A 57,671-nucleotide genomic window follows, 5' to 3' on the forward strand; every position below is an offset into this window, starting at 1 on the left:
GGCAGCAGCGGCCCGACCAACTCCCAAAGCTCTTCCAGCACAAGATGTTTCGACAACTCGTCCACCACGATCGAACATCATGCAACACAACCGATCTCGGTGAGATCGGAACGAATCACATCCATGCGAGACACCGTCCAAGCGAGCCACGTACGCCCGGGCCAAGAGGCACTTGCTCGGCGAAAGTTGTTTTGCCGCAATCGAAGTTGTCGCAGAACCAGTCTGCGGATCCGTAACCCGATCACGACCTCGCGACCAATGATCGAGATATCCGACAACTGCCGCCGATACCGGCTGTGAACCCGGCCCGACAGCATCCCGCAGCCAGGACAGCCGACCGGATCCTCACTGGTAACAGCCTCGATCCGCACCATCGAACCCGCCGCGCGGATCACTTCGATCCTCAATCCGTCCAGATGCGGGAACAGGACCCTCACAGGTCCAAGATCAGAACACCGCGACATGATGAACTATGGACCGCCCCTTCGCATTCCGAACGGGTCTATTACCAAGTCTGTGCCAGATCCCGGATTGGCGTGCCGTCGACACCGCGTACGTCCCGCTGATCCCGATACTCACCGATTCGGAGCGGATCGCGGCGGTGCTTGCCTTTGCCACGTCGGCCGGCGCACTGGGTGTGGATGCCCGCTCAGGCCCAGGACGTACTCAGGACGATCGCAGATCGACGGGTAGTTGCACGGTGACCCGCAGTCCCCCATCGGCTCGGGGGGTGAGGGTGAGGATTCCGTCGTGTGCTTGGGCAATGCTCTTGACGATGGCCAGGCCGAGACCGATACCCGCATGGTCACTGCGGATCCGGGTGGTGCCGCGCTGGAACGGCTCGGTGAGTGTCGAGACGAGCTGTGGAGTGAGCTCCTCGCCGGTGTTTTCGACAGTGAGCATGGCGGACCCGGGGCCTATGACGGTGTCGATCTGCACGGTGCCGTGTTCGGGCAGATTGTGGACGATGGCGTTGTGCAGGAGATTCGTGGCCATCTGCAACAAGAGAGCGGGTGAGCCGACGGTTGGGGTGATATCCCCGGCGGTCTGGATGGTGACACCGTGCTTTTCTGCAAGGGGGAGAAGGGTTTCGGTGGCTTGTTCCGCTACGAGAGACAGGTCGACTTGTTCCCGGGTGAAGGACCGCTGGTCGGCTCGGCTGAGCAGGAGCAATGCTTCGGTGAGCTCGATCGCTCGGGCATTGATCACGTGGAGGCGCTCGGCAAGCTCGCCGCCGTCGTGGTTCGGATCGTTGCGGGCCACGTCGAGAAGTGTCTGTGTGATCGCCAGTGGGGTGCGCAGTTCGTGGGAAGCGTTGGCTGCGAACCGCCGCTGTTCGGCGACATGTGCTTCGAGCCGCGCGAGCATGGCGTCGAAGCTGTCGGCGAGTTCGCGGAACTCGTCTCCGCGGCCCGGCAGCCGAATTCGATGGGAGAGCGACCCGTCTGCGGCCATCCGCGTGGCCTCCGTGATACGAGTCAGCGGAGCGAGCATGCGCCCGGCGAGAATCCACCCTCCTAGGAGACCGAACACCAGCAGGAACACCAGCACCCCGGCTGCCGCGGTGTCGAAGACGCCGGGGCCGAAGTTGTGTGGGTCGAATACGCGCACGACAGTGGAGAGCCTGGGACCGAAATCACCGGCGGGCATGCCTCGCAGCAGGAACACCCACACAGCAGCGAGCAGCAGGACACCTGCGAGTATGAGGAATCCGGCATAGCTGAGGGTGAGTTTGAGGCGGACGCTCAACCCGGGCGCCCTATCCACGAGCCGGCCCCTCACGCCTGGTGTCGGCTACATTGTCGATGCGGTAACCGACCCCGGCCACGGTGGCGATGATCCAGGGTTGGCCGAGGCGTTTGCGCAGTGCCGAGACTGTGATGCGGACGGCGTTGGTGAACGGGTCGGCGTTCTCATCCCACGCCCGCTCCAGCAGTTCCTCAGCGCTGACGACACCGCCTTCGGCGGCGACGAGGACCTCCAGCACGGCGAACTGTTTGCGGGTGAGCGCGACGTAGCGGCCGTCGCGGTAGACCTCGCGGCGGAACGGATCCAGACGCAGACCAGCGATCTCCCGCACGGGCGGCCTGTTGTGGACGCGCCTGCGGTCGAGGGCTCTGAGGCGGAGTACGAGTTCCCGGAGTTCGAAGGGCTTGGTGAGATAGTCGTCGGCGCCGAGCTCGAACCCGGTGGCCTTGTCGTCGAGCCGGTCGGCAGCGGTGAGCATCAGGATCGGCATGCCGCTACCGGAAGCGACGACGCGTTCGGCGATCTCGTCACCGGACGGGCCGGGAATGTCGCGGTCGAGGACGGCGATGTCGTAGGCGTTGATACTCAACAATTCCAAGGCTGTATCGCCGTCACAGGCGATATCGGCCGCGATCGCTTCCAGGCGCAGACCATCGCGGATGGCCTCTGCCATATAGGGCTCGTCCTCAACGACCAGTATTCGCATACTGCGAATGCTACGAATCCGCGCATATCGTCCGCATACCGAAAATCACATACGGGCCGACAACACCACGGTGCCTTGACTGGCACCATGCGACACACAACCGCGACACGAACAAGGTCCCTCCGAACTCGCTGGCCTACCAGTGTCGGCCTCGGCGGCGTCACCGCCGCGATCATAAACCCGCGTCCATCGAATCGAACGTGGGTGCCCTCCCAGGTACTCCCGACCCAGACACGATCCGGGGCTGCAGCAGTGACCGACGGTGTCGGTCGATCCAGTCCCGATCACGGTAACTACCAGCCGCCCACCTTGTCGAGCGAAAGGCCCTGAGGGATGACAGCAATCGAAACCATCGCCACCGACGACGCCGAGGCGCAGCCGGCTCGGCCCGAGCCAGCGGGGTGGAAACCGCTCCCCCGCATCGCGTTCCGGTTCTGCTTCCTGTACTTCGGCTTGTTCTGCTTACTGACTCCGCCAATTCTCAACGTACTCACCGGATGGTTCGGCCGCTGGCTGGGATACGGCGCACAGTTCTGGCATATCCGGAAATTACAGCCCGCCCTGAATTGGGTGGGCCTGCACCTGTTCGGAACCACCGCACAGCTGTATCCGACCGGGGTCGGTGACCAGACCATCTTCTGGGTGTTGTTGTTCTGCATTCTGGTTGCGGCGGTGACCGGGACGGCGGTGTGGTCGGTACTGGACCGGCGCCGCACGCACTATCGCACACTCGCAGGCTGGTATCTCCTGGTCATCCGGCTGTTGCTGGCCGGCCAGACGATGAGCTTCGGCTTCGCCAAGCTGATTCCGACGCAGATGCCGCAGCCGTCGCTGACCACGCTGCTGAGCAAGTACGGTGACTTCACGCCGATGGCTGTGCTGTGGTCGCAGGTAGGTGTGTCGAGACCGTACGAGATGCTTCTCGGCGCTGCGGAAGTCACCGCGGCGATCTTGCTGTTCATTCCGCGGACCGCGCTGCTCGGCGCGCTGCTGACCCTGATCGACACGCTGCAGATCGTCGTGCTGAACATGACCTTCGATGTGCCGGAGAAGATTTTGTCCACACACCTTCTGCTGATGTCGTTGGTGTTGCTGGCGCCGGAGGCGCGGCGGCTGATGCAGGTATTGCTGCTCAACCGCACCACCGGCCCTTCCACCGTGCCGAATCCGTTCCGCACCACGAGATCTCGCCGCATCGCGGCGCTGATGCAGGTCGCACTCGGCGTCTGGATTGCTGTGGCGCTGGTGCACGGCGGCTGGCACGCCTGGAGTGCCGGCGGGCCCGATCGTCCCAAACCGCCGCTGTACGGTATCTGGTCGGTGTCGCAGTACACCCGCGACGGCCTGCCGGTGCCGCCACTGACGACCGACGAAACCCGTTGGAAAACAATGGTGTTCGATTACCCGAATGCGATCACCTACCAGCAGATGGACGACACCCTGGTAACCGTTCCCGCCGACATGGACGCCGCCGACCACCAGATCCGGCTGATCGAGGGGACGCTGCGACCCGGATCAGGAGCGAAGCCCAGCCACGCTCGGAATCCGTTGGGCACGCTCACCTTCCAGCAACCCATCCCCGACAAAGCCGTGCTGACCGGCGAACTGGACGGCCACCAGGTGACACTGACGCTCGAACGGATCGACCCGAACAGCTTCCCGCAGCGAAGCACACCGTTCCACTGGGCGCAAAACCGTCCGAACCTCTAGCTCGGAAGGACTGCCTGAGATCTCAGACAACAGTCCCTCACGGTGCCCCGGCGGGGCGCCCTCGAGAGGCAGTGCTTTGGTAGATCGAACCTGCAGCTGCTCTGGGAGCGAATACTACTCAGCCACAACGAGTCCGGATCGATTACGAAAGTCCGGGCCCCTGGAGGGATCACGATTTCTGCGTCAGAACCGAAGTCGGTTCTGGCACAGAACCCGTGACTGGCTGCTACATAACGCTGACGTAGGTGCCGTAGCGACCGTTCAGGGCGTCCGTCGCGGCTTGGGCGATGATCTGGCGGTCGACTCGGGAGCATCGCGTGAGAAGCTCCCGTACTCGGGGCCCGGACCATCCGGCGGCCGCGACGGCTGCCTAATACGGCAGATAGTTGTGGTGAAAATGCTCTCGGTGTAATCCAAGATTTGGTCGACGGCCGCGTCGGGAAGGCCCAACTGGAGCATCGCAATCCCGCGCAGTGCGCCGTCGTCGAGAAGTTCGGCGTCTTGTTGCAGGCACAGGGAGCGGGGCTCGGGTCATTATCGGTTTCACGATCAAGTCAGACGATCGCGTCGCCGAGCGCCATATTGACCACCGTTGCCGAGCGGGGTCGCAAGGCCAACCCTTCAACAGTTCAACGTCGCCACGCGAGCCCGTCATGCCAAGGGCCATGATCAGCTGGTGTTGTGTCTCCCAAGTGCGCTGATCTCGGACCTCGCGTTCGAGTGCGGCACTGATTTCGACTGCTGCGGTCGGATCGGCGAGCGCACGCAACCGTTTGGCTCCGCGTCGCCGCCGCGCCGAGAGACTGAGCTGTTTTCATCCTCCGTTGAGAGGTGTTGTGGCCGTTGATGATTGATGCGGCGTGTCGTCGATGTGAATGACGAAGCCCCTGGTAGATCAGCTGTTTACCACAACCGCTGTTCACCAAGGGCTTCAGATGCTTTTCTACCGTTCCGCGCTGCCGTTGTCACGTCAGACCCTCGACTACGTGGCCGCAGTGATCCGCCGTCACCGCCGCCGGATCGGGTCGGTGTGGCGGCTGCTCAACCCAGGCCGCCAGGCCCTGCTCGTGCTCGCCTACTTGCGCAAAGGAGAAACCTTCGACGATTTGGGTGCCGGGTTCGAGATATCGACGGCGACCGCGTGGCGGTATGTCACCGAGACCGTGGAGTTGCTGGCCGCGCGATCACCGGGGCTGCGGAAAGCGTTGGCCCACGCAAAGACCGCCGGGCATGGCTATCTGATTCTGGACGGCACGCTGATCGCGATCGACCGGGTCGCCGCCGATCGGCCGTTCTACTCGGGTAAGCACCGCCACCACGGGATGAATGTGCAGGTCATCGCCACACCTGACGGTGAGATCGTGTGGGTCTCGGGTGCGTTGCCCGGCAGCGTGCACGACATGAAGGCGGCCTGGATCTGGCGAATCCTCTACGAGCTCGAACAGGGCGGATGGATCGTGTTGGCAGACAAGGGATATCACGGCGCCACCGCGGCACTCACGCCGTACAAGGGCAGAGACAAACCGGAATCGCAGAAGCAGTTCAACCGCGCTCACGCGAAACTACGCGGCCCCGGCGAGCGCGCCAACGCCCAGCTGAAAACCTGGCGGATACCGCGGAAACTCCGCTGCTGCCCGCACCGGACCGGGCAACTCGTCCAAGCCATCCACGTCCTTCAAGCTCGCGAGGTCCGCGCTATTCAGCAAGGATGAAAAAGGCTCATGGAGTTACCCGCGAACACGGTATCTTCCTGCGAAATCAACCGAGTTCCTGTTCCCACCTTCATCGAATCGATCTGGTCCCTCACCCTACACAGAATTCGATGATCGTTACGGTCGCTGTTATCGCCAATCTTCTGATACCTATGCACTACCGATGTCGCCGAGAGGTCGCGCGCTTATGATTGTGCCGATCAGCCCGAGGGTAGGCGCCTGGCGCGGTAGCGTGCTGTCAAACAGGAAGAGGGTGGGTAGTCCTATAAGTTGACGGCCCGTTGCGGCCGATTCCGGCAACACCGTCGACAACCATTCCGGCATGAAAATCGCATGCTTTTCACCAGGGCCTTTCGGTTTGATCGCCTCGATTGTCGAGATTGTATCGCTGTGCCGGGGCTCGGCACGCCGGTGGTTCAAGATGCCTCGGCCGACTGAAGGGTGACGTCATGTGCGAAGGAACACCAGTCAGGGCTCCGCTCTATGAGATGATTGTCGAATTCGGACCGATGCCCGAGCATTTCGTTCGGTCGGTGGGCGCTGCCCTTGCTCGCCATCTCGCCAAGTTGCATTCCACTGGGCGTGTCCATGGCGCGGTGACACCGGTGTCAATAGAATTGACATTCGCCGGTCCGCGGCTGGTATATCCGAAAGGCGCCAACTCTGGAACGTCGACGGCGGAGACATCAGCTCGCAGAGTGTGCCAGCCCGCGCCAGCGGATGATGTGTTCGCACTTGCCGCCGCATTGGCATTCGCCTCGACAGGCGGGCGAGTTCGTGCGAGCGGTCCATTTTGTCTGCCGATCTGCGTAGCGTTCTGGAAGCGTGTCTGTCACCGGATGCCCGCCGACGCCCCACAGCTGCCGAACTCGCACGCATGCTCGGCACATCAGCATGTTCTGACGCGGTGCCTCACAGGCTAGCAATGCCGGGTTCGCTTGACCTAGGTGGCGTCGGACGGCGGATCATTCGCTGGTTCGCAGCCACAGTTTGCCGAGATGCGGATTCAAAATCGAAATAGGTACCGGGCGAAGCGTACCGCCTGTTCGTGCTGTCGAATTGGCTCCAGAGCGTTCGCGATCGAGATTTATGTCGGCCACGGGATCCGGTGCCGACCAGCCAAAGGCGGCTCGTCCGTCCACAGCAGCCAGGGGCTGAGGAAGGCCCAAGGTCAGTGCACCGAGGAAAAACGCGCGATTACACCGACCGTATCCAACACTGCAAGCGCAGCAGCAGAACCGGCGAGCACGAGACCAGTGATGGCTGGCCCTTGCCCGCGACCTGCGCTCCGGGCGCGGATGACCTTGGGAACGCCGAGCGCAAGGGCTGTGCAGCTGAGCAGCGCTGGGATCGAGCGGTAACCCAGCTCGTAGCCGAGATCAGCCCCGAAATGGGTGGGAGTGATGAAACTGCGGAGCACAGTAGGGACCGCCAGGATGCCGATGACAAGCGCGGCCACCGCCATCCAGTTGGATCGACGAACCGGCGGCGGGGGGGCGGTACTCTTGTTCGGGCGGCAAGGGGCTAGACATGCACTGATCAGAGCGCAGCCCGGATGCACTGTCCATGGAGATTTGAAGCTTCGCCGTTACGCAGCGGCGGCGTCAAGTCCGGGGCTGTGGTGCAACGGGGATGGTCACAGTGTGATCCGGTTCTGGGTGTTGAGCGTCACTGGGGATGACGACCACGGCGGGTGAGTCGTCTTCGTGGTTGCCGATGGGGTGGTCGGCGTCGGGTTCGGGTTGATCGGGGTGGTCTGCACCGTCAGGGTGACGAGCATTGCGGTGCCGGTGATCTGGGCGGCGCTGCGGTACCGCGCGGCCGGGCAGGGGGATCGCCGTGTCGCGGCTCGGCTCGGGCTGGTGGCTGCGACGGTGCGTGGCTGGCTGCGGCGGGCGGCTGGCCAGTTGGAGGCGGTGCGCGCGGAGTTCGTTGGGTTGGCGGTGGTGGCGGGGGTGGATGTGACGGTTCCGGAAGCGGCAGGATCGGCATGGCCGGATGCGGTGGCCGCCGCGGTCGAGCGGGCTGCGGGGCGTGATCGGTTCGTCGAGCTCGGCATGGTAACGCCAGCCGCGGTGGCTGTGGCCGCCTCGGGTGGTCGGCTTCTGGCGCCCGGCATCACGACCGGGCCCCAACCGATGTTGAGCGACTGCGCGGTCAGCACCGCAGCGAGGGTGACATCGAGGTTGTCGCTTAACCGGGTGCCGCCGGAGATGTGGAGTAGGCGGAGCCGAACTGCTGCTGCCAACCCATCACCTCCGGGATCATCTCGCCGATGTCGACCCGCGGGCAGCACCTCCGCAGAATTCCGGATCCAGGACGGGTAAGAAATTCACCCCGGTCTCCTCGACGGCTGATTCGGCCTCGGCGGCTGATTCGGCCTCGGCGGCACGCGTTACAGGCGTGCCCACCATGGATCCGCCCCCGTTCCGGGCCCTCGGGACGCGTCCATGTAGATCCGCCCGCCATGGTTTCCGCTCCATCGGAAGGGACGGAAATTCGCCCCCAACCTTTTTCGAGTGTGGGCGGTTGTCGCAGATATGAGCCAACACCCAGAACCACAGCCAACGCCTACCCCGGTTGCCGGGCGGTGGCCCGGTCTATTGCCCAATGCCAAACCTCAGCGCCTAGGCAAATACAACTGGACAGCGACACGTGTGATGATCGCGGTGACCGCGCTCGGCGCGAGCGGGTTCGGGATTCCAGCTCCGGCGCAGGCCATCAATCCACCGAGCATCGATCCAGGGGCGCTGGGGGTAGCGATCGCGCTGAACACCAGGGGCGTGCCGCCCGATCCGACCGAGCAGCGAGTGTTTTGCGCGCGAACGATTCTGTCGGAGTCGACATCGCAGAATCTGTCACCGGCACAACGGCTTCCGGACCTTCCGCAGGCATGGCAGATCAGCCGCGGCGCAGGACAGAAGGTCGCCGTGATCGATACCGGGGTGAACCGGCACCCTCGATTGCGGAGTCTGCAACCCGGCGGAGATTTCGTATCGAACTCCGACGGTACCGTCGATTGCGACGGCCGGGGCACCCTGGCCGCCGGCCTCATCGCCGCGCAACCCTCCCCGCACGACGCGTTCGCCGGTATCGCCCCCGATGCCTCGATCCTGTCGATCCGGGAGCTAAGCCTCGCGTATCAGGCCACGAACTCCCCCCTGACCGGCCAAATTTATCGTCGTGGCTACGGCAGTGTGACGACCCTGGCCGCCTCGGTGGTGCGCGCGGTCGATGAGGGCGCGACCGTGATCGACATCCCCGCGGCGGCATGCACGACCGCTGGCGATCTATCTGTGGACGGCGCCCTGGGCGCGGCGGTCCAGTATGCCGCCGAACGGAATGTCGTTGTTGTGGCCGCGGCGGGCGACCTCCACAGCGACAGCAGTTGTTCGGACCAGAACATCGGATCCGGTTGGGGTGGGGTGAAAACAGTCGCGAGCCCGGCATGGTTCAGCCGATACGTGCTAGCGGTCGCGTCCACGGACTTGGACGGCTCGGTTTCGCCGTTCTCGATCCACGGCCCCTGGATCGGTGTCGCCGCCCCCGGCCGGAACATCGTCTCGCTGGATAGCACGCCGGGCGGGACCGGACTGGTGGATGCGGTGCAGGGCAGTGAAGGACCGGTGCCGCACGCTGGCACCGGCTACTCGAGCGCATACGTCGCCGGACTGGCCGCGCTCGTTCGCACGCGGTTCCCGGCCCTGACCGCCGCCCAGGTGATCGAACGTATCGAGCGCACCGCCAAGCACCCCGGCCCCGGCCGCGACGACACGGTGGGATATGGCCTGATCGATCCGCTCGCCGCACTGACGGCGGACGCGCCACCGCAGCCCGGACATGCTGCGTTCACGCCCCGCGTCGCCAGCACGCTGTCGGTCGCGCTCCTGGTGGCGCTGGGCATCATCACCTCGATTCTCTTGCGTCGCCGCCGCGCCGTCCGGCCGTGAGCTCGGAGAGGGCCGCTGATCCCAGCGCTCCGGCGCTGGGATCAGTCGTGACAGGGCGGGGCAGTGACTGCGCCGGGCGGCAGCTGGCGCATCTCCGCCGCGGTGTAGGGCCGGTCGTTGATCGCGCACATGCGATTCGGCAGATTCGTTCGCTCGAGGTCGATACGCGTCACTCCGTCCGCCGAGACGAGGAAGGCAATATCGTCACCGTGGGGATCGACTTGGACCGTCACCTGAGATACCGGCCCCGGAGGACGAAAGCTCAGCAGACGCCCCCGCGCCCCATCCCATGCCTCTACTACATCACCATTCCCGACCAGCAGCAGGCCACCCGTGGTGCGCCCGATAATGTCCGCCGAGTCGGGAACGGGATAGGCTGGTGTGGTTACCCGGCCGGTGTCCATATTCCATATCTGGTGATCGACATAGACCTCGGGCGCGTTCGATTGATAAAAGAAGGCATCGGGGATGGTCTTCACCCCCTCGGGAAGCCACGTCGCCACCCGGCGCCCACCAATAATATCCCAGACCTTGAAATAGAACGGGGTACCGATCAAGATCTCACCGGGGCGATCCAGCCGCGGTGCCGCCTTTCCGGTCGTCGCAAGCGTGTGCAGATCCCCGGCATCCTGATATACCGGAATCGGCTCTCCCAGTCGCCGGCCGGTGTTGATGTCCCACCTGGTGAGCATACCGGCGTAAAATATTGCAACGTCGCCATTATCAAGCGGCATGATGTCTTTTCCATCCCACGGCCCGGGAGTATCGAGCCCGGCTGGTACCGGCAGCGCCAGCGTTCGGACCAGCCCGAGGTCCGCCGTCGAATAGACGCGCAACTCGTTTGGCTGACCGATGACGAGCAAGAACCGGTCATCCCTGGTAATCGACAAGGACAGGTCGCCCTGCCCGATGTCCAGCTGCCCCGGACCGGATCCGAGCGCCGCTTCCGACAATCGGCGTTGCCGTGGCGATATTTGCACCAGCTCGATCCGTCGTGCACCTGTCGCCTGGTCATCGTAATAGTTGGCCGCGATTTGCCCGTCGAATGCCAGCGTCGTGGCGCGGGGCGGATCCCGAAAATCGTTTGCATCGTCGACAGGGATGGCAGGTTTATAGTGAACCAGGCCGGTGGGCGTGAATACACTGACATCGGGACCCGCGGGAGTCGGATGCACAAAATAGCCGTCGGTCGTCAGGCCGGGTGTCGATTGAAACGTGAACAGCTGTCCCGAATTGAGGTCGGCAAGGTAGTTCAATCCGTATGTGGCGCCCGCCGAATAATCGGTCATGACGGCATAGCGGCCCGATCTGTCGACGACGGCCGTATCGCAAATCCCGGACGGAAGCGCGATGCGACGGCGCTCGGCGCCGGTGATGCCGTCCTGTATCACGTAATCGCTCGTCCCGCCATTGGGCGTCTTCTCGCATTCGGCCACCGCGCCATCCGCCGTTACACTACCGCTCGGTAACCGCCGGACGCGGTGCCCCGAGTCCGCGGCACGAACTACATTGTCCATGCTGCTGGTAGCGAACGACTGCTCGGTGAACCAGATCGTTCTGTTATCGAGATCGATGCGTTCCGGCAGCATGCTCACCGGCTCGCCGGTGGAAAAGGCCGCGATCCGGACGGGGTGCACGGTCGCGGTGTCGAAGACTTCGATCCGGTCGGGTTGGCGGATGTTTCGGTCCTTGTTTCGATCGGGGTTGGTAGACAATACCAACCGTGTCCCGTCGGGTGAGAACAATCCCACCGTCGATTCCAGGGATTGCTCCGCGCCGTCCGGGCGAACGGTGATCGGGCCCTGCCGGTTTCGGATATCCCACAGGAATACCCCGCCGCGTTCGGTTGCCAGCGCAATCCGGCTGCCGTCGCGGCTGACATTGGTGGGAACGACAGGTTTCGATCCCGGCGGCCGCAGTTGCCACGGTGTCGGATGTCCCTGCAGCACATCGGTCCAGCTCGTGACGGAGCCGTCCTTGCCTGCGACCACGAATACCGATCCGTCGGCGCTGGCGGCCAGGTTCGCCGGATCGGCCCAGTACCCCGGCGTATAGGAAGACACCCCGGAGAATGCGATCTGTTGTGTCAGCAATGCCGCTTCGACCTCGGAATTACCTGGGGCGTTCCGCTCGGCCCCCTGCGCGAATTGCAGTGCGGTAAGGGGATCGGTGTCCGCGAGACGGACCGATTCCCTCGCGAGGCTGATTCCTGCCGCTTCCCGCAGCAGGGACTCCCGCTGTTGACTGGTGCGGTACGCGAAAATAGCGGTGGTCGAGGCCAGCACGGCCAGCACCGTGACGACGGCCGCGACGGTCCGCCAGCGTCGTACCTCCCGGCGCCGAAGGCGAAGACTAGATCCGATGTACTGCTGCTGCGTCTGCGGGATATCGGATCCGCGAGTCGCCAGCCATTCCTCGGCCCGCGCCAGCGCGCTGCCACGCAACAGCCCGGCGTCGTCGAACCGCGTTGCCGCCCAGCCGCTTCGCTCGTGCTCGAGGCGTTGCTGCCAAGATCGGAAGGCCCGATCGGATTCGAGCCATCCGCGCAGGAGCGGCCAATTGTCGATCAACGCTTGATGAGCCAGCTCCACCGTCTCAGCGCCGCCCAGTCTCCGGCCGACCACAACCAGCCGTTCCCGTGCCAGATGCCCTGCGACAGTTCGCAATTCGGGATAGTCATCGATCGGTATCACCGACCGGATGAACCCGTCGGTGCTGATGTCCGGGACAGCCAGCAATGTCAGCAACCGGCGAGCGGCGGCCGCGTCATTCGAGGCGGCGAACTGCGCCAGCGCGCGTTCCGCCTGCCGGGTGATCGATCCGCCGACCCGCCCCACCCGTTCGTAGTCGGCCAGTGTCAATCGGCCGCCACGACGTTGTGCCCACAGTTCGGTGAGCATCGATTCGAGCAACGGCAACCCGCCAGGCTGATGGACGGTGTCGTCGACCAGGCGATCGATCAAGTTCCCATCGATGACCACTCCGTTGGCTTCGGTGGCCGGGCCGCGGATTACCTGCCGTAACTGCTCACGCCCCATGGGTGCCACAGTGACCATCGCCCCGTCGATGGCCTCTGCGAATTCGTCGTCCACCAGATCATTGAGCGCCTCCCACCGCAGCGTCAGCACCACGCGCGGCGGCGGATCGCCCGCGCTATCGGTCGTGAGGTCGACCAGTCGGCGAAACAGCGCCCGCGCCCGTTCGGGATCCGTGGCGGCAAGATCCTCGAACTGGTCCACGAACAGCACCCGCCCCTGCTGCCTACGGCCGGCGGCGGACTCGGGCAGCCGGGCTGTCAGCGAGTCCGGTGTGGTATCGCCCGCCGCACGCAACGCGACGACCTCGATGCCTCGTTTCCGCAGCCGCGGAATCACTCCCGCGCTCACCAGCGATGACTTCCCGGTGCCCGACTGGCCCGTTACCGCCACCAATCGCCGCTGTTCGACCGCCGCGACGATTCTGTCGATATCCGGGCCGCGGCCGTAGAAAAGGTGGGCGTCGGCCTCCTCGAACCGCTCCAATCCCCGATAGGGATTCGGCCGCAGCGTCGGATCGAGCCCGAGTACCTCGTCGATGGGAATCATGAACGCGGTGCGGGTATATCGGCGCCGGTCCGCAGCCACCGCCATACCCACGACCGCATCCGAGCCCGAATCCCACACGGCCGCACCGCTGAACCCTGGAGTGATCGACTGACCACCGATGCCAGCTTGCAGTTGCATCCAGCCCATGCCTCGGGGCGCGCGGAACTCGCCCGACACCCAGACACCGTCGGCAATCTCGAGCGGGAAGCCCAACATCCTGAACTCACGCCCCCACGGCTCACGAGCGTGCCAAAATGGCGGGGCCGCAGGGAGATCCGGTGCCTGGCTGGCCACCTCCAGGACCGCAATGTCCCCATCCCCGTTCGGCCCCACCGGCGTCCACCTGCGCACGTGGGCGACGTGGCGCGTATCGCCGGATAGCAGCGGAAAGTCCAGCAGTACCGGCTCGGTCGGCGGATGTTCGTCGCCGGGATCGGCTCCCACTGCCTCGGCCACCACGTGCGCACAGGTCGCGACCAGACCGGAACCTACCACGAAACCGGCGCCCACCACTTCTCCCGACACCGTGAGAACACGCACCGCGGCCGACGCCGGGGCCCCCGTCATCTCCTTACTCGACGTCATCCGCCCCTTTCGCCGCAGGCCCCGGTGAACAATGACCCAGCAGAGATAATACTGCCGCGCATCCCGTACACAGGTGTTCAGCGGTGACGGGGTCGCGGCCCTCACCACGAGTCCAGCGGAGTCCGGATCCTCTCGATGAGCTCGTAGACGTTCGTCGCGTGCTCGATCATCTCGAATGCCGGAACCGGGCTCGCGCCAGTCCACAATACGATGTTCCGCCGACGATCGAAGAGGCTGGTGGCAGCCAAGGAAATGGTTCCCTTTCCTCCGGAATGTTCCGTGATCAACACTTGCTCGAGGGTACGCGGATTAAACGTCTGCACCTTGTAGCCGAGGAAATGCGAAACGATGATGATCCGCCTGTTCGATACGCCGTAGAAGGTGCGAGCCCTGCGCCGGGCGTCGACAATGAAGCGGCCTGCCACCATGTAGAGACCGACCATGACGAACATCCCTCCCCAAAGCGGGAAGAGGACTGGTGCGCCCGCGGCCACCGCACCGATTTCCCAGAACACCGCGAAACCGCACCAGACCAGGGTGAACGGAAAGATCACCGCATCCCTTGCCCGCAGCGCAAACCCCTGCCTCGGCCGTCCGGCCCACAGCAAATTTTCGCCCGGGCCGAGAATTCGGCCGATCTCACTCCGAGCAATACTTTCGTCATTCATGATGCACTCCTGTCGATGCTGCCGGTGTCAGTCGATCCGGTGGGTGAGCTTCTGATCGGTGGCACGCACGAACAGGCATGCCGCGCTATGGCTTTCGTTCCAGCTCGACGCCGAGTCCGGAGCAGCGAAGGCAGTGCGAACGTGCACATCTGCCGAAACATTCGCCAGCATCGTCGCCAGCACACTGTCGCACGCCCGCTGTGCATCGGTCATTACGGCGCCGGCACCGGGCCACGGCCCGTCGGGGAGATTCGTATAGACCATGACCTGCGCATCGTGTGGCCGGTCGCAGGAAATGGTTTCGACCTTGCCGACGTGCGTCGCGGCGCCCGGCGCCAAGGACGGGAAGCTGTCGATGCAGTTGCCGACGCTGATGTGCGCGGCCGGGCCGCCCGCAGAGGGCAGCGTGTTACTGACGAAAGTCGTGAATCGCAGGGCGCCGGTGGCGAAGGCGACAACCGTGATCACGATCCACACCGCCGATGCGACGAGGGCGCCAATGGCCAACTCGCGTCCGCGCTGCCTGCCGGACCGGGTCTGAACCAGCGCGACAATCGCGAACGGAAGCGCCAGAGGGCTGCACGCCACGACTCCCAAAATCAGTGCAGCGATGGCGAACCCGTTGGTCCGCGGTGGTCGCGACACCGCTGCCGCGCCGTAGGTACCCTGATCGACCGTGTAGGGCGGTACGAACGACGGTTGGCCGTAGCTTTCCCGGTACGCGGGATAGACCGGCTGCCCGCCCGGTACGAAGGGTGATGATTCTGGATACTGTGGCTGGCTCATACCGGTGACAACCGCCGGTGATCGCAAAAGGTTGGGGAGGATCTTCCCGGCTCAGGCGACGGCGTCGAGCCGCTTGCGCATCCGCAGCATCGCGTCATGCACATAGCTCTTCACCGCACCCGTCGACACGCCCATGATGCGCGCGGTTTCCGCGTAGGTGTTGCCCTCGTATGCCCTGAACACCAAGGCTTCTCGCTCACGGCGCGGCAGGGTGTCGAGCGCGGTCAGCAAGGTTTCGCGCAGCGCGACCAGATCGTCGAGTTCCAGACCGGCCTGTGCCGCAAGCTGCACGACGCGCTCGTCCCCGTCCGGGTCCAGCTGATCACGATCGGCCGCCGCGCGCCGCCAGGCATCGCGAGTCAGGTTGGTCGTAACGGTCCAGAGGTAGGCCCGCAACTCGTCGACGTCGGCGACGTCCGGTTTGGCGGCGTAGACCCGCATGAAGGCGGTCTGCACGAGATCCTCGGCGTCGGGTCGGTTGCCGATTCGCTTGGCCGTCACGGCACGCAGCATGTCAGCGGTGGAATCGAAGGTCTCCAACAGCAACTCGTCGAAACGCTGCGCGCCGGACTCACCGGCGCCACGACCAATCCGGATGACGGCCGATCCCATGGCGCCCCCGGCGAGCAACGAAACCGGGTCCGCGGCACAGTGCCGGAGCACGGCGCCCAGCAGTGCCGTCAGCGCGGCGTCCGGGTGCGAGGCAGCTTCGTCGTACAGACTCATCGATTACACCATCAACCTTGGGGCCTATAGACAAGTGACCATTGGATAGCCCCGCACCCCCCAATGATCCCTAATCCGGTACTCATGAACAAGTTCTTATCGACTACCGCACTCTCGTGGCCGATCCGCGTGTCCGTCGGACAGTGGAATGTAGTCTTCCTCGGTGCCGAACTCCCGCCCGTCCCAGCCCTGAGCCTCGCAACGCCGCCCGGCCACGCCGTCCTTCTCGTGTCACGAAAACTTCGGCCTTGCCAGCGGGAACGTCCAGTTCCGCCCATCCCGGATGATCCCCGAGGCCCAGCCTGATACTCCAGCCCCAATTGACCCTGCAACCCAGCACCCTCCCCAATCCTCGGGCCCCCTCGGCCTCGGCAGCGATTCGTCGTACCAACGGTGCCACCCGCGACGGCCGCACGCCCAGCGCGCGCGATCACCTTCGGCGGGAAACACCCTGCTCCCAACGCCGCCGCACCTGCTCGACCAACTCCATATCGTCCATGACACCCAATTCTGCTCCAGTGATCGGGAAGCTCCCACGTCTGCACACATTCACTCTTAGCCTCGATCCACCGACGGGCGAGCGCCCTGTCGGTGTGCCGTGAATGAGAAAGTGCCCTTCGAGCTGGGATGATTGCTGTTGTCTAGGCAACAATCGTGCAGTTCAGAAGGACACTTCGAGTGCAAGTTTCGCACAGGTTCGCTGCCGGGTCGGCGGTGTTCGACGATGACAATCTCGTGTCGCTGGCGGGTTTGGTGCCGGTGATGCGGCTGGCCGAGCAAACGGGGCTGGTCGAGGCGCTGGCGGAGAAGGTGTCGATCACCGCGCCGCGCGTCAAGTCCGGTTCGGCGAATCCGGGCCCGAAGCTGGCCACATTGATCGCGGGATGTGCTCGGGCGCGGACAGCATCGACGATGTCGACGTGCTGCGCAGCGGCGGGATGAAGACATTGTTCGATCGCGTGTATGCGCCCTCGACGATCGGAACGTTGTTGCGGGAGTTCACTTTCGGCCACGCCCGCCAGCTCGGGGCGGTGCTGCGTGGGCATCTGGCTCGGCTGTGTCGGCGGGTGGAGTTGCTGCCGGGCGCCGAGGTGCGCGCGTTCGTCGATACAGAACCGCGGTCAATTCGTTGAGCTCGGCGGTGAGGGTGTCAACCTGCTCGTTGAGGAAAGCGTCGCGATCGGCGAGGGCCTTTGCAGCAGTGAGTATTCCAGAGATCATCGGTTCGGCATGAGCGGTTGGACGGGTGCGGGTGAGCTCGGCGATGAGCTCTTTGGTGGCGTCTCTGCGGAATCTGGCACGGACTGATTCCGGCGCGCTGACGAGCAGGGCCTTGATCTGGTTGATCGAGGCGGTGCGGGCTTTGACCGCCGAGCACCGCGCACCGAGCAGTGCTCGGACCACGCTGGTCCGCTCGTCCTTGGGCTCTGACACACCATGCCCGGACAAGGCCGCCCGCGCTGCAGCATAGGAGTCGAGCGTGTCGGTAGCATAGGAGTCGAGCGTGTCGGTCTTACCTTTGCATCGTCGCGCCGCGCGATCCGGACGGCAGACCTCGACAACCGGAATACCCTCTGCAGCAAGGGCTCTGGTCAATCCAGCGCCATAGCTGCGGGCGCCTTCCACCCCGACCACATGAGGAACGCCGTGACCGCTGAGGAACTCGATGGCCGCCCGATAGCCCGATTCGGTCGTCGAAAACTCCCGATCCGCCATCGGCTGACCGGTCACCGAGATTACGGCGAGATGGATTGTGTCGACGTGGGTGTCGGCGCCGTCGATGATCTCGCACGGGTCGGTCATGCTTGCTGGTCCTGCCTTCCTAGATTGATGGTGACAGCACACCGGCCGCGCGGACAGACAAGACATTGACGAGGCGAAACCAAGCCCCTATTAGCCTCGTGATTTCACCGAGCCGTGTGGCAGTGTGTGGCTGAAATGGCGAAAGGTGCTCTGACCTGCGATAACTCGACTTGCGAAGGTTGAATTGATCGAGGTTTTGGAGCACCTTTCTGGTGAGCGAGTCTATCTCCCCGTATCCGAGGCTGGTCATCGACGGTGACGGTGCGGGTGTGGTGTCACACGCGGGTGCGGTGCTGCTGCGTACTGCCGAGAAAACCGGTTTGATCAGGGGTTTATCGGGACAGTTGGTGCCGTGGCGCAAACCGATGGCCATCCACGACCCGGGCAAGATCGTGCTGGATTTGGCGGTCTCGCTGGCGGTCGGTGGTGACTGCGCCTCGGATGTGGCGTTGTTGCGGGCCGAGCCAGGTGTGTTCGGTCTGGTGGCGTCGGACCCGACGGTGTCACGGACGATCACCGCGTTGACCGCCGACGCACCGAAAGCGTTGGCCGCCATCGCGTCTGCGCGTGCGGATGCGCGAGCACGGGCGTGGACGCTGGCCGGCCCTAACGCCCCCGATCACGGCATCAGCATCGACAAGCCGTTGATCATCGATCTCGACGCGACGCTGACCGACGCGCACTCGGAGAAACAGAACGCCGCACCAACATTCAAACGCGGCTTCGGTTTCCACTCGCTGTGGTCGTTCATCGACCACGGTGCGACCGGCACCGGCGAACCCGCGGCGCCGATGCTGCGGCCCGGCAACGCCGGTAGTAATACTGCCGCCGACCACAAGCATGTGCTCCGCGAAGCCCTATCCCAGTTGCCGTGGCGACCGTTGTGGCGGGTCGGACGGAAAGTGCTGGTACGCACCGATTCCGGCGGCGGCACCCACGAATTCCTCGACTACTGCCACCGCCGCCGACTGCAGTACTCGATCGGGTTCACCCTGACCGACGAGATCGTCGACGCCCTCGACACCTACCTGAGCGTCGCCGACTGGACACCGGCCTACGACGCGGACGGCCAGGTCCGCGATGGCGCCTGGGTCGTCGAAGCAACCGGCATCACCGACCTGTCCGGCTGGCCACCGGGCATGCGCCTGATCGTCAGAAAAGAACGCCCGCATCCCGGCGCCCAACTGCGGTTCACCGACCGCGACGGGCTGCGGTTGACCGCCTTCGTCACCAACACCACCCGAGGCCAGCTACCCGACCTGGAACTACGCCACCGCCAACGCGCCCGCTGCGAAGACCGCGTCCGCGCCGCCAAAGACACCGGCCTGCGCAACCTTCCGTTCCACAGCTTCAACGCCAACCGCATCTGGCTCGCCCTCGTCGCACCCGCACTCGACCTGACCGCCTGGATGCAGACCCTCGCCCTGCACGACCACGACGCACGCCGCTGGGAACCGAAAACACTACGGCTACGGCTGTTTTCGCTTCCCGCCCGCCTGGCCCGCCACGCCCGACACGTTCACCTGCGCCTATCGGCACACAACCCATGGACCAGCCTCGCTGTCGACGCCTTCACCCACCTGGCAGCACCCTGACCAGCACAAACCCGCCCCTACAACCATCGAAAGGACTACCGGACCCGTGGAACCCGGCAACCAGCCCGCTGACACACGGGCCGGTCGAGCACACCCACCAGCCCGGATACCATCTGAAAACCCCAATCCGAACCCGATCACGCCGGGCCGAAGGCCCGGCGAAAAATTGAGGTTAGTGCCAGTGCCTCGTCTCGCGCCAGAGCCATTGTGATCCGCCTTGCCCGTCCACCTGCGAAATTGATCTGCCAGGCATGGTTCATGCCGGACTCGAAATTGCACTGCCAGAGTGATCGTCACCCGGCGAGATATTGAGCAGCTGCATTCATGAGTACGACGCGTTTTCGAAGCACATCAAGCTTCGACCTATAGAAACAGTGTCATTTCAAGTACTCGAGTTTATACAGGGTTGCCGCACGACCGGTGACCGCGCTGGCAACGTAAACTGCAACGACCACCCCATCGCCTGCACCACGGACATGCTGATCAGCAGATCTCCCAAAGTGCGGCAACAACTGTCGGATCAGGTCACCAAGCACGCCTGCCACCCTCACCCACACCGGACCATTTCCCGGAGCAACACGCCGAGATTTAACAGCAAGATCACACTCTTTGCACCAGACCCATCCTTCTGAGAGCCGACAAGTCGGCCCACCACCTTGTGGGTACCCCATGCCGACGGACTACCGCAACACCGCCCGACCCGCATCAACCCCGCGACACCACGAATTCGACCTCGACCGAGCGCAGTGATTGAAAACGACTGCCGAGAACGGTTATTGACATGGAGTGCACTCAAAGTCATAGCGTCTTGTTGTATGACGAACGCACAGCAGTCGAACACACAGAATGAATCTCCCGGCCCGGAGGGTACGCGGCGTGGTCGCATTCGGCTCGGTTATCAGATGCCGAGCTTCAGCCATGCGGCCTCGGCACGCGAGTTGTTTCCGTCGGTGATCGCCCAGGCGCGGGCAGCGGAGGCGGCCGGGTTCGATGCCGCGTTCGTAATGGATCACTTCTATCAGCTGCCCACCATCGGCGCACCCGATGAGCCGATGCTGGAGGCCTACACCGCACTCGGTGCGCTGGCTACTGCCACCGAGCGAATTCAGTTGTCCACCTTGGTGACCGGGAACACCTACCGAAACCCGGCCATGCTGGCCAAGACGGTCACCACCCTGGATGTGATCAGCGGCGGGCGGGCCGTGCTGGGGATTGGGGCCGGCTGGTTCGGGCTCGAGCACACCGGCTACGGATACGAATTCGGCACGTTCACCGACCGGTTCGAGCGGCTGGAAGAGGCACTGGGAATCATCGTGCCGATGCTGCACGGCGAGCATCCCACCGTGGACGGGAAGTGGTACCACACCCAAGAGGCCCTCAACGAGCCGCGCATCCGCGACGACCTGCCGATCATGCTCGGCGGGGGTGGCGAAAAGAAGACCTTCGCGCTGGCCGCCCGCTACGCCGATCACATCAACATGATCTGCAACGCAAGCGAGTTGCCCCGCAAGATCGAGGCGCTGCACGCGCGATGCGAGGAGATCGGCCGCGACCCGAAAACCCTGGAAACCAGCTACCTGGGCTACATGATCATCGACGAGGACGGCGATCGCGCCCGCAAACTTCACGCCGAAATGCTCGCGAAGCAGGCCGAACAGGATATGTCCGGCCTCTCCACACCGGCCTTGCGCCAGGGCCAAACCGATCGGCACTTCGTCGGCGATCCCGACGACATCGCCGAGCAGATTCAGCGGCGCGTTCTGGACCAAGGCGTGCACGGCCTCATCGTCAACATGGTCACCAACGGCCACCAGCCCGGCATCCTCGAGCTCGCCGGCCAGACGCTGAGCCCGCTGGTGCACAGGGACTGACATCGATCCTCGAAGGTCGGTGCTCACGCGTCGGCTCTCCCGCTGGTGACCAGCCACAGGAGGTCGCCGAATTCCTACCGGGGTTCGCGCACCAGTGGCGTCCAGCTTGGGCGGACAAATTGTCGCGACACGGCAATTTCCGCAGTGCCAGGTCAAATTTGACCGCCGAGGCCGGTGGAATCCCGGTATACGACCGCAACGCTCCCAGCTGCGCTGGTTTTGGCTTGCCCTGTATGCGGGAACGGCTCGAAACCATCGGGGCCGTCTCGACGGTCCGGACGGCGCCGGGGCGGCTGCGCGTCGCGCTGCTTGCCGGGGTTGCCGATGATCTCGGTACGGAGGATTGGGAACACCGGATCACGAACCATCTCATACTGCCGTGTGAGAGCGGCCGACGTGGTCACACCTGCGAGGGATTGATCTGACCCGGTTACCGGCGATGAAATCTCGGAATGACCATGATGACTCATCATCGGCGGTGGGCGACGGCGATCGCGACTGCCCTGGTGACCGGGACTCTGCTGCTCACCACCGGATGCGACAGTTCACCGAATCCGACGTACTCGCCGCAGTCGGTCGCCGAACGCGGGCAGCTCATACGCGCCGAACACTTGCGCACCTACTCCGTCGACGACGTGAAGGCGGACCTCACCGGCAACGGATTCGACTCCAGCGCAGCACAATTCGGCGTCGAAACCTACCGGCTGGTGTACCGCACGATCGATCTCGATGATCGGGCGACGACGGCGAGCGGCCTGCTGGCGCTGCCGCGCGGCGGCCAGCACGAACTGTCGACGGTGGCATACGAGCACGGCACCCAACCCACTAAGTCAGACGCTGCGTCTGTCGTGCCGGACAGCGGCGATGTCGCGGCGGTACTCACCTATGCGGCCGCCGGGTTCGCCGGTGTCGCTCCCGATTACCTCGGCTTGGGGCTCGGTTCGGAACCGCACCCCTATCTGAATGTGCCGTCGGAGACCACGGCGTCACTGGACATGCTGTGCGCGGCGCGGACCGAGGCCACAGTGCTCGACCGGCAGCTGCGCGACAAGATCTACATCACGGGATTCTCACAGGGCGGACCGGCGGCGATGGACTTGGCACGTACATTGCAGGCCGGACCCGATAACACCTGGCGAGCGGCCGCGGTCGCCGCGATCAGCGGCCCGTTCGACCTCCGGACCGCCGAGTTACCCGCCGCGTTGAACCACACGCTGGACCCGGCATCCGCAGGCTTCTACACTGCCTACCTTCTTGTGTCCTGGAATCGCCTGCACCACCTGTATCAATCGCCCAGTGAGGTGTTTCAGCCGCCCTACGACACGACGATGGACCAGTTGCTGGACGGCACGCGTACTAATGACGAGCTGCATCGAGGCTTCCCCGACAGCATCGACCGCCTGCTGACCCCGCATGCCATGGACATGCTGCGCAATCCGACCGGCCCGCTGGCCGATGCCCTGCGTGTCTCCGACAGCACCTGCAACGACTGGACCCCGCGCCTGCCCATCCGGCTCTACATCGGAGACAAAGACGCCGACGTCGCCACCGAGAACAGCGCACAGTGCCACACCTCACTCCAACAACACGGGGTCGACGCCCCGATCATCGACGTCGGCCCCGTCGATCACAACGGTTCCGGCATCCGCGGAACCGCTTTGGCACTGAGTTGGTTCACCCAGCTCGATGCCGCGAGGTGACGGGCGGGGCAACGACCACGGACCCATCCATTGGCCTCGGGCGGCTCCGTCGGGCAACACAATGCCGATAGGCAACCGATCAGCGGATGACAGGACGCGAGCACGGCTCGGTTCGCCGCTTCGTAGGCGTCGGCCTCGGCATCCTCGAAGTCCATGACACGCACATCGGCGGCTTGGCCGGGCAAGCTGTCGAACAAATCGGCACCGACCAGCTCAGCGGGGGCCCGCCTTCGCGAGGTGACGGGTGACCCGACGTCCTTCCCGACGCGGATGCGGTCCTCGCAGCGGGCGCGGTGGCCACGACGTAGTTCCAGATCTGCGAGCTGACATTTACCGTTGTTGGTAGCGAATGCAGTCAGCTGGTTGCCGTCGTGGTCGGGTAGGACATCCAGGCGGCGACGATGGTTTCGCGCAATCCGAACCTGATCGAGTACCGCTTGCCGGACTTGACCGGAATGGGTTGCGCATCGGTATCTGATAGGTAGTTCCTGCACGGTGCAGCGCTGAGACAAAAGAGATCGACCCGCCAAAGTATGCGGTAGGTCATTCGGCATCACCTGTGGGCCGGAGCCAGTTCCACCGTCCGCCAGCTCATATCCGCGGATTCGCCGAGCCGGTCGACTGCGGCGGCGGCAGGCGGCGGCGAGTTCCGCTGCCTACGCATCCGGTGTGCCGGCCTGTTGGGGAACGCGGTTGTCTGGTGGATGTCCGCCAAGTGCGGTGTGGTCCGCTGCTTCGGTTATCCGTCCGTTGGTCTCCGGCAGGAATCGCCAGATGATCACAAGCGCCGGCAGGAACAATACGCACAGCACAGACACCGTATCGCCGACATTGCCGATCAGTCCGGTGGTGTGGTCGCCGAGCAGCCCGACCAGCGCTGGCCCACCGGCTGCCCCGCTGGCCTCGAACACGTTGCGGATCCAAGCGACCGCGGTGCTCCTGATCTCGGTGGGAAATAGTTCGGCGTCGAATGCGGCGAGCACCGGGATCATACCGAGCGTGCCGAACACGGCGCAGAACATGGCCACGAACGCGATCACCACCGAGGTGGTCTGATACAACACCACCAGGGTGACCATGGAGCCGACGCCGTAGGCCAGCGCGGTCGGCCGGCGGCCGAACCGGCGCATCGCCCAGCCGCAGACGAAGAACCCGGACAACCCCAGGCCGTACGCACCCACGAGGAACAGCGCGATGTCGCCTGTGGTCAGGCCAATTTCCCGCTCGCCGTGGAAAGCGAGCCAGGCCAGCGCGCCGAAGTGCGGGATGCCGATCAACAGGTGCGTCAGCCCGAGCAACAGCAGATTGCGCCGGTACCGTCTGGCCCACGGCGCGAGGAGCGCCGGCCGGGCCGGCCGCTCATGCCGGACCAGGTGGAACCGTCGGCTTTCGCTGATCTGCCTGCGGTAGTAGGTCAGCGCCGCCAGTGGCAGCAGACCGATCAGGTAGAACGCCCGCCAGCCCAGCGCACTTCCGAGCAGCCCGGCGCCGACCAGCACACCCACCGCGATCGAGCCGAACGCTGAGCAGGCGGTCAGCGTGGCCAGCGCTCTACCCCTGCGCCGAGCGGAGAACTCCTCGACCACCATTGTGATGCTGACCGCGTACTCCGCGCCGAGGAACAACCGAGCGCCGAGCTGGAACCCCGTAAGTGACCAGATATCCCAGCTCACCGCAGACAGCGCGGTGAACACGGTGTAGACCGCGACGGACCAGAGCAGCACGGGACGTCGGCCGAACCGGTCGGCCAGTCGGCCGACGAAGAACGCGCCGAAGCCACCGAGATCGGTGACGAAGTGCGCCACCCCGAGGGTGGCTTCGCCGATGTGGAAGCTGCTCTGAATATCGGGCAGCAGGATCGAGAACAACTGGGTGTCGTAGCCCTGGAAGAACAGCGCCGAAGCGAGCAGGATCAGCAGCCGGCGGAGGTAGCTGTCGGTGCGTGACGACAGACTGGGAAGTTCGGTGTCTTCGCTGGTGGGATTCATGGCGCCCATCTCAGGGGCGCAGCACGAGTTTGCCGGTGGTGACACCGGATTCCAGCAGCTCATGCGCCCGCCGCACGTCATCCAGTGGGAACTCGGTGATCGGCACGTGGAATCGTCGGGAGCTCATCCCAGCCATCAGTTCGGCCAGCCGAACGGGCAGTTCATCCAGGTGCGCGTCCAAGTGACTGGCGAGGTAGAACTCGCGCAGGGCAAGATTGCGCCGCGCCCCTATGAAGTCGTGGGCGAGCCGGCCCAGATCCGGTTCACCGGCCGCTCGGCCGCACAGCACCACCAGGCCACCATCGGCGGCCATCCGGAAGCTGCGGTCGAATTCCGGCCCGGCGACCGAGTCGAACACCGCATCCACGCCCCGCCCGTCGGTCAGCTCGCGCACCGCGGCCACCGGATCGACATCGCGGTAGACGATCACCTCCGCATGCCCCGCCTTGTCGGCGATCTCCGCCTTGGCCGGGGTCGAGGTGAGCCCGATGGACCGGATGCCGGCGGCGGCAAGGCATCCGCCGAGGAAGCAGCCCAGTCCACCGGCCGCGGCATAGGTCACCACGGTGGCACCTCCGGGCAGATTGGCGATGGTGCAGAGGAACGAAGCGCTCAGGCCGGCCACCGGCAGTACGGCCGCCTCGGCGTCACCGACCTCGTCCGGAATGGGCAGCAGCGCATCGGCCGACGCGACGAGCTGGTCGGCGTAGGCACCGGACAGCACCACCCCGACCACCCGCTGGCCGAGTCGGAGCGACCGCACACCTGGCCCCAGCGCGACTACCTCGCCTGCGAAGTCCGAGCCTGGGATGAACGGGCAGGGGGTGCCGGTGGTCGGCCGGCGCTGCTGCACGTCACGGAAGTTCAGTGCGATCGCCCGCACAGCCACCCGTACCATGCCTGGTCCGGGTTCCGGCACCGGCGCCTCGGTCAGTTCCAGTACGTCCGGTCCGCCGAGCCGCTGGACCGTCACAGTTCGCATCATTCTTTATATTTACAGTCGTAAATGTACATCTGTCAATCTATTGGCACGCAGAGCCCGCCGGTAGAGTTCGTCGGGTGACGCAGACCCGCCGACAACGCAGCCCACGCGGTTCCGGCGAGCAGCTGCGCGAAGCCCTGCTCGCCAAGGCCGCCGAATTGCTCGACACCAGCTACGACGTGGACAGCCTGTCCATACGCACCCTCACGTCAGCGACCGGTGTCAGCCCGACCGCCCTGTATCTACACTTCGCCGACCTCAATGAACTGATCCGTGCGGTCAAACAGCGCTGCTTCACCGAACTGGGCGACCGGCTGCGCGCCGCGATCGCAGCGCACCCCGACGACCCGAGACAACGGCTGCGCGCTGCCTGCCACGCCTATCTCGCCTACGCCAGGCGCCATCCCGGCCACTACGCGATGATGTTCCACACCACCGCGCCGGTCGGCCGGACGGTGTCCGCGCCGCCGGACGAGGTGCGCACCGCCGGGATCGACACCTTCCGACTGCTGGTGCACGCCATCGCCGAAGCCCTCGGCTGCTCGGAGCACGACGCATTCGAGGCGGCCGCCGCCCTGTGGACCAGCCTGCACGGCAGGGCGCACCTAACCGCGACCTTGCCCTGGTTCGGCCTGCCGGACGAGGACCGATACGTCACATTGCTGGTCGACCAACTGGTGGCTCTGCACGAGGAACGCGACCAAACCAGCCGGACCAGCCCCCGGAAGTAAATTCCACGGCAATCGAAGCAGAGTGGATGCGCCGCGGAATCACTCGTACAGCGGGCTGGGTGGTGAGCTGGTATTCGCTCTCCGAAGGTTGCCGTGGGCTACAGCCGGGCCGAGTCGGTTCCGATTCCGTGGAGCAAGGTCTGCACGATCGTCGTCGCAAGGGCGTCCGCATCTTCGCTGCTGTTGCCACCGTGACCGGCTTCGTCGATCAGGGCGTGGTAGACGCGACGCGCCCACCGCAGATCGACGTCGATCCGCGGCAGTCCGGTATCCCGGGCGCGGCGAAACAAATCGTCACACCGTGCCAGCAGGTCGGCGTGTAGCTGCGCCACGACGGAATCGATCGGGGTGGTTCGGCTCATCGCGTTGTGGCGCGCGCGATCTCCGCCCGCCTCCCCGAACGAGCCACAGTGCGCCTCGCCGCCCGTGTCATCCGCCCAAGCCGGTCTTCGCACCTCGCCACCTGAACCTGGACAACATCGACCGCGCTACCAGCTACATCTCGGGGCTGCAGCCCCACTCCATCCTCACCACCATGTTGCGACGCCGCGTATCGGCGCGCCGATCCGACGGCGCGAGTCAGGCCCGCCGATACGTCATCCGAACGACGGCGCGGGGTCAGGACGGATAGAAAAATACGGGGCCGAGGATCGGCAGCTCTTGCATCCGCAATTTGTGGGCATTCCCATCCGCATCGCCTTGCCAGCAGTCAAATGTGGAGCCGTGGAAACTGAAGCATACGATGCGGGTGCTCTTGCCATACGGTGAGACGATTCGTATCTTGTTGGCGGACGGATTCCAGAAGTCGAGATCCGTCGGCGTGACCGCGTTGGTTATCTCGTACACCCACGATCCAGGCTCCGGCCACTCGTCGGCCGCCGCAGTGCCCGTGCCCAATGCGAGCATGGCGCCGGTCGCTGCGGTGATGGTGGCGAGCGTTGTAAACCGGGAAGTCCGGCTCATTCTGATCTCCTTCGATCGAGATTGTTACTGACCTGGCGGTGTGCCGGACGAACATGTCGGCGCGCCCCGATATCCGCGCATCGCCGAATTGGCAATGAACTGGTGCAAGCACTGCCGCAGCGGCAGCCACACCCGATGCCAGGATGTGTGTCCGGAAGTCAGGACCTGCGAACAAGCAGCAGTTGCCGCCTTTCAGCCGACAGGGGTCAGTACTACCTGCTACCGATACCGTCTGCATCGGTAGCAGGTAGGTACATAGGCATAGAGCTGTAACTCCCCAACGATCCGCCGGTAGCCACTCCCCCGCCCGGAAAGACCCAAGTGGTCGCGATTGACTTCGGCAAGCCTGTTGCGTGCGTCGCTACCACGCGGACGGCCGGCGATGGCGAACCCAGGGATCCATTACCCTTCCGGTCGCCGGATCGATCGCCTCCTCAACGCCGAGTTCGGAGACTTTCTCATTGGGATACGGGGCGGCGACCGGGCGTCCGGTAGCACCGTAGACATCGGCCCGCAACTTACTCTCCTTATGCAGGGTTTTCGCAACGTCTTTGGCAACCGTGGCACCTGGTGCGTTGGACTTGCAGGACAGCAGAACTACAGGCATCGCCGGGTTGGCGGCCACCATTGCCTGGAATTGCGGATTCGCGAGCAGCATGCGTCCGAAGGTCGCACCATCCACCTTCACCACCGAGTCCCCCACCTTGACGTCTACGGTGTGCTCACTTCCGTGCGCCTGCACCCAAATCGGCGACTGACCGGTATTGCGAGCCGCAGCAGCCCAGGGTGTTTCTCTCGGCGAGATGAACGCATACGGCTCGCTCGCCCCCGCCGGTTGGGGTAGAGCCGTGTGGAATTGAGTATTGGAGTTGTTGGTGCCCGAGGCCCAGTGCTGGAACTGATCCCGGTCCGATAACCGCCCCTCGGCCGCCTCTTTGGTCGGGAAGACCAGGCAGCTCGGCTGTAGATTCTTCCCAAGCACCGGCACGCTCTCCGCTTCGTTCCGGCGAAACCAGACCGGTTCCCCTGTCGGTCCGGTCCCGCGCACCATGCCCTTCGCTGTCGGATCGCTCGAGGCCGGTCGATCGACCACCGTTAGTTTGGGGCGACTCGGTGATGTTGGTTTCGGCGTGTCGGCAGCGGGCTCGGACCGAGGCTTCCCCGGTTCGGGCGTAGCCCTCGATTCAGCCGAGCGGGGTCGTCCGGGTGGCGGGTTCCGACCGTCGTCGGGCCGGAGCACATTATCCTCGAGAACATAGTCCCCCGAGGGGATATCGTTCGGCAGCCCAGGCGGCCGATCACAAGGCTGCAATTTCCGGTCCACTACCCGGTACCACTGATATCCCCACACCTGGTATCGACCGGGCGCCGCAGCAGGACCGTGCTTCGACACCGGCCACGTGGGCAGCGGGGCGGGCTTCGACTTCGGCATGGCGAGGCCGCGGATCTCATCGACACTGAACTCGCCGTCGTCGACGAGGACACGACAGACCAGGCCGAATCCAGTATTGATATCCTCTTCCCGCCCACGCACCTGCGCGATCCAGCCCGTTTCCTCGTTCAGAGTTTCGGCTCCGGCCGACATCTTCAATGCCTCCAGATTCTCTGGACTCGACAATCCCGCCCGATCGATCAGTGCATCCATATCCGCGATCGCCTGCTGGAGGCGGTCCGCCGCATCCTGCGCCAGCTTCTCCGCCTGCTCCGAATTCCCCCTGCCGCGTACCTCATCCGAGGCTTTGATGCTGCGGTGTGCCTGCTGCCACTCGGCGACAACACGATCGGCCTCGGCGAGATAGCCTCGCCAACGCTCCCGCTCCCCTTCGGAAGCAAAATAGGGTTTCTCGACAGCTCCGGATCTATCCGCCGGGTCGGGCACATCCCGACTGCGCAGCGTTTCATCTTCATACCGGTAATCGCGTCGCGGGCGCAGCACGCCAGGCTCGAGCCTGCTCCGGTACCCGACCGGACGTCGCCGGATCTCGCGGCGGGATTCCCAAGGGTTCTCGTTGCGAGGCTGCGCTACTTCCTCGAATCGGTCCGACATCGGCGCCGGGACGTCCGATGTCGATGTGACATCCGACCGCTGATGTGCTGTCGCGCCACCAGCGGCATCCGTATAGAACGCCACCGCGGCAGTCGGCTGCTCTACGTCGAGTCCCAGTGCACGGTCCTCCGCGACCTTGCGCGCCATGAATTCATATGCGGCATCCCAGTTCTGCTTGTCACCATCGGTGGCCGTGAGTTCCGCCTCGGTGTCGGTCTGTTCGCCGGGCGCAGCATCGTGGTGGGTCGGTTGAATATCGTGGGTGAACGCCGTGCCAGCCGCGTCGACGGTGATCTGGCAGTAATGGAATTGAGCATCTCGCCGCGTCAAATCTTCGCGAATCTCGGGTGCGAGTCGGTCCAATACTCGATCCAAACCCAACGCCGGCCCGGCGACGTACACCTCGGGCGACTCACCTTCGGCCTCCACGACCGCCACGCCAGGAGCCAGCAGCCGACCCCCCCCCCCCGCTCCTCGATCACCTCGTGCTGAAGTTTCTTGCCCGCGACCGCTGTCGCCGCTTTCGCTCGAACGGCTCGGTCGTCGGCGTGCGCGTACTCGAACAGGGTGAAGCAATCCATGATGTCGTTGCCGAGGTTTTCGATACGGAATGCCTCAGCTTCCGCTGCTTCCCTCGCAGCGGACAGCGGCGGCTGATCCCGAAGTTCTGCTGCCCGGTCGTCGGGAAGCGCCTTCTCCATGACATAGCAGATTTCAGGTTCGGGGATCGCAACGATTCTGCCGTCCGGCAGGGACTCCACCGCAATACATTCGATGGTGCCGTGGCCCCAGTCGCGATAGCCCAGTCGGCGATACAGCCGAATGGCGTCGTGGTTGTCTGTCCGGACAGCCAAAGCCACTCGGGAATGTCCCGCGCGAGCCGCACGGTCTTCGAGCCCGGCAATGATCTCGGTGCCGATGCCGCCGCCCTGATATTGCTCCGCGACACGCACATTCATCAACAGAGGTACATCGGGGAGATGATCAAGAATCGCTTGTTCCTCTGCGGGTTCGAGCCACAGATAGCCGGTGCCGACCGGCTCCGCGCTCCGCCAGGCGATCAAAAGCACACCATGTCCGGCCGCCCGACGCGCCAGTCGATCCCGGAACAATGCCTCGTCACCGAACGCGGAGGTCAGCGCCGCAAGGTCGGATTCGGCCGCCACCCGCACGGTAACTCCGCGTTCGGCCGGGTTTTTCGATGGACTCGGCTCTGTACCGGCGCGGTCGCGATTTTCCGCGACCAGCCGAGCGGTGGCGCTCTTCAATTCACGTGGACTCAGCTTGTCCGGCTGGTCCACCCCGAGCAGACGGGCCCGCTCGACAATATCGTCGAAGATGCGGCTGCGCCGGGCCGCGGTGTCGGTGATCCACCGACCCCACGACTGCGACTCCTCGTGTGCTTGCTGAGTCGGTTCGTATACCTGCGGATCGCCTACAGCCACCCAATCCTGGCGTCCACGTTGCCGTTCCGCCGTATCCGCACCCAGGTAATCAGTGATAACAGGCAGCTGTTCGATCGGCGTGCGCTGTGCTTCCAACCAAATATATTCGTCGCAGTACTGGAGAAGAAAGCGAAGCCGTCGGTATCGTGCGGCCACGTTTTGCTTCTGCATGAGTTCATCAGCACGGTCCCAGCCGTTTCTCTTTCCGCTCGCCAGCCTCCGTCGTTCGGCTTCCCACTTGGTGTTTGCCCGCTGCACCCATCCCACGGTCGGGTTCACTCCGTCGGGTGAAACATCGGCCAGTTCCTCAGTCAGGGTTGCGAACTCCTGGCGCAGCGACTCGAGCCTCGAAGGCAACTCCGCTGGCTTCACGAAACACAGTTCGGCCCACCGGTCCCGCAGGTTCCGGACCCGGGTGAGTTCGTCGAGCCGGTGCGCCAGCGCATCCACGCGGTCGACGGGTTCGGCCGTTGGCGGCCGTTGCTGCGCGGTCTCGGTGCCACCAGGCCCCGGCTCGCCCCAGTGCTGCGATGGTCTGGGCATCGACTGCAGATACTCGACATTCGCAGCGGCATTGTTGTATTCGGTGAAAGCACTGACCAACGTCTCGATGTCCCCAGGCGAATACCGCGAATCGAACCGTGCAGCATCGATTTCCAGCACCATTCCCAATGGGACCGGAAATTGTGCGTCGATACCGAATCTCGCGGCAACCTGCATCAGCCGGAACTGGTGCCACTGGCGCAGCGCCTCGGCACGAGCCAGTTCGAGTCGACTGATCTGCAAGTCCACATCACTGTCCGCGTCGCCCCCGTCGACGGGGCCTGCATGTCGCTCGACAAGACCGGCCAACTCGAGCCGAGCTTTCTCCGCGCGGAGCCGACCGATCTCCATTCCAGTGTGGACAAGTTCGGAAGGAATCTCGAGCATTCGGCCGATCTCGAGGTACGCCGTGACCTGCTCCACCAGTGTTCCACCGGGAGTCGTCCCGCCCGCCGTTTCACCCAGTAGCCGCCACTCTGCCAGCGGATCCTCATTCGCCGGAAGCTCGCTTCCGGGCTTCGACCTCAGCCGTGGCGCCGCGAACAGTTCGTCCAGGATCGCTTCGTACTCGGTGCGCTCCCGGTCCTCTCTGAGCACTTCCGGGGTCGGTGGTGAATCGGCCATCAGGCGGACCCCGCGCACAATCGTGAGCCCCAACCTGTGACGAATACCTGTGCTTGCCATTTGAAGGAAGTATTGGCGGCCAACATGGCCCAGAGCCTGCAATCTGCGTTGGATGTCGTCGATCACCCGGGCAAGCTCCTGCCGCGGCGGCAGGCTTTCCACAAAGAGGCGAGCCAGTGTCGTGGTATCCACCTTGAGCTGCTGCCTCAGCCTAGCGAGGTGCGGCGAGCCTGGCGACAGTGTCCGAGGATCCCAACCCTGCATCTCGGCCAGCCGATTCAGCTCGCTGTTCAACTCGGCCTGTTCATTCTCCAAGGCCCTGATCTGTCGGTCCAACGCGCCGAGCATCGAATCGACAGGGCGCTCGTACGGACCGCCGTGGTCGGATGGATGCTCCGGCGCAACGTTCGTGGTGTCGTTTTGGCTGGGCGCCGACCACGGCGTTACGGGTGTTTCGTCTTCCTGCTCGAGTACCGCTCCGGACTCATCGGGCGGGTCGGGGACATCCCGGCTCCGCAACATTTCATTTTCATGCCGGTAATCGCGTCGTGGACGCAATACACCCGGCTCGAGCCTGCTCTTGTACCCGACTGGATGTCGCCGGATCTCGCGGCGGGATTCCCAAGGGTCCATTGAACCGCCCTGTGCCGCGAGGGCGGACCGCCCCAGGAGTGACCACGGCGTCGAAAGGCGTTCGTCCCTCGCGGGATCGTCCGGACCGGATTCCGCTGTGAACGTCGGATCCGGGCACGATTCGAACGGCTCGGGCGTGTGCTCCGGCGGTCGGCTGCCGATGAGCCCAGACGGCCCAGCTTGTCCTGGCACGTCGGTCTGCGTCCCGAGTACCGTGCCGGGCTCCGCACGTTCGGAGTGTACCGGTGACCAGGGCGTCGATGGGTGTTCGTTCCGCACAGGAGCGATCGGTTCGAATTCCTCCGATGAGCGGCTGCCGATGAGTCCCGCAGGTCCGTCCGGGTTCGTGGTGCGGGTAGTGCGACTTATGGGTTCTGACATATCCGGACGCCATCTTTTTCCGTCGCGATCATGGACGGCGAATATTTCTTCGGTTGCGGTATCGCCTCGATGGGTGATGATGCCCAATTCCGTCGGATACGTCGGATTATCGGGGTCGAATGTCCAATCTGTGGGGCGCCGTAGATCTACGAATACAATATCAGCGCCCTTATGGGCGGCAGCGGCGATAGTCGCATTATATTCTGCGAGTTGCTGTGGCGATAGGAATCCTGTGAACAATGAGCTTATAACTACAACTGTAGTATCGTCAGGCCGGGGTTTCGCGAGCGTCTGCTTCAGCCATTGGATGGCATCGCCTCGGTCGACCTGCCAATCATTGTGTCTGCGGGCAGTTCGGATAGCCGATTCTTGCATGGCTATTTGGTGTGGTTCATAGTAACCGGTGACTACCATGAGACCGGCCTCGCCGCGATCCGTCCTGATGTCGAACGGATTCAAGTCGCAGCCGCGTCGCTCGACGATATGAAGCGGTGTGCCCGCAATATCTGGGGGTAGACCAGACCAGGCGTCATCGAAAATCAGCTCTGGCTCTCGGACCCCACTCACCAGGGTGTCCCTGTCACTAGAGCGGTATCCGAAACGATCCAAATTCAGTAGTAGGCCGCCGCTGGATCCGCCCTCGAGTAAGACGATCGGTCGTCCAGACTGGTGTGCGATGTGCAGCAGTGCTGGGTAGAGTGCGCATCCACGCTCTGGCACATTCGCTTGCGCTATTAGGGGCCGGTCAGAAAAATACCGCGCCAGCTCATCCCTGTGTTCACGCATTGCAGCCTCGAACACTGGCCACATCTGCTCTATCGGAACGGGATGGGGATAACCCTGGGCAGTTGGAAAGAAATGGGCCAGCTCGGGGGCTATGCCACTTACACCCAAATATCTGAAAGCGGTCATTGCATTGAAAACAGTCAGTGCTACGAGGGGAGCATCGTCATAGCGCCCGAAAATGTGGGCCAAAATACCGCCAGCTGCCGTGTCGGCGACGAGCCGATCCAACAACTCACGAAAATAGGGTGCATTTTCTAGAAATTCCTCTCGGCCAAGGCCGACCTTATATGCAGCCCTCTCAACGATCTCCTTCGAGATCGGAGATGAGGTCGCATTCTCAGGAGCCGGAGATATGCTCTCTTCCCGCTCGGCGTCCGCAGCTCCCGCCGGACCCTCGTCCGCGGGTATCGACTCGGTTTTGGGCTTTGCGGCCGGACCTGGGCCGTCTCGGGGATCAGGAGTGGATGGAGTCTTGCCCGAAGTGGATGAAGACTCAGGTGTGTCCTCCGATGGCCTGCTACCGGTGAACCCGGAAGGCCCGGCTTGCCCTGCAACGTCGGTCTGTGTCCCCGTAACCGTGCCTGGCTCTGCACGTTCGGTCTCGAAGCGGAGTTGGATGCGATGCCAGACTTGGCCCTGAGGTAAGGGATCGATTGTGTGGATAGCGATTCGGCAGTCGGTATCGGAAAGGTCTTGGCGCAGTTCTTCTTTCGTCACACCAGGGGACTTATCCGTGGCTTCTGGTCTGGTGTATTCGAGCTGGGCGCGTAGCAGCGGCTGGCCCTCGTCATCGTGCGAACAGGTCAGCACGATCGCGGGGTCGTCCCCGGCGAAGGTCTGGGCACGGTCGGTAACGCGGAGTATCGCGTCGATGATGTTCTGGGAGATGCCCGCGAGTTCGGACTCGGACAGTCGGGCCGCGACGGCGTTCGCGAGGTCGGTTCGGCTCCACGGTTGCGTACCGGGCCTGATAACCAACTCCCACCGGAAGCCGCGGTACTTCTCCTCCATCTGTGCCGCGTGCAGGTGCGCGTCACGGTAGGCATCGAGCGGCGTGTAGTCCGGGTCGCTTTCCAGCCGGTCGGCGATCTCCCAACACTTCGCGGCATTCTCGCGACGCATGTCCCGGTTGCCCAGCAACCACCCGTCCGGAGGCCGGTACCCGTACGAGACGTCTGGATGGGAGAAGCCGCCGCTTCCGCGGAGACGGTTGATATAGGCCTGCCGCAGCTCGTCCGCGCCAGCCCGTAGGCTCCCGAACCATCGCAACAGCCACAACGCCTGTTCGATATCGTTCACCCGGGTGTTCCACTTGGACACGATTCGACCGAAGTCGCGGTCGGAGCCGGAGCGACTGGCGCGCCTCGACATCAGGTCCTCGAACGCCAGTTTCATGCTCTCGACGACGGAGAATGGCTCCGACAACGGTTGGAGGTCCTCGGCGGCGACCCATGCGGCGATCCTCTTCGCCGTCTCGAAATCCTCATCGGACAGATGCCAGCGTTCCCGGAGCTCCTGGACCTTGCCGGGGGACATGATCATCTGCGTCTTGGTCACTTCGTCGAACCCGGTGGCGTTCACCGCGAATGCCAAGATCGCAGCGATGTTCTCGGCGTAGCCGTAGGACCGGGCGCGGGAGTAGAGCAATTGCGCCGATTTCAATTCGTCATATGCGTGTGGGTTGTCGCTGTATCGCCCACCGCCGTAGACGTTGTCGCTCCAGCTGGCCGCGATCATGGCCAGGACGATCTCCCCGAGATCGGCGTGCTGCAACATGCCGTTGCGCAGGATGCTGCGCAGGCCGTCGGCGATGCCCATGCCGTTGTGGTAGAAGGCCCTCACCCCGAATTCGCGCCGCTCGAAGTTATCGTCGTACAGGTGGTTGGCACGACCGATGCTCGGATCGCCATACAGCGTCCGGCTGATGTACACCCCCTCGGCCAGCAGTCGGATATCTCGACGATGTCGCTGCAGAAGTCGCCGAATTTCCTGATCCTCCAGCCCCGCATCCGCAAGCTCCGACCGCAGAATCTCGGTCATCTCGTCGATCTCGCGCTGGATCACGTCCTCGGACAACGGCGCAGCATTCGGGTCCAGCATCCGTTTCTTGATCAGCTCGGCCGAGGGCAGATACCGGTCCATACCCCACTGCTCGGACCAGGTGAACTCGGGCAGTCCGGCAACCCGCATCCCGTCCTCACCCGGCCGCCACGACCGGTCCGACAGATCCTCATGCGACACCACGTCATGCCAACCCACCGACACCCGAACCCGGCCACGCGCAAGCACCGGACGCTGCCCGCGGTGGCGCGGCCAATGCTCCGCAGCCCGCCCGTCGAGAGGCAGGCCTTGATCGCCCTGTTCCTCCATCGGCGCCACCGACCAGCCATCCGCCCGCTGTAGCCGGTCATACAGCCACTCCGGAACCGACACTTCGACGACGTCCCGCACACCCGGCGGACGAACGCCGAACGCAAGCTCCACCGCTGCATCTCCCACCACGACACCATGTTCGGCCAGCTTCCCCTCCAATTCCCCGGCGCCGAGCGGCGCGGCGGGTACCTGGGTGCCCGGACCGGTCGTTTGCGTGCTGGCGCGATCGTCACGGCTCCAGGGCGACTTGCCCCGCGGCGACGGACCGACATGAGTCGTTGCGGATACAGGTGCGGGACTGGCCGTGCCCGCATGAGCCTGCGTCCGGATGGCGCTGTATTCCACGTTCTGCGCTATCGTCGGCCGGACAGCTGGAGGTGACCAGGGTGTCGATCCGAATGTTGTTGTAGCAGAAGAGCGTTCGCCACCAGTCGGCAACGCGGCGACCTGCTCTCCGGATATATCCGGCGAAAACACCGTAGGCGAACTTGGCGGGTCGAGAGTGGCTGGCGGTGGGTGGCGGCTGATCAGGCCATCGAGTCCGGCTTGTTCGGTGCGCGGTTGCCGAGAAGACGGCTGGCCGTCTCGCCCGGCTTCTCCAGAAGGTATCGGCGGCTGCTCCGGCTCCGTCCTCACCTTGTTCCACGGCGCCGGGCGGTTCTGCTCATTTGTGGTGAGGTCGGCGGGTGCACGGTGGTCGAACATCTCGTGGGATACGGCGATCTCATCGGCGAGAATGTCTGTCGCGCTAGCGGCCGACAACTCCAACTGTTCGGCGGTGTGATCCAGGGGCATGTCCTCGACCACATGAGGCATTCCCGCAGGGTTTTCCGAGCTGTCCGGGTGGTTTCCGAAGTCGGCGGGGGCCCGCTCGATGTCAACGGGTGGGGCGCTGCCGACGCTGACGGGTTCGTCCGGTCGGGAGGTGTTCGGCTCGTCCACATGTACCGAGTCGCCGGCTTCGTTGATTTCCCGGACCAGTTCCGCGGGCACGTGTGTTTTGGTGGGAAGAGTGCCGTGGTCAGCCAAGTCCGGAACGAGATCGCCGTGCTGGTCGAAATCGATGGTCCAGAAGGCGCGCTCGCGCTCGGACAGTCTATCGATGAACTTCTGCTGTTCGCGCTGCCAGTTGTCGAACGGGACGGCCTTGTTCAGCAGTGCACGACGGTCCTTCAGGTCTTCCGGGCCGAAATCTTTGTCGGTCCTGCCGTCTCGGGAGGCCGCGAGGTCCACCACCTTCAGGTTCGGGGAGTCGACGAGTTCGCTGTCGTTGACCAGCAGCACCAGGTGGTTGTCGGCGTCGGTGCTGCCTTGTTCCTGGGTGTTCTTCCACTTGTAGACCAGGACTTGAACACCTCCTGGCCGCCGTCTCAATGATTCGACGGCCTCATCCAGCGAACCGGACGCCTGGGACGAGCCGTGGCGGAACGACGATCTGACGGTGTCCCATTTATAACCGCGCAGCGATATTCCGCCGGACGGCATGGTGAACTGGTCCGCGTTGTCCGGGCACAGCACCCGCATCGCGGTCACGCCGTTGTTGACGCAGCTGTTCGGGCTGCGCCGGTGTATCTGGGTCACCAGGTCGAGCAGGGCGGCGGTGGCCAGGTAGAGCGACGCCGCGGCAACGACGTTGCCGGCGTCGGAGTTCTCGGCGGCAGCGGTGCGGGCCGTGAGGTCGTCGGCCACCGGGTTGCTGGCAGCAGTCCGGTCAGCGGTACCGGGATCCGAACCGGGAGCGAGCCGGTGCGTGTCGTCGGACAGCTGCCGAGCGACGGCTTCGCCCAGCACATCCCGGGCCTTTGCGGTGGTGGCCTCGGAGTCGGCAACACCCAGGGCGTGCGCCAGGTCGCGCTGGGCGTTGGTCATGGCAGCGCCGACACGGCGCAGTCCTTCCGCGCCCTCGATCTCCGCGAGGTTCTTCCAGCCGATCGCCTCGGCCAGCCGATCGCGTCGCGGTGTGAGTTCATCCCGCGCCTGTTCGTCGGTGAGTAACGCGTATTGCACCGCCTTACCGGGCGCGGTCGCGTCGAGGTGTTGACGCAACGCCTCCACGGCGGAGGGCGGGAGGTTCGCCCGGTCGAGCAGCCTGACCAGCGGATCGGCGTCGTTCTGGCCGAGCACGCCGTTCTGATCAAGCGCCGATGCGAAGGCAGTCGCGGTGGGAATCCCCAGCAGCCCGGCGAGCCGCGTGGACCGGTCCGCCAGTTGGTCCGGTCCGCCGAGGTCGCTCGGGTGCCAGGGCGTCAAGGCGGCGATGAGGGCTTCGGGGGTGGTGATGGGCGTGTGGTGCAGGATGAAATCGGCGGTGGCGTGGTGATGGGCGCGCTGTTGCAGCCCGGGCACGAGCGAGGCGAGCTTGTCGCCGGCCTCGACGAGCTTGTCGTGCGTTGCGGCAGTGGGGTCGCTTCGGTGGTCAGCGACGGCTTGTTCGTACTGGATTACCGTCTCGCGGACCCCACGCAGGTGCATGGCGTTGCGGATCAGTGCGTCCTGCGGCGACATCAATGCTTGTGCCGTGCCGGGTTTGCCGTTGCGAGCGGTGCGGTTCTTGCCCTGCTCGTAGATGTAGGCGTGTTCGGGGACCTCGGTCATCCACACATGCATGCCTCCCTTGGCCAGCACCGCGTCGGACACGTTGATGTCCACACCGCGCTGGCCCTGCCGGTTGATGACCAGGAGCTTGCCCTGTTCACCGGCGGCGTCGAAGACCTTCTGCAACTCGGTTTCCCAGTCCGCACCCCACTTGGCGATCCGGTCGGCGTCGACAGCCTCGATCGCTTCCCGGGGCACCCCCGTGCGCAGCAGCGCCCGGACCTGCTTGTCGACCAAATCGTTGCGGTGGCACAGGATTTCCTGGAAACGGCCCTGCCCGCCGTCCCACATCTGGTGGGCGTATCCGGCCAGCGCGTTCAGCTTGGCCCTGGTGTTCTCGTGCACGTCGGGCTGGCCCTCCACCAACCGCGACGGGTTGAACGGATCGACCGCGTGCGGTATTTCCAGCCCGTATACGGTCTTCAGCACCCCACCCAGATCCGTCAGCGTGCCCGAGGCGCCGGTGATGTGATCGAAGAAGCGATCGGTGCCGTAGATCTCGGGCGCGGTAATGCGTGTGGCGGACTCGGGGTCGGGGCGCACCACGATTCCGTGCCGCTCGGCGCTCATCCCGATGGACTCGGCGGCCCGGATCTCTTTGGCTTCGACGGCTTGGGCCAGGCTCGCCTTGCCCGGCTCGGCGCTCCACCGTGATTCGCTCGACGTCTTCAGATTGCGTTGCAGGCCGTGCTCGTCCTGGTTGATGGGGACGATCTTGCCCTGATCCATCACGTAGTGCGTGTTGTTGCGGCAGGTGAACTCGGCGGAGGCGGCCATCTCGAGCCGCGACGTTCCCATGTGCCGCAGCCACCGGTTCCCGTCCGGCAGCGCCTCGACCTTCGCCCGTCCCGCTGGTGTCAGCGCCGCCTGTCCGTCGTACCAGTACTCCGTCCCCACCTCGAGGGTTCCGTCGGGCAGTTCCACGTCGACTTCTTCGGCGATCCGTTTCAGGCCGAAATCCTCATGCGACAGCTGCCCTTTCCCGAGCGCCTCGGCGAGGAAGTCGTGGGCGGCGAACACCTCCCGCGCCGTCTCTGCAGGCGCGCCGCCGGCGGGGAACTTGGAGCGGATGAACGTCTTCTCCCCGCGGTCGACGATCGCGTCCATCTCGTCGAGCACGACCCGGCGCGGCGGCGCGTGACCGGCGTTACACAGGTGTCCGACCGTCTCACCGGTGGCCACCACGATCGCGGGCCGTCCCGGAGTCACCGGACCGAAACCCTTCTCCTGGTCAGCCCGCAGCACGTCGATCCCGAAGTCGCGCAGCACCCGCTGGTACTCGGTGAACTCCCGATGCGCCAGCCCGTCCGCGGTCGTCACCAGCAGCACCGAACCGTGGCGGACCGCCTGGTTCATCGAGTACGACATGAACATCAGCGTCTTGCCCTGGCCCGGCAGCATCTGCACCGGCCGCCGGGCCATCTCGAACCCGCCCTCCAGCTGCGGCCCCCGCAACACCATCCCCCCGGGCGCCCCGTCGGACGTCTGCCGCCGGATGATCTCCATCCCAGCGATCAACGATTCCCGCTCGTCGGGGTGGAACAACCCGGCCTTCAACACCTCGTCGGGAAGATTGGACAGCCGCAACTCCTCTGGGAGGTGGTCACCCGAACGCGCGTGAAACTCGGCCAGCACCTCATCGACATGGTCGCGAGGATTCGCTGTCGACGCACTGGCATCGTCGTGGGAACTCGCGGCGCGATCAGGGTGGGAGGGCGGTTCGGAACCGGTTGTGGCGTCCGGCGTGCCTTGTTGTCCGGCGGGGCCGTGCTCCACGCGGGCCGGATGTTCCGCAGCCGGATGTGCTGCGGCCGGATGTGCAGCGGCATCCGCCGAAATACGCGGCGGCGCTGCTATTTCCGCACCGGCCGCGACGCGCGGCGGCGCCGCGACGTTGGGGTGGCCAACGGGCCGGTCTGGTCGCGGTGACTCGGCTGGGCCAGCGGGTGCGGTCTGGCCTCGGCTGGTCGCCGGGTCCGGATGGTCCGTCCAGGCCTTCCTCGCGGACTCCCACCCGCGTTTCGCTTCCTCCGAAATCTTGATCGGCGTCGCGGCGGCACGCAGCTCGGGCCGGGGGAACGGACCGCTGCCGTCGACCTCCGTCGTGGCGGACCGAGAGTGCGGGGCGTGAGAATGTACAGTCCCGGCGAATGCGCCGTTGAGCAGCGGCGCAAGGATGTGCTCGAAACCCTCCGGCCAACCGGTGATCATGGCCGCGGCGCCCAGGCCGGCCGCCGCACCCGCGGTCCCGTGCACCAGCCCGGTCAATATCCGGCTGGTCTGCATCCGGGGAATCACCGCCGGCGCGAACCGACCGGCGAGTGCGCCCCCCACCGCACCACCGGCGCCCGACGCACCCGCGACGAGCATCGACATCACGTCGATGCCCTTCGGGTTCTCACCGTTGGCCCCGATCGGGGACAGATTCCGGTATCCCGCCGCGGCCTGCAGCAGCTGCGCACCCCCGTCCACCGCCGCAGGGAGGAGTGCCGCCTTGCCCGCGGTCAGCGCAAACTCGACCGGCCCCAATGCCGACAGCCTGGTTGCCGCATTCGCCGCCAGCCGTCCGTAGGTCTCCTTCAGGCCCGCGCGCATGAGCTCGACCTCGGCCCGCCCCTCCGTCAACGTCGCCTCCACCGCGGGTGCGGCCGCCACCTCACCAGCGGGACCGGCCGCCGCGGCGGCGGACAGCATCTTGATGATCCGCCAGGCCAATTCGATACCGAACGCGAACATCACGCACAGTGTCTTCTCCGCGTCGTTGGCCGCGCCGTCCGCCTGATCGGCCAAGGTCAGGGCCTGTTCGTGTAGCTTGGCCGCGCCGTCTTGGTGCGAGTGCAATGCCGCGCGCAATTGGTCACCGAACACACCTACCGAGTCCTGCTGTGCCAGTAGGCTTCCCACGTCCAGCGCGTGACCGTTTATCGCTGCGGCCCGGTCTCGCAGTTCCGCGGCCATCCACCGCATCCTGGAGATGTCGGCCCGGGGCAGATCGCCGCCGAACACCACCATTTCGATCGGACGCCGCACGACGGAGGGCAGGCCCTCGAACACCTCCCGCAGCTGCACCACCGGGTTCGGCGACAACGCGTCTCCCACTGGCACCGCCTAATCCGGCGGCGGGGCCGCGTCGACCAGTGCCACGTGCAGTGCCTTCGCGGGAGCGCTGGCCCGCTCGCCGCGCAGTACGACATCGGCGAACGCGGCGCCCAGCGCTCGGAGCTCGTCGAAGCCGCCCGCCTCGCCGGTCAACCCGGCACGCCAGCGCCGATACCCGCGCAACAGCTCGGCGAGTGTCGTGTATCGCCCCACCGCCACACGCATGTACTCGGCGATCAAGGTGCGCTGGGCGGTCCTGCCGGCGACGCCGCCCCCGGCGCTGTTCAGTGCCAGTCCGAGCTCTCGTACCGTCGCCGCGTAGACAGCCGGATCACGGGAGCCGGTTTCTGATTCCGGCGCCCCGCCACCTCGGCTCGGTTCGCTGGCAACCCAACGATCGAGGGTGATCGACCGGACCGCAGCCGAGTCACGCCGTTCATGACGCCACCGCACGCACTCGGCATGGTCGCCCAGCTCCGCCACCGCGACAACGTCGAGAGCAATCGCCGGGTAGTCGGTGAGCACACGATCTACAGCCGCCACGAATTCGCGCACTGGTGGCTCCTGCAGACCAGGCAGGTCGAAACCGACGACCGCGACGCCGTGCCGGTCCGCCAGCGTCCGCGCCAGCCAGGCGAGGAGGGGTGAGGCGCCGGCTTTGGCAATCGGTCGTTCTGCATCGCGCCGTCGATCATGCTTTCGCGGCTCGCCGCCCTTCGGGGAACGCGGCGGGGAGCCGGATCGAGGGTTGGACGAATTCGGCTCGGCGGCCGTGGACCCGCGTTGCGGTGTCGATGGTGGTCGGGTCCAGGGCGTTTCTTTTCTCGCACCGACCGCGGGACCTGAATTTCGTGCGGGCGTCACGCCGTGCCGGTCGGAGACCGAGCTCGGGTCGCGAGGCGCATCCCGGCGGGTATCCGGCGGCGATATCGCGGTGGACCGGGGCCGACGGTTCGGATCCTCGGCTGGCTTCGCACCACCGTGCCGGTCGGGTGTTTCCGCCGAAGGAGAGTGTGGGCTGTTGCCCGACGCGGCCGGTCCTCCGGACGCACGCGGCGGCGTGGCAGACGTCGATCGTCCAGTGGGTGTACCGTCCGCGGCCCCGGCGGAAGGTACCGCAGACGAGGTCACTGGATCCTGCGCCGGGTTAGAGGTAGGGGCGGTGGCCGAGGACGGTTGGGTCCCCGTTCCGTAGTCCGGATCCGGACTACGGAGCTCGTCTGCCGCTCGGCCGATTCGATCGGCACCGCCACGATCCACGGACTCGAAGTCGTGTGCGGCGTTGGCGACCTGCTGGGCCGTCCCGCGCAGACTTTCCTCCATCGCCCGCAGACCGGCCAGCAACTGATCCGCGTGCGGGGTGAAATCCCTGGCGAACGCCTCGCCGAGATCGTCGTCGCCCCAGCATCCGTCCGCAGTGGCCAGGCAATCCCACAGTTCGGCATAGGTGTGGCCGACCTGGTCGCCGAGTTCAGCGAGCCGCGCACCGTCCTGCCGCAGGGCGTCGGGATCCAGCCGAACCTGATCGGTCATGTCGCCCCCTCCGGCCGGGCTCGCCCGTCTCGGCGAAGCCGGAACCGTCGCTCGAACCCGACCACGAACTCCGACAGCGGCACCGACGATGTCGAGCGCTCCACCACGCCGTCGTCGGCGATATAGAAGACCGCACGATCCAAAGCGATCTCATCGGCGGGCACCGGTGAGCGCACCACCCAGCCCATGCCGATCCGATCGGCACGCAGCGTCGACAGCGGGTATTCCGTTGTGTCGTAACCCTGTTGGCGAATATGATCCCGCACAAGGCCGAGCGCATCCGCCTCGGTGATCCCGTCCGCGTGGTCCGCGGTCAAGCCCGCGACCAAGAACTGGAACAGGGCGCCGTCGGTATCGACGCGGTCATCGTGACCGAAGACGTTCGCGATGGTCGCACGGGTCACCGAGCCCGACTGCGCGGCGAACACCAACGCCTCGGTGGCTTTCGATACATTTTCAGTTCGCTCGCCCACCAGGCTGGCGACGGCACCCGCCACGCTGTCGACCGTCCACACCGCGGGCACGGCCGGTGCGCATTCCGACATCGGAGCGGACTCACCCCGATACCACCTTCCCGACTCCCACCAGTAACAGAACGACAGCAAACCGGTGGCCGCACGCGGATTGAGCACCGGGTCCGCCACCCAATCCGGTGCGCCCGCAAAGAATTTCGGAGTCGTGGCACCCTCGTTGTAGACGGCGTCCAAGACCGGCGCATTCCAGACACCACCCGAGAGCACCGCCCGGTCGCCGGGGAGCAAGGTCAGCGTAGACCCGCTGCGTCCCGCGCTTTCGAATACGCCCATCGACGGCCCGACCCGCGGCCCTCGTCTCGATCCGGCTGCCACGAACGCCGCCGACAACACCGCCCACCGCGCCCACAGCGCGGTAAGGCCTGGCAACTCGCCCGCTACGGCAGTCGCCTGTACTCCCATCCGCTGGTCCGCGCGAACCGCCTCGGCTGCTTGCCGAGGCGGCCTGGACCGCCACTCGCCACGCCCGACATACGCTGCCAACCACACTGGCAACCGATCCCGTGGATAAATCGCCAGATCGGCCAGATATGCGTCCGGAGCAAACAACTGCTCGCCCGGAAACATCTGCGCACCCCGATCCTCGTCGACCTCCACATTCCCGGTGTCGTCCAGCCTGACGACCAGCCGCCACCACGGGCCTGTCTCCGACTGCGCCGACACCACCCGGTCCCTGCGCACCACTTCGCACACTGCCCGAGGCACCGGGCATCGCACCGACCGATCGCCGACATCGGCCACTAGTAGCGCCGATTCGGTGACGACGGTCAGCGCAAAGGATGCTTCCAACCGTCGCCACCCAGCAGGGGCTGCCTCTCGTAATCCGTCGACAATCCGTCGCGTCCTGTACTGCGCCGCCGCCGTCGGTGACAACTGTTCGATCATCCGGTCACCACCGAGATACGAGATGGCGCCGGAATACCCGATGTAGGTGGCCAGCCACACCGGCAGTCGTTCGCGTGGATACGCCTACACATCGGCTCGATACACCTCGGGGGAAAACAACTGTCCCTCCGGAAACCGCTGCTCACCGTAATCGAATTCGATATCGAACTCCGGGCCGTCGCTGCTCTCCCGCGGCGCACGACCGCGAATCAGCAACCGCCACTATGGCTCACCTCCACCACGCACCACGGACTCGCGCTGCGAACGCGCCAACTCCACTATCGGCGTCGGGATTTCGAGCTGCACCCTGCGCTCTCCGCCGCTGAAAGCGACCACACCCGCCGCATCTGCGACGGTCACGGCGACATCAGCCTCCAGTCGCGCCCAATCGGGCGGGCCGAGTTCGGCCAATGCTCGACCGACCTGCTCCGCCAGTTCCTGCGAATCACCGGAACCAGTCCCGGGGGCGGGTCGGTCTTCGGGCGCGGCGCCAGTGACATGTTCTCGGCTGGAACCGTTGCCCGCGTCACCGCGGGCCGGCTGCTGAGGATTACTCATACGGTCATATCCGGACCGACGCTGTTGAAGTCATCGACGTAAGCCATATTCGCGCTGCGTCCGTTGTCCCCGCCGGTGCCGTCGAAAACCTCGTCGCGACCTCAGCGAGGAAGGGGTCGAATCTCGCCTCGTCTATGGTGTCGGCCGACGGCTGCCGCCACCAGTCGTCGACTTCCGCCATAACCCGATACGCAGGTGCGGTCGAGCAAAGCAGGTCGGCTTCGGTGAGCAACTTGTCTTTCGGAGAAGTCATGAGAAAGCCCGATTCTGTCCACTTGTCAGGCAACAACCGTCGCATCGGCGACCCCCGCAGACATCGGTGTCGTGTAGGTATACCTATCCTTGGATTTTGGTAGAGATCTCCACGACCACGGTGACAGCTTCACTGCGGACATCGCTGACAACGACATCGTCGAAGTGCGGCAACAACTTTCGGGCCGATTCACCAACCGGTGCTCGTCAGCGCTATTGAATACCGATGCCGTGCAGCCGGTGCTGACGCACGATCATCATCGTCCCCTGCGCCGAGTGCGGGGAAGAAACGGGCATGAGATCGGAAGTTATGTGCGCCAACAGATGGATCGGCTGGGCAGAGTGGCGGAAATGGCGAGACCCGCGATGCCAGGGTTGGACTAACGTTGTCGATCGTGTCAGTCACACGTCACAGTCACGCTACCGAGGCACCGGAACCGAACGACTTCGTCGGCCGCGGTGCCGAGCTGGACAAGATCGTCACCATGTTGCTGCGCCCGACGCGGTTGGTCACTTTGATCGGACCGGGTGGGATCGGAAAGACCCGGCTCGCGTCCGAGGCCGTCGGTCGATATCACAGAGCCAGGCACATACCGGTGCGGTGGGTGCGGTTGGCGCGGTTGGCGAAAGGTTCCGATGTCACGGCGATCGAGGACGCAGTGGCCGAGTCGGTGGTCGGCACGGACTTTTCCGGCCGATCGGCGTGGAATGCGCTCGTCGACGCGGTGACCGAGGTCGACGCCGTGGGACGACCGGTGCAGAGCGTCTTGGTGGTGGACAACTGCGAGCACGTGCTCGACGCCGTATCGATCGTGATCGCCCGACTCCTGGAGGCGACACCGGGATTGAGCGTGCTGGCGACCAGCCGGGAGCCGATCAGGTGGGTCGACGAGCAGCTGGTAATGGTTCCCCCGCTGTCGCCAAGCCAGGCGGTGACGTTTTTCGGGCAGCGAGCCGAACTCGCCGGTCGCCCGCTCGTCGGCGACGATCAGATCACCACGGCCGCAGCGATCTGCCGCCATCTGCACAACCATCCGCTATACATCCGATTGGCCGCAGCACGGCTGGTGGATCAACCGCTCGCCACCATCCTGCAGGAGTTGAGCGGTGCGGAAGACGACCAGCGAATGCGGTGGTCAGACGGACTGCGCGTGGGTGCCGAGCCACGCCATCGCGGCGTCGAGGACGTTATCGCCTGGTCCTACGACCTGTGCGCGGACAAGGAGCGTTTGCTCTTCGACCGGTTGTCGGTGTTCGCCGCCGGATACGACAGCGGCCCCGGCGATGACGGTGGTGACGCTGCTAACGATCAGGGCGTGGACCTAGAGGCGATCGAGGTCGTTTGTTGCGATGAGGCCGACGTCGAGGCAGAACCTGGCAGCATGCGGCTCGGTCTGGCCCGCGACGAGATCGAGGACCTGCTCGAGCACCTGATCGAGCGGTCGCTGGTGTCGGTGCGCATCACACCGACCGCGACCCGGTACTTTCTTTTGGAGACACTGAGAGTCTTTGCCGCACAACGGCTTCGGGAACGCACCGACGTAGAGTCGGATGAGCCCGAGCGGCTGGCCGCGCGGCACCGTCGGTACTACCGGGACAAGGTCTCCGCCGCCGCGGCTCAATGTTTCGGCCCCGCCGAGTACGACTACCTGAACTGGACCGTGGCGGCGTGGGACAACATTCTGATCGCGATCGAGGGCAGCACCGCCGCACCGGGTCAGTCCGTTCACGGTCTGGAGATCTGCATCGGGTTGTTCGCGCTGCGTATGCCCTGGTTGAAAGGATCGTTCCGGGAAATTCGACTGTGGACCGATCGCACCCTGGCTGCGACGCGCGCACTCGATCCACAGCCGGCCGAGCTCCAAACACATGCCTTGGCCGTGCTCGTATGGGTCGCGCTGAATCAGGGCAAACCAGAGGATGCCGAGCGGATGCTCGACGAGTGTGTCCGCCTCTGCCTGCCCGATCCGGATAGCCGGGCGAACTGGCGGCGATCAGTCGAGACCGATATCGGGCTGCCAGCCCATGTCGAATTGGCCTGGGGCATGGAACTCATACTGGCCCACGACGACTCCGCGGCTACCGCTACTTTCCTCCGGGCACGCGACAAGTTCGAGCACCTCGGAGAAACACGCGCGGCAGTCACAGCCGAAACCTTCGCGGCGATATCCGCGGCAGTATCCGGGGCGACGACATTGGCTCGCGAACTCGCGGAGCACGCCCTCGAAGTGGCAACCGCCGCCGAGGCTCCGCAGGCGACGTCCTGGGCGCAGATGGCTCTGGCCATAACCCTGACCAAGAGCGGCAACCCGGCTGCGGCGTTGGACGTTGGGCGGGCCGCGCTCACCTACCAGTACCGCAGCGGTGATCAGTGGAGCGCGCTGTGGATGGTGCAGGCTCGAATGTGGTCGCTGGCGCGACTGATCACCGATTCGGTCGGCGCCGGAAATGCCGACCGGGACGAGAGTGTCGTGCTTGCGACCGAGATTTCTCGGCTGGCCGGTGGTGCGGCGACATTGCGAGGCCGCCTAGGCCTCGAATTGGAGGGATTCCGGTTGTTCGCGGCGGAAAACGACCAAGCCGTTGCGATTTCGCGGCAAGTACTCGGAACTTCTGCGTACGCCGCGGCGCAATCGCAGGGTTCGCGGCTACGTCCCGAATCGGCCGAGGTGCAGCGATTGGCGTTGGGCACGTTGTCGATGGACGAGCACGTGGCCGCGGGCCTTCACGATGCCGGTGATACCGAATCGGCGTGGGGCACGTTGACTGTGGCGGAGCAGGAGGTCGCGACATTGGCGGCAGCCCAGTGGACCAACAGCGCGATCGCCGCACGCCGCGGAAACTCCGTCAGAACAGTCGACGCGCAGATAACTGCGATCCTGCGGAAACTGATGATCTCCTCACGTCACGACATCATCAGATTCGTGTCGGCCGATTCTGTCGACGACGCCGCTGCGGCGAGTCAGCACCGTGTGTGGACGGCGACCTACATGGAGAAGTGATCGGCCAGTTCGGCCGCATGGCTCCGGTGCCGAAGGCCGCCCTCGCCTGTCGGCGCTGTGTTGATGTGCATGGGACGCGCCGCGTGCCCGGAAGCAAACGGTTTGCGGCTGCGCGGCGGATAAGTCGACATCGCCGTCGGGCCTGGAGGCGCCGTGGTTCGGCACCACAACACCACAATGGCACTGCGACCGCTGGGGAGTGTCTGTGGCGCGCAGGGGTGAATTCTTCATCGTCAAATTACCGACCCCCTGCTGGGCGGGTCACGTTGCGATGGTTCCCGACATCGGCGGGTGCGGGGAATCCTTCATATGTCGGTGCTCTTGCCTTGTTGTCCGTGACAGTGCTGCCGGTGGCTGAGCTCGGTGCGTCCAGCGCAGACTGACACGGCAATTGCTCGAGCGGGTTGGGACTGCAGGCCCCGTGCGGGCATCGCTTGCGTTGTAGGGGCCGCCTCTTCCCGTTGCGGTGCGGCTCGAGTCAAGGGTGAGGTTGCCGCGGTACCTATGCGTTACCGATGCCAATGCGGCAAGCGGGCGTCACAGTAGGAATCAGCAACTCCCAACCCGGAAGGCTCGACATCTCATGCGGAAATCCAACTGCCGGCCGTTCGCTGTCACGCGCCCTGTGGCCGGTAGCGACCACAGGGCGCTTGGCACAGCAGCCGAAGCGGCGAGTCGACCTTCACCGTAGAAGTCACCGTACATCGAGCGGCTACCGAACCAAGAAGTGTGGTGTCGATATGTTCGATAGGCGTCAGGGAGTTTTGCGCGGTTTGCCGATAGCCTCGGTTGGTTTTGTAGGTCGAGAGCAGGAATTGGACCGGATCAGTCCCTTGCTACTTGGGCGGCCCCGGTTGGTTACGTTGATCGGTTCCGGCGGGATCGGCAAGACCCGCCTGGCCGAGGAGGCTGTGCGCAGGTTGCATCGCGCACGCCACACTCCTATCTACTGGACCCAATTGGCCGGACTCGCCACCGATGCGGACATTACTGCTATCAAGGAGACAATCGCTGAGACCGTCCTGGGCCCGATCTCAGTCGCCGGTACATCGGCCTGGGATGGGGTGATGGACTTTTTGGCATGTCCGGATGTGGCCCAGAACGCACGGTCAGTGTTGGTACTGGACAATTGTGAGCACGTACTGAGAGCGGCCAGCGAAGTCGTTGTGGAGCTATTGGACAGGGTGGCGGGCCTGACGATAGTGACAACCAGCAGGGAGCCGATCGGATGGGTTGATGAACACCTGGTCGTGATCGGGCCGATGTCGGTAGATGAATCATTGGAAGTATTCCGACGACGAGTAGAGTTGACCGGTCGGCATCTAACCGATGCCGCACAGATCGACATGGCAAGAGCTATCTGCCGACATCTCCACGGGCACCCGTTACATGTCCGTTTGGCCGCTGCTCGGATGTTCTACGAGCCATTGCCGATGATCCTGCGACAGCTGACCGGCGACGTCGAGGATAGGCGGATGCAATGGGAGTATGGTCTACGTGTCGGGGTGGAATCTCGTCACCGGAGCATCGGCGATGACATCACATGGTCCTACAACCTGTGTCAGGATGACGAGCGGCTGCTGTTCGATCGGCTGTCGATATTCGCGCCAAGCCGCGATTGCCATCCCGAAGAGCCTGACACTCTGGTAGCGGGCGGCGCTGGTGCGGATCTCGCAGCGATCGAGGCTATCTGCTCCGACGATACTGCGCTTGGCGCTGATCAGGGCGGTGCCGCATGCCCTGCGGCCGCGCATCAGCCTTCGACACTGCTGCCGCGATCGGAAATCCGGGTGCTATTGGAACGGCTGGTTCGGAAGTCGCTTGTTTCCGCGCACAACTCCACTACATCGGTCCGGTATTCGCTGGCGGAAAGCTTGCGGGTGTATGCACAGCAACGCCTTGTCGAACGATCTACCGGCACTACCGATGAGTTGGCCCGTCTCGCTCGTCGGCATCGCTGCTATTACCATGACACCCTGCTGGAGGCTCGGATCCGCGCTCGAAAAGAACCAAAATATCTCGACGAAGTCAGGATCCACGAATGGACGCGCAAGGAGTGGAGCAATATTCGACTTGCGATCGAATCGAGTTTCAACGATCCCGGCCGATCCGAAATCGGGCTGCATATCTCAATGACACTCATTTCATTGCAGGTTTCGTTTGCTGTTTCGCCGCTTCCTACTACGCGGCGATGGCTCGAAACAGCGTTGCATACCGCGCGCATGAACCTTCAATGGCCCACACAGTCGCACCTCATGGCATTGAGCGCGCTGGGATTTGTCAGGCTGTGCGAAGGTGCTGCCGACCGGGGAACGCAGGCTTTGGAGGAGTGCCTCGTCGCTTCCACTTCAGATCCAGACGTAGTGCAACGGCTGCGGAACAACCCCGAGACGGATGTGGGCCTTCCCGCTGAAATCGAATTTGCTTGGGGCACGGAATTGCTGTTCCGTGAGCACAGCGTCGACGCTCTCATGGTGCTCGACCGGGCGGCGGGGAAATTTTTCGATAACGGGGACCTTTTCGGCGAGCTCTGCGTTCGAACATTCGAGGCGTTTGCTGCAGGCTTTATTGCACCCCCGGATGAGGCGCTGAAGATTTGTCGAGGCTATCTGCAATCGGTCGTCGAACTCGATGCGATCGGTACTGCCGCCTGGGGAAATATGGCCCTCTCGATCGCACTTGCCAGGGCAGGCCGTGCGCGTGAAGCTTTGCTCGCCGCGGACAATGCTATCGCCGCGATGGCACAGGCGCGCAATCAGTGGGGTAAGTTGTGGGCCTCTGGTTTTCGAATGTTCGCGTTGGCGCACCTCATTACCGAGGGACTCGCGGGTGCGGGTATCGATGACCGGAGACTGACCTCGTTCGCGTCCGAAATCGCTCAGCGGGCTGGTGGTATGGCCGCTCTGGGGAAACGGCTCGGCGTCGATATCGACGGATTAGCGCCCCTCAGAGAACATATCGGCACTGCGGTGAAAGCCGCACGCAGTGTGTTGAGCGACAGCGCCTTTGAAGCGGCCTACCGGCAAGAGGCACTCCTGCGGCCGACGCGCGACGAGACGATGCGGCCAGCCGCAGGGACACTACCCACCGGCGAAATGCTGCTCGGCCTCCCGGATCGAAGCGACACTTCGCCGGTCTGGCACGCGCTGTCCCAGACTGAACGAGAGGTTGCTGTCCTGGCGGCCGCCGGATGGCCCAACAGCGCCATAGCAGCGCGGCGAGGCAGGTCTACGAAGACGATCAACGCGCAAATGTATTCGATTTTTCAAAAGCTTACGATCCGCTCCCGCGACAACATCATCCGTTTCGTCCCGGACAGGCAACGCGAAGAGGTCGCGAGAGAACATGCCCAACGTCCTCGCTGACTCCCCGAAACCTCATCCATCCCACGCGGTTCGCATGTGCTCATCTCGCCGTATGGGTTGCATCGGGATCCGCGGGTCCGGGAAAGACCCGACGTATTCAACCCCGATCGGTACTCGACCGACATCAATAGAAACGCATTCATTCCGTTCAATGTCGGCCCGCTCGAATACACATGCATCAGAACAGCTTACATCGAGGGCGTTCCCAGCTCGGCGACCATTCCGCAGAAATACATGCTGCAGGTCCGCGAGGATTGGCGCCCGCTTCACCAGTAAAACAACAAGCCGGTCCAGTCGAGACATTCTCAGGGCCGGTAAATTGGATGCAAATTCTGTAGCATCGAGAGGCTCTGCCGTAATGTCGATAGACCGAGGTCTCAGCATGTTCCGAATACGATCGATTCTTCCCGCCGGTATCCTGCGTGTGAAGTCGCGCCTGGCGGCGCTGGGCACTGCGGCAATGCTGACCGTGGCGATGCGTAAGTCGTGGCGAGTCCCGCGATTGGATGCGCGTGGCCGTAGGGTCGGCGTCGTCGGTCGATGCGGGCTTGGGCACAGTCAGGTGGATCAGCTCGACAGCCGCGGCGCCGTGACCGTGGCGGGTACGCCGAACCAGCGCTCCAGCGCCTCGGCCAGGCCTCGGTTGTCGCGATGCGAGGAAGCCCAGGCGACGTAACCGTCGGGGCGTACGAGCATGGGGGTCCGGCCGTCGACGCGGTGCAGCCGGTCCTCGTACCCAGCCACGGTCGTACCGACCAGAAGCCCGCGGCCGTCGGTCAGCTGCCGAGCTTCCGGCATGAACCGCCCGACGTATGGTTCGCCGGTGCCCGCGTAGTCGATGTCGAACCCGTTCGCCATCGCGACGAAGTACTGATGTGCGTCCGGAATAGTGAGAACCTCCGACATCACGTCGCGCAGCGCGTCGACCTGGGGTCCGGGACGCATCATCGCGACCTGCGCGCGGGTGTTCCGTAGCACCCGCGCGGCGATGGGATGACGTTCCGCGTGGTAGGTGTCCAACAGTTCGTCGCCGACAAGCCCGCGCGCCGCGAGGCCGAGTTTCCAGCCCAGGTTTGCCGCGTCCTGCAGGCCGAGGTTGAGCCCTTGCCCGCCGATCGGAGAATGGACGTGTGCCGCGTCGCCTGCGAGGAACACGCGGCCCCGCCGATACGTCACGGCCTGCCGGGTGTTGTCGCTGAACCGGATGCCGCCGTCGAATCTCGTCACCTCCACGTCCGGTACACCTGACACCCGCCGGATGCTGTCCTGCATCTCCGCCGCAGTCAGCGGTGCGTGCCGATCGGACGGTCCACCGGCGAACTCGATGGTCGAGATCTCCCCCGGCACCATTGACAGCAACAGCAGCCCACCGGGACTGCGCACGCTGGACCGCAGAGCCGTCGGATCCGCGACCGTAACAGCGGCCACCCGACCGGTCATGGTCGCGTCCGTACCGTCGAAGTCGATGGCCATCGACTTCCGTGCGACGCTGCGGCCGCCGTCGCACCCGACGAGGTAGGGCGCTCGCAACGACTGGCCATCCGCCAGCTTCGCGACCACGGCGGGCCCCTCGTCGACGATGTCGACGACCTCGCTGCCAGCCTGTACAGCAACCCCGAGCGAGACGATCCAGTCGTCGAGCACCTGGTTCAATCGGTGCGGCTGAAGAACGACCCAGCGGTCGTCGCTCGGTTCGGTCTGCAGCGGCAGCAGACTGAAGTGCCCACGCATTCTGCCCTCGCCCAGCATTCTCCTCAGGAGGTCGGCGCCGCCGGACCCGCCTTCGGCCGCGATCCACTCGAACATCGCTCGTTCCTCGGCGATCAGCGCAGCGTCCAGCCCGCGCAGCGCCAGCGTCTGCATACTCCGCAGGTTCAACCCGCGGATGTGGAAGCTGCGCGAGCGCCGTGCACGGTCGTCGGCCGCCTCCACCACGAGCGGCTCCGCTCCAGCCAGCTTCAGCTCACCAGCCAGCAACAACCCGGTCGGCCCGCCGCCGACCACGATCACGTCAACCATCGTCGCCCCTCGTTCACACCACCTCCAGACGCAGCTGACCACCAGCTGCCACGTGCACCCAATTCCAAGATCACCGACAGAGCCGAGCCGAGGGGACAGCAGGGGTGTTCAGGTCAGCCGTAAGCACCGATCTGCCAGCTCACGTTGATATCGGCACTAGCTGCCAAGTAGTAAGGAGGAAGCGCACCGCCGAACGGTAGACTTCCGGCGTAGTGGCCCACTCATCCAGACGCTCGTCGTAGGCGCAAACAGGCGTAAGGTGTCTGTTCACATGGATCGTTCCGTGGCTGGGCCCATTGTTCGCGACAATATCCGCACACCACGTGCCAGTTCCGGCTTCGGTAATGTCATCCAATTCGCAACGTTTACCGTAACAGGCGGTATTCGAGGCCGCCGACGGTGCGGACATGACCGGCGTCGCACCGGCCACCGTACCAAGAATCGGCAGCACCTCGACAACTTTTGTTCTCATTATCTGTCCTCGTCAAGTTTTGGCCGACGCCAGCTTAGATTACACCAGCAATGCCTACAACGGTGGTTCATAGGTATGCTGTAGGTAACCGCGTGACTAATTGTGCATTATCTAATTCTGCTATTGATGCCGGCGTTGCTCAGTCATGATCGATCCGAGTCCTGCAGCCGACGTATCCGCAACGCTGCGTATTTCCGGTCAGATAACGATGTGCACCTGTATCCCCGGCATCCCGACACTGGACTACCTGGATGAGGCTGTTCCGGGCACGGCTCTCAGCGCTCAGGGCGTCCTCGCTTGCACTACACTTCCTGACAACTTCAGGATTTGCGGCCGAGATCTGTCGGCCACCCGATGTGGACGGTTTCATTCGTCGGCCAACAGACTTCTGAGCCGCTGGAAGGGAGTCGCTCTGCGCTGCCGAAAGGCGCTCGAGCGACACCTCGAGGCGTCGTGCCTCAGGGAACCTGAAGGTCGCAGCCCTTTTGCGCTTCGCTCAATCGGGAGGTCAGATCTTGAACACGTCCCGGACACGAGCCTGCGCAACGGGTTTGGTTGCCGGTGCGGCGGGGTTGGCTTTCGCGGGGCCTATCCTCCGCCAGCGAGCCCGAGCAGGCTGTGAGCCCTGCGAGTCAAGATGCAATCGTGGAAAGTCTGGAAATCGTTCGGCATCAGTCCATTCAATGGTCTTGAGAATACTGGTTCTTACATACCTGGCGGGGTGTCGGCAAGGGCATGCCCCCTGCTGGGCGGGTGTTCTCTGGGTGTTTTCCGGGCCGCGGAAAACCGCCCCCGGCAACGACTCATAAATGTCCGCGGGCGAGGCTACCAGGCACCTCGGGGAATGGACTCGAACGATTCGGGTGGAGTCGTCCAAAAGCGGGAATTTCGGCGAAAGCAGACAGGTTCACCCCTATACCGGGATGCGTGTGAGAAGAATCGCAAGCGATTCAGGGAACCCAGTTGTTGGTCGCCACCGGCGACAACCCCGAAAGACTGCGGGGTTGTGAGTTCATTCGACGCTCGGTGCGGCGCAGCTCCAGTGCCAGCCTCCTCCAGAAAGACTACGCAGCACCGACTTTCGCGCAGTTGTGATCGTGGAGCCAATAAATGCGCTGCACCGCATCGCCCCGGCCCGCATATCCAAGCATGAGACGACCAAGTCATTTGTGACCCCGCAGACGCAGGCGGGCCGGTCCAAACCGCAGATTCTGGGTCTACTCAAACGCGCGATCGCCCACGAGATCCATGGGTGGCTGACCAGCGCAATCTCAATCCCGGACTACGCCGACCTGCGTCCCGGACGCCGAAGGCTCAACATCACGCTCACCGCTGCCGCAAGGCATCTCGGTGTCTGGCCAGGAACACTGTCCCGCATCGAAGGCGGCCAAACCCGCAACGACGAACTCGCCAACACCTACCGAGCATGGCTCGCCACCGCTTGACAAGAACAAGAGCATCAAAGTGATGGACGGGATGGCCGAATGGCAGAACCGGTCCCAGTTACGTCGCGTTGGCAGTGACCGTCGACGGCACCGCGACATCCTCGGACTGTGGGCCGCTGTCCTCCACCTCCAGTAGCGTTCGTCTTCGCCGAGTGATCGTCAAGTCAGATGCGGTCGTAGCGGTGCGTGTTCGATCCGGACAGCGCTTCGGCGTATACCGACAGGATTCGGGCAGTGTGCCTCGATTGGCGCGGTTCATCAGCGTGCGCTGCGAGTGCTTTGCGCATCAGTTGCAAGCGGGTTCGGTCCCGCGCGAGGGCATGCAGCACGGTGGCCAGCGATGACGGCGACGGGTCCAGGGCACGAACGCCGCCCTCGCCGGGCACGGTTTCGGAGAGTTCAGGGTCGCAGTACACGACCGGCAGGCCCATTGCCACGGCTTCGAGCAGCACCATGCCCTGGGTATCGCAGTCAGAGGTGAGAAGCAGCAGGTCGTGACTGCGCATAGCGGTCAGGCAATCCGCCTGATCGACCTCGCCGTGTAGGTGGACGCGGTGGCCCAGGTCCGCCTCGGCGACCGCGGAACGGGCGCGGTCGGCGAGCGGGCCGCTGCCGTAGATGTCGAGCGTGCATTCGTCGACCAGGCGCGCCACCTGGATCGCTTCGAGCGGACGTTTCTCCGCCGATAGACGACCGCACCACAGGGCACGCAGCGGTGTGCCAGTATTGATCGGGGTGTCGCCCACGACGCGGATTCGGTCGAGCAACGCGTCATCGATCCCGTTGGACACCACGTGAATCGGCCTGTCCACGCCGCGCGCGGCCAACCGGCGGGCGAAGTGGTGGGTTGGCACGATCACCCGATCAGACGCGTGGGCCTGCGCGATCAGCGGACGCCATGCGAGCCGGGCGGTTCGGCCGTCGCCGGCGTATGCCGGTGGTCGGTGCGACCGCACGAACCATCCGTGTGCCAACCGCATGGTCAAAGCGGCCAGATATGGTGATGGTGAATACTTTTCGATGACGGTGTCATCTCGGCTCTGCATGGTCTGGACGATCGGGATGTCGTGTCTGCGTGCGGCGCGTGCGCCCGAGATCCCGCAGCCGTAGGTCGTCAGCGCGTGCACGATGTCGATGGGGCCGCGCTCGGTGAACGCGGCATCGATCATGCGTTGGTTGGTTCGGGTCGGCAGGACGACCGGCAGTCCGTTCGACATCGAGATCGGCACCGATCCGAGCACGACCGTATCGGCATCGGAGGCCGTGGAACCC

Annotated in this window: 34 protein-coding genes and 2 pseudogenes (2 of these 36 only partly in view); 12 read left to right on the forward strand and 24 right to left on the reverse strand. The window is 64.5% G+C overall.

Features of this window, described 5'->3' with window-relative positions:
• The 4 genes and pseudogenes from ACQPXH_RS26560 to ACQPXH_RS26575 form a co-directional block, all read right to left on the reverse strand.
• Positions 1-68, reverse strand: a pseudogene (locus tag ACQPXH_RS26560) (transposase) (its annotated part extends 205 nt beyond the left edge of the window); the annotation flags it as partial.
• A 9-nt stretch (positions 69-77) separates the two neighbouring features.
• Positions 78-464 (reverse strand): transposase family protein, encoded by a 387-nt coding sequence (locus ACQPXH_RS26565; protein WP_433599199.1) that lies wholly within the window; start codon positions 462-464, stop codon positions 78-80.
• A gap of 202 nt (positions 465-666) precedes the next feature.
• A complete protein-coding gene (locus tag ACQPXH_RS26570; RefSeq protein WP_433599200.1) occupies positions 667-1,767 on the reverse strand; it encodes a sensor histidine kinase in 1,101 nt (366 codons plus the stop codon).
• Positions 1,760-2,455 (reverse strand): response regulator transcription factor, encoded by a 696-nt coding sequence (locus ACQPXH_RS26575; RefSeq protein WP_433599201.1) that lies wholly within the window; start codon positions 2,453-2,455, stop codon positions 1,760-1,762. Before ACQPXH_RS26575 ends, ACQPXH_RS26570 begins: the two co-directional genes overlap by 8 nt.
• A 333-nt stretch (positions 2,456-2,788) precedes the next feature.
• Here ACQPXH_RS26575 and ACQPXH_RS26580 point away from each other — a divergent pair, with 333 nt between their 5' ends.
• Entirely contained in the window at positions 2,789-4,165 is a 1,377-nt protein-coding gene (locus ACQPXH_RS26580; protein WP_433599202.1) for a DoxX family protein, read from the forward strand.
• Between the two features lie 935 nt (positions 4,166-5,100).
• Positions 5,101-5,877, forward strand: a complete 777-nt coding sequence (locus ACQPXH_RS26585) for a transposase family protein (protein WP_433599203.1) — start codon at positions 5,101-5,103, stop codon at positions 5,875-5,877.
• Positions 5,878-7,048: 1,171 nt separating this feature from the next.
• Here the strand turns inward: ACQPXH_RS26585 and ACQPXH_RS26590 are convergent.
• Both ACQPXH_RS26590 and ACQPXH_RS26595 read right to left on the reverse strand, forming a co-directional pair.
• A complete protein-coding gene (locus ACQPXH_RS26590; protein WP_433599204.1) occupies positions 7,049-7,342 on the reverse strand; it encodes a hypothetical protein in 294 nt (97 codons plus the stop codon).
• A 171-nt stretch (positions 7,343-7,513) separates the two neighbouring features.
• Positions 7,514-8,125: a hypothetical protein gene (locus tag ACQPXH_RS26595; RefSeq protein ID WP_433599205.1), complete on the reverse strand. Its 612-nt coding sequence runs from the start codon at positions 8,123-8,125 to the stop codon at positions 7,514-7,516.
• Between the two features lie 682 nt (positions 8,126-8,807).
• On the opposite strand from ACQPXH_RS26595, the gene mycP reads away from it, so the two are divergent.
• Positions 8,808-9,827, forward strand: a complete 1,020-nt coding sequence (gene mycP, locus ACQPXH_RS26600) for a type VII secretion-associated serine protease mycosin (RefSeq protein ID WP_433599206.1) — start codon at positions 8,808-8,810, stop codon at positions 9,825-9,827.
• Between the two features lie 41 nt (positions 9,828-9,868).
• Here mycP and ACQPXH_RS26605 read toward each other — a convergent pair whose 3' ends face one another.
• The 4 genes from ACQPXH_RS26605 to ACQPXH_RS26620 form a co-directional block, all read right to left on the reverse strand.
• Positions 9,869-13,996 carry a trypsin-like peptidase domain-containing protein gene (locus ACQPXH_RS26605; protein WP_433599207.1) on the reverse strand — a complete coding sequence of 1,376 codons (4,128 nt, stop codon included), beginning with the start codon at positions 13,994-13,996 and terminating at the stop codon, positions 9,869-9,871.
• 101 nt (positions 13,997-14,097) lie between these two features.
• Entirely contained in the window at positions 14,098-14,550 is a 453-nt protein-coding gene (locus tag ACQPXH_RS26610; protein WP_433599208.1) for a hypothetical protein, read from the reverse strand.
• A gap of 141 nt (positions 14,551-14,691) precedes the next feature.
• Positions 14,692-15,450, reverse strand: coding sequence for a DUF4190 domain-containing protein (locus ACQPXH_RS26615; protein WP_433599209.1), 759 nt, complete (start codon positions 15,448-15,450; stop codon positions 14,692-14,694).
• Positions 15,451-15,501: 51 nt separating this feature from the next.
• A complete protein-coding gene (locus ACQPXH_RS26620; protein ID WP_433599210.1) occupies positions 15,502-16,176 on the reverse strand; it encodes an RNA polymerase sigma factor in 675 nt (224 codons plus the stop codon).
• A gap of 678 nt (positions 16,177-16,854) precedes the next feature.
• On the opposite strand from ACQPXH_RS26620, the pseudogene ACQPXH_RS26625 reads away from it, so the two are divergent.
• Positions 16,855-17,291, forward strand: a pseudogene (locus ACQPXH_RS26625) (IS1380 family transposase); the annotation flags it as partial.
• Here ACQPXH_RS26625 and ACQPXH_RS26630 read toward each other — a convergent pair.
• A complete protein-coding gene (locus ACQPXH_RS26630; protein WP_433599211.1) occupies positions 17,176-18,045 on the reverse strand; it encodes an IS110 family transposase in 870 nt (289 codons plus the stop codon). The pseudogene ACQPXH_RS26625 and the gene ACQPXH_RS26630 overlap by 116 nt on opposite strands.
• 146 nt (positions 18,046-18,191) lie before the next feature.
• On the opposite strand from ACQPXH_RS26630, the gene ACQPXH_RS26635 reads away from it, so the two are divergent.
• The 3 genes from ACQPXH_RS26635 (at position 18,192) to ACQPXH_RS26645 (ending at position 23,145) form a co-directional block, all read left to right on the forward strand.
• Positions 18,192-19,574, forward strand: coding sequence for an IS1380 family transposase (locus tag ACQPXH_RS26635; protein WP_433599212.1), 1,383 nt, complete (start codon positions 18,192-18,194; stop codon positions 19,572-19,574).
• A 902-nt stretch (positions 19,575-20,476) separates the two neighbouring features.
• Positions 20,477-21,445, forward strand: coding sequence for an LLM class F420-dependent oxidoreductase (locus ACQPXH_RS26640; protein WP_433599213.1), 969 nt, complete (start codon positions 20,477-20,479; stop codon positions 21,443-21,445).
• 452 nt (positions 21,446-21,897) lie between these two features.
• The gene (locus tag ACQPXH_RS26645; RefSeq protein WP_433599214.1) at positions 21,898-23,145 is read left to right on the forward strand and encodes an alpha/beta hydrolase family protein; all 1,248 of its coding nucleotides are present in this window, start codon (positions 21,898-21,900) and stop codon (positions 23,143-23,145) included.
• A gap of 656 nt (positions 23,146-23,801) precedes the next feature.
• On the opposite strand, the gene ACQPXH_RS26650 is transcribed toward ACQPXH_RS26645, so the two are convergent.
• Both ACQPXH_RS26650 and ACQPXH_RS26655 read right to left on the reverse strand, forming a co-directional pair.
• Positions 23,802-25,133, reverse strand: a complete 1,332-nt coding sequence (locus ACQPXH_RS26650; RefSeq protein ID WP_433599215.1) for an MFS transporter — start codon at positions 25,131-25,133, stop codon at positions 23,802-23,804.
• Between the two features lie 10 nt (positions 25,134-25,143).
• Entirely contained in the window at positions 25,144-26,106 is a 963-nt protein-coding gene (locus ACQPXH_RS26655) for a quinone oxidoreductase family protein (protein ID WP_433599216.1), read from the reverse strand.
• Between the two features lie 86 nt (positions 26,107-26,192).
• Between ACQPXH_RS26655 and ACQPXH_RS26660 the strand changes: the two genes are divergently transcribed.
• On the forward strand, positions 26,193-26,846 hold the full coding sequence (locus ACQPXH_RS26660; protein WP_433599217.1) for a WHG domain-containing protein: 654 nt from the start codon (positions 26,193-26,195) through the stop codon (positions 26,844-26,846).
• A 98-nt stretch (positions 26,847-26,944) separates the two neighbouring features.
• Here ACQPXH_RS26660 and ACQPXH_RS26665 read toward each other — a convergent pair whose 3' ends face one another.
• The 8 genes from ACQPXH_RS26665 to ACQPXH_RS26700 all read right to left on the reverse strand — a co-directional run bounded on the left by ACQPXH_RS26665 (position 26,945) and on the right by ACQPXH_RS26700 (position 45,844).
• Positions 26,945-27,301: a hypothetical protein gene (locus ACQPXH_RS26665; RefSeq protein ID WP_433599218.1), complete on the reverse strand. Its 357-nt coding sequence runs from the start codon at positions 27,299-27,301 to the stop codon at positions 26,945-26,947.
• 163 nt (positions 27,302-27,464) lie between these two features.
• The gene (locus ACQPXH_RS26670) at positions 27,465-27,809 is read right to left on the reverse strand and encodes a hypothetical protein (RefSeq protein WP_433599219.1); all 345 of its coding nucleotides are present in this window, start codon (positions 27,807-27,809) and stop codon (positions 27,465-27,467) included.
• A gap of 361 nt (positions 27,810-28,170) precedes the next feature.
• A complete protein-coding gene (locus ACQPXH_RS26675; RefSeq protein WP_433599220.1) occupies positions 28,171-30,186 on the reverse strand; it encodes a hypothetical protein in 2,016 nt (671 codons plus the stop codon).
• The gene (locus tag ACQPXH_RS26680; RefSeq protein WP_433599221.1) at positions 30,183-42,335 is read right to left on the reverse strand and encodes a GNAT family N-acetyltransferase; all 12,153 of its coding nucleotides are present in this window, start codon (positions 42,333-42,335) and stop codon (positions 30,183-30,185) included. The genes ACQPXH_RS26675 and ACQPXH_RS26680 overlap by 4 nt, the downstream gene beginning before the upstream one ends.
• Before the next feature lie 9 nt (positions 42,336-42,344).
• Positions 42,345-43,868, reverse strand: coding sequence for a hypothetical protein (locus tag ACQPXH_RS26685; RefSeq protein ID WP_433599222.1), 1,524 nt, complete (start codon positions 43,866-43,868; stop codon positions 42,345-42,347).
• Positions 43,865-45,346 carry a hypothetical protein gene (locus ACQPXH_RS26690; RefSeq protein ID WP_433599223.1) on the reverse strand — a complete coding sequence of 494 codons (1,482 nt, stop codon included), beginning with the start codon at positions 45,344-45,346 and terminating at the stop codon, positions 43,865-43,867. The genes ACQPXH_RS26685 and ACQPXH_RS26690 overlap by 4 nt, the downstream gene beginning before the upstream one ends.
• A gap of 24 nt (positions 45,347-45,370) precedes the next feature.
• Positions 45,371-45,502, reverse strand: a complete 132-nt coding sequence (locus ACQPXH_RS26695) for a hypothetical protein (protein ID WP_433599224.1) — start codon at positions 45,500-45,502, stop codon at positions 45,371-45,373.
• A gap of 6 nt (positions 45,503-45,508) precedes the next feature.
• Positions 45,509-45,844 carry a hypothetical protein gene (locus tag ACQPXH_RS26700; protein WP_433599225.1) on the reverse strand — a complete coding sequence of 112 codons (336 nt, stop codon included), beginning with the start codon at positions 45,842-45,844 and terminating at the stop codon, positions 45,509-45,511.
• A gap of 647 nt (positions 45,845-46,491) precedes the next feature.
• Between ACQPXH_RS26700 and ACQPXH_RS26705 the strand changes: the two genes are divergently transcribed.
• From ACQPXH_RS26705 to ACQPXH_RS26715, 3 genes are all read left to right on the forward strand, one after another.
• Positions 46,492-49,098 carry a helix-turn-helix transcriptional regulator gene (locus tag ACQPXH_RS26705; protein WP_433599226.1) on the forward strand — a complete coding sequence of 869 codons (2,607 nt, stop codon included), beginning with the start codon at positions 46,492-46,494 and terminating at the stop codon, positions 49,096-49,098.
• A 740-nt stretch (positions 49,099-49,838) separates the two neighbouring features.
• Positions 49,839-52,463 (forward strand): ATP-binding protein, encoded by a 2,625-nt coding sequence (locus ACQPXH_RS26710; protein WP_433599227.1) that lies wholly within the window; start codon positions 49,839-49,841, stop codon positions 52,461-52,463.
• An 18-nt stretch (positions 52,464-52,481) separates the two neighbouring features.
• Positions 52,482-52,739 carry a cytochrome P450 gene (locus ACQPXH_RS26715; protein ID WP_433603590.1) on the forward strand — a complete coding sequence of 86 codons (258 nt, stop codon included), beginning with the start codon at positions 52,482-52,484 and terminating at the stop codon, positions 52,737-52,739.
• A 291-nt stretch (positions 52,740-53,030) separates the two neighbouring features.
• Here the strand turns inward: ACQPXH_RS26715 and ACQPXH_RS26720 are convergent, their stop codons facing one another.
• Together ACQPXH_RS26720 and ACQPXH_RS26725 are read right to left on the reverse strand one after the other, a co-directional pair.
• Positions 53,031-54,482: an FAD-dependent monooxygenase gene (locus ACQPXH_RS26720; protein ID WP_433599228.1), complete on the reverse strand. Its 1,452-nt coding sequence runs from the start codon at positions 54,480-54,482 to the stop codon at positions 53,031-53,033.
• Between the two features lie 139 nt (positions 54,483-54,621).
• Positions 54,622-54,954, reverse strand: a complete 333-nt coding sequence (locus ACQPXH_RS26725; protein WP_433599229.1) for a hypothetical protein — start codon at positions 54,952-54,954, stop codon at positions 54,622-54,624.
• A 1,169-nt stretch (positions 54,955-56,123) separates the two neighbouring features.
• On the opposite strand from ACQPXH_RS26725, the gene ACQPXH_RS26730 reads away from it, so the two are divergent.
• Positions 56,124-56,399, forward strand: coding sequence for an XRE family transcriptional regulator (locus ACQPXH_RS26730; protein ID WP_433599230.1), 276 nt, complete (start codon positions 56,124-56,126; stop codon positions 56,397-56,399).
• A gap of 164 nt (positions 56,400-56,563) precedes the next feature.
• Here ACQPXH_RS26730 and ACQPXH_RS26735 read toward each other — a convergent pair whose 3' ends face one another.
• On the reverse strand, positions 56,564-57,671 hold the 3' portion of the coding sequence (locus tag ACQPXH_RS26735) for a glycosyltransferase (protein ID WP_433599231.1). The gene runs 140 nt beyond the window's last position; 1,108 of the gene's 1,248 nt are visible here — the last part of the coding sequence; the start codon falls outside the window, past its right edge — the gene reads right to left on this strand; the stop codon is at positions 56,564-56,566.

Source organism: Nocardia sp. CA-135953 (assembly GCF_050955735.1).
Classification (GTDB): domain Bacteria; phylum Actinomycetota; class Actinomycetes; order Mycobacteriales; family Mycobacteriaceae; genus Nocardia.

Coding starts and splice junctions, on each gene's coding strand:
- ACQPXH_RS26565 (WP_433599199.1), bottom strand. CDS start 464: ATGTCGCGGTGTTCTGATCTTGGACCTGTGAGGGTCCTGTTCCCGCAT.
- ACQPXH_RS26575 (WP_433599201.1), bottom strand. CDS start 2,455: ATGCGAATACTGGTCGTTGAGGACGAGCCCTATATGGCAGAGGCCATC.
- ACQPXH_RS26580 (WP_433599202.1), top strand. CDS start 2,789: ATGACAGCAATCGAAACCATCGCCACCGACGACGCCGAGGCGCAGCCG.
- ACQPXH_RS26585 (WP_433599203.1), top strand. CDS start 5,101: ATGCTTTTCTACCGTTCCGCGCTGCCGTTGTCACGTCAGACCCTCGAC.
- ACQPXH_RS26590 (WP_433599204.1), bottom strand. CDS start 7,342: ATGGCGGTGGCCGCGCTTGTCATCGGCATCCTGGCGGTCCCTACTGTG.
- ACQPXH_RS26605 (WP_433599207.1), bottom strand. CDS start 13,996: ATGACGTCGAGTAAGGAGATGACGGGGGCCCCGGCGTCGGCCGCGGTG.
- ACQPXH_RS26615 (WP_433599209.1), bottom strand. CDS start 15,450: ATGAGCCAGCCACAGTATCCAGAATCATCACCCTTCGTACCGGGCGGG.
- ACQPXH_RS26620 (WP_433599210.1), bottom strand. CDS start 16,176: ATGAGTCTGTACGACGAAGCTGCCTCGCACCCGGACGCCGCGCTGACG.
- ACQPXH_RS26630 (WP_433599211.1), bottom strand. CDS start 18,045: ATGTCTTGTCTGTCCGCGCGGCCGGTGTGCTGTCACCATCAATCTAGG.
- ACQPXH_RS26640 (WP_433599213.1), top strand. CDS start 20,477: ATGCCGAGCTTCAGCCATGCGGCCTCGGCACGCGAGTTGTTTCCGTCG.
- ACQPXH_RS26645 (WP_433599214.1), top strand. CDS start 21,898: ATGACCATGATGACTCATCATCGGCGGTGGGCGACGGCGATCGCGACT.
- ACQPXH_RS26650 (WP_433599215.1), bottom strand. CDS start 25,133: ATGAATCCCACCAGCGAAGACACCGAACTTCCCAGTCTGTCGTCACGC.
- ACQPXH_RS26670 (WP_433599219.1), bottom strand. CDS start 27,809: ATGAGCCGGACTTCCCGGTTTACAACGCTCGCCACCATCACCGCAGCG.
- ACQPXH_RS26685 (WP_433599222.1), bottom strand. CDS start 43,868: ATGACCGATCAGGTTCGGCTGGATCCCGACGCCCTGCGGCAGGACGGT.
- ACQPXH_RS26700 (WP_433599225.1), bottom strand. CDS start 45,844: ATGAGTAATCCTCAGCAGCCGGCCCGCGGTGACGCGGGCAACGGTTCC.
- ACQPXH_RS26710 (WP_433599227.1), top strand. CDS start 49,839: ATGTTCGATAGGCGTCAGGGAGTTTTGCGCGGTTTGCCGATAGCCTCG.
- ACQPXH_RS26720 (WP_433599228.1), bottom strand. CDS start 54,482: ATGGTTGACGTGATCGTGGTCGGCGGCGGGCCGACCGGGTTGTTGCTG.
- ACQPXH_RS26725 (WP_433599229.1), bottom strand. CDS start 54,954: ATGAGAACAAAAGTTGTCGAGGTGCTGCCGATTCTTGGTACGGTGGCC.